The 57,671-nt window shown below is 67.5% G+C and carries 52 protein-coding genes (2 of these 52 cut by a window edge); 25 read left to right on the plus strand and 27 right to left on the minus strand.

What is annotated here, in order from left to right; translation table 11 throughout:
• Together BKA25_RS02130 and BKA25_RS02135 are read left to right on the plus strand one after the other, a co-directional pair.
• Window positions 1-699 carry the 3' portion of a citrate synthase gene (locus tag BKA25_RS02130; RefSeq protein WP_069852572.1) on the plus strand. 606 nt of this gene lie to the left of the window's left edge, so the window shows 699 of its 1,305 coding nt (coding positions 607-1,305); the start codon falls outside the window, past its left edge; it ends in the stop codon at window positions 697-699.
• 118 nt (window positions 700-817) lie between these two features.
• Window positions 818-2,224: a cryptochrome/photolyase family protein gene (locus BKA25_RS02135; RefSeq protein ID WP_069852570.1), complete on the plus strand. Its 1,407-nt coding sequence runs from the start codon at window positions 818-820 to the stop codon at window positions 2,222-2,224.
• Between the two features lie 102 nt (window positions 2,225-2,326).
• Here BKA25_RS02135 and BKA25_RS02140 read toward each other — a convergent pair whose 3' ends face one another.
• The 18 genes from BKA25_RS02140 to BKA25_RS02225 form a co-directional block, all read right to left on the minus strand.
• Entirely contained in the window at window positions 2,327-3,547 is a 1,221-nt protein-coding gene (locus BKA25_RS02140; RefSeq protein ID WP_157421298.1) for an ABC transporter permease, read from the minus strand.
• Entirely contained in the window at window positions 3,544-4,386 is an 843-nt protein-coding gene (locus tag BKA25_RS02145) for an ABC transporter ATP-binding protein (protein ID WP_084643846.1), read from the minus strand. Before BKA25_RS02145 ends, BKA25_RS02140 begins: the two co-directional genes overlap by 4 nt.
• Window positions 4,387-4,460: 74 nt before the next feature.
• Window positions 4,461-5,201 (minus strand): hypothetical protein, encoded by a 741-nt coding sequence (locus BKA25_RS02150; RefSeq protein WP_069852564.1) that lies wholly within the window; start codon window positions 5,199-5,201, stop codon window positions 4,461-4,463.
• Window positions 5,198-5,470 (minus strand): helix-turn-helix transcriptional regulator, encoded by a 273-nt coding sequence (locus BKA25_RS02155; protein ID WP_069852562.1) that lies wholly within the window; start codon window positions 5,468-5,470, stop codon window positions 5,198-5,200. Before BKA25_RS02155 ends, BKA25_RS02150 begins: the two co-directional genes overlap by 4 nt.
• Window positions 5,471-5,916: 446 nt before the next feature.
• The gene (locus BKA25_RS02160; protein ID WP_216637914.1) at window positions 5,917-6,927 is read right to left on the minus strand and encodes an NADP-dependent oxidoreductase; all 1,011 of its coding nucleotides are present in this window, start codon (window positions 6,925-6,927) and stop codon (window positions 5,917-5,919) included.
• A 105-nt stretch (window positions 6,928-7,032) separates the two neighbouring features.
• Window positions 7,033-7,827 (minus strand): GNAT family N-acetyltransferase, encoded by a 795-nt coding sequence (locus BKA25_RS02165; RefSeq protein WP_069852558.1) that lies wholly within the window; start codon window positions 7,825-7,827, stop codon window positions 7,033-7,035.
• Window positions 7,828-7,894: 67 nt separating this feature from the next.
• Window positions 7,895-8,284: a hypothetical protein gene (locus BKA25_RS02170; RefSeq protein ID WP_069852556.1), complete on the minus strand. Its 390-nt coding sequence runs from the start codon at window positions 8,282-8,284 to the stop codon at window positions 7,895-7,897.
• Between the two features lie 2 nt (window positions 8,285-8,286).
• Window positions 8,287-11,124 (minus strand): FtsK/SpoIIIE domain-containing protein, encoded by a 2,838-nt coding sequence (locus BKA25_RS28245; RefSeq protein WP_069852554.1) that lies wholly within the window; start codon window positions 11,122-11,124, stop codon window positions 8,287-8,289.
• A gap of 76 nt (window positions 11,125-11,200) precedes the next feature.
• Window positions 11,201-11,452: a hypothetical protein gene (locus tag BKA25_RS02180; RefSeq protein ID WP_157421297.1), complete on the minus strand. Its 252-nt coding sequence runs from the start codon at window positions 11,450-11,452 to the stop codon at window positions 11,201-11,203.
• Between the two features lie 170 nt (window positions 11,453-11,622).
• Complete coding sequence (locus BKA25_RS02185; protein WP_069852551.1) at window positions 11,623-11,883, minus strand: hypothetical protein; 261 nt, start codon at window positions 11,881-11,883, stop codon at window positions 11,623-11,625.
• Window positions 11,884-12,219: 336 nt separating this feature from the next.
• Complete coding sequence (locus tag BKA25_RS02190; RefSeq protein ID WP_084643435.1) at window positions 12,220-13,059, minus strand: helix-turn-helix domain-containing protein; 840 nt, start codon at window positions 13,057-13,059, stop codon at window positions 12,220-12,222.
• Window positions 13,060-13,145: 86 nt separating this feature from the next.
• Window positions 13,146-14,135, minus strand: coding sequence for a hypothetical protein (locus tag BKA25_RS02195; protein WP_069852547.1), 990 nt, complete (start codon window positions 14,133-14,135; stop codon window positions 13,146-13,148).
• A gap of 137 nt (window positions 14,136-14,272) precedes the next feature.
• Window positions 14,273-14,920 (minus strand): O-methyltransferase, encoded by a 648-nt coding sequence (locus BKA25_RS02200; protein WP_069852544.1) that lies wholly within the window; start codon window positions 14,918-14,920, stop codon window positions 14,273-14,275.
• Between the two features lie 151 nt (window positions 14,921-15,071).
• Window positions 15,072-15,749, minus strand: a complete 678-nt coding sequence (locus tag BKA25_RS02205) for a DUF4232 domain-containing protein (protein WP_069854120.1) — start codon at window positions 15,747-15,749, stop codon at window positions 15,072-15,074.
• Between the two features lie 273 nt (window positions 15,750-16,022).
• Window positions 16,023-16,487, minus strand: coding sequence for a PPOX class F420-dependent oxidoreductase (locus BKA25_RS02210; protein ID WP_069852543.1), 465 nt, complete (start codon window positions 16,485-16,487; stop codon window positions 16,023-16,025).
• A 41-nt stretch (window positions 16,488-16,528) separates the two neighbouring features.
• The gene (locus tag BKA25_RS02215) at window positions 16,529-18,706 is read right to left on the minus strand and encodes a putative bifunctional diguanylate cyclase/phosphodiesterase (RefSeq protein ID WP_084643433.1); all 2,178 of its coding nucleotides are present in this window, start codon (window positions 18,704-18,706) and stop codon (window positions 16,529-16,531) included.
• Window positions 18,707-18,986: 280 nt separating this feature from the next.
• Window positions 18,987-19,790: an SAM-dependent methyltransferase gene (locus BKA25_RS02220; RefSeq protein WP_069852541.1), complete on the minus strand. Its 804-nt coding sequence runs from the start codon at window positions 19,788-19,790 to the stop codon at window positions 18,987-18,989.
• An 81-nt stretch (window positions 19,791-19,871) separates the two neighbouring features.
• Window positions 19,872-21,680 carry an AMP-dependent synthetase/ligase gene (locus tag BKA25_RS02225; RefSeq protein WP_069852539.1) on the minus strand — a complete coding sequence of 603 codons (1,809 nt, stop codon included), beginning with the start codon at window positions 21,678-21,680 and terminating at the stop codon, window positions 19,872-19,874.
• A 312-nt stretch (window positions 21,681-21,992) separates the two neighbouring features.
• Here BKA25_RS02225 and BKA25_RS02230 point away from each other — a divergent pair, with 312 nt between their 5' ends.
• A complete protein-coding gene (locus tag BKA25_RS02230; RefSeq protein WP_069852536.1) occupies window positions 21,993-22,892 on the plus strand; it encodes a VOC family protein in 900 nt (299 codons plus the stop codon).
• 63 nt (window positions 22,893-22,955) lie between these two features.
• On the opposite strand, the gene BKA25_RS02235 is transcribed toward BKA25_RS02230, so the two are convergent.
• Window positions 22,956-23,624 carry a vitamin K epoxide reductase family protein gene (locus BKA25_RS02235; RefSeq protein WP_084643432.1) on the minus strand — a complete coding sequence of 223 codons (669 nt, stop codon included), beginning with the start codon at window positions 23,622-23,624 and terminating at the stop codon, window positions 22,956-22,958.
• Between the two features lie 665 nt (window positions 23,625-24,289).
• Between BKA25_RS02235 and BKA25_RS02240 the strand changes: the two genes are divergently transcribed.
• Together BKA25_RS02240 and BKA25_RS02245 are read left to right on the plus strand one after the other, a co-directional pair.
• Entirely contained in the window at window positions 24,290-24,568 is a 279-nt protein-coding gene (locus tag BKA25_RS02240) for a hypothetical protein (RefSeq protein WP_069852534.1), read from the plus strand.
• 130 nt (window positions 24,569-24,698) lie between these two features.
• Entirely contained in the window at window positions 24,699-25,169 is a 471-nt protein-coding gene (locus BKA25_RS02245) for a TIGR03668 family PPOX class F420-dependent oxidoreductase (RefSeq protein WP_311734446.1), read from the plus strand.
• Window positions 25,170-25,184: 15 nt separating this feature from the next.
• On the opposite strand, the gene BKA25_RS02250 is transcribed toward BKA25_RS02245, so the two are convergent.
• Window positions 25,185-25,913 carry a hypothetical protein gene (locus tag BKA25_RS02250; RefSeq protein ID WP_069852532.1) on the minus strand — a complete coding sequence of 243 codons (729 nt, stop codon included), beginning with the start codon at window positions 25,911-25,913 and terminating at the stop codon, window positions 25,185-25,187.
• Window positions 25,910-27,241 (minus strand): type VII secretion protein EccE, encoded by a 1,332-nt coding sequence (eccE, locus tag BKA25_RS02255; protein ID WP_084643431.1) that lies wholly within the window; start codon window positions 27,239-27,241, stop codon window positions 25,910-25,912. Before eccE ends, BKA25_RS02250 begins: the two co-directional genes overlap by 4 nt.
• Before the next feature lie 201 nt (window positions 27,242-27,442).
• On the opposite strand from eccE, the gene eccB reads away from it, so the two are divergent.
• From eccB to BKA25_RS02270, 3 genes are all read left to right on the plus strand, one after another.
• The gene (eccB, locus tag BKA25_RS02260; RefSeq protein WP_069852530.1) at window positions 27,443-29,062 is read left to right on the plus strand and encodes a type VII secretion protein EccB; all 1,620 of its coding nucleotides are present in this window, start codon (window positions 27,443-27,445) and stop codon (window positions 29,060-29,062) included.
• A 212-nt stretch (window positions 29,063-29,274) separates the two neighbouring features.
• Window positions 29,275-29,586, plus strand: coding sequence for a hypothetical protein (locus BKA25_RS02265; RefSeq protein WP_084643430.1), 312 nt, complete (start codon window positions 29,275-29,277; stop codon window positions 29,584-29,586).
• Window positions 29,587-29,613: 27 nt separating this feature from the next.
• A complete protein-coding gene (locus BKA25_RS02270; RefSeq protein ID WP_084643429.1) occupies window positions 29,614-30,939 on the plus strand; it encodes a WXG100 family type VII secretion target in 1,326 nt (441 codons plus the stop codon).
• 197 nt (window positions 30,940-31,136) lie between these two features.
• Here the strand turns inward: BKA25_RS02270 and mycP are convergent, their stop codons facing one another.
• Window positions 31,137-32,555 carry a type VII secretion-associated serine protease mycosin gene (mycP, locus tag BKA25_RS02275; protein ID WP_069854113.1) on the minus strand — a complete coding sequence of 473 codons (1,419 nt, stop codon included), beginning with the start codon at window positions 32,553-32,555 and terminating at the stop codon, window positions 31,137-31,139.
• 24 nt (window positions 32,556-32,579) lie between these two features.
• Window positions 32,580-33,986 carry a type VII secretion integral membrane protein EccD gene (gene eccD, locus BKA25_RS02280; protein ID WP_069852528.1) on the minus strand — a complete coding sequence of 469 codons (1,407 nt, stop codon included), beginning with the start codon at window positions 33,984-33,986 and terminating at the stop codon, window positions 32,580-32,582.
• A gap of 338 nt (window positions 33,987-34,324) precedes the next feature.
• Between eccD and eccCa the strand changes: the two genes are divergently transcribed.
• The 11 genes from eccCa to BKA25_RS28250 all read left to right on the plus strand — a co-directional run bounded on the left by eccCa (window position 34,325) and on the right by BKA25_RS28250 (window position 48,789).
• Complete coding sequence (gene eccCa, locus BKA25_RS02285) at window positions 34,325-38,314, plus strand: type VII secretion protein EccCa (RefSeq protein WP_069852526.1); 3,990 nt, start codon at window positions 34,325-34,327, stop codon at window positions 38,312-38,314.
• 55 nt (window positions 38,315-38,369) lie between these two features.
• Window positions 38,370-40,298, plus strand: a complete 1,929-nt coding sequence (locus BKA25_RS02290) for a type VII secretion-associated protein (protein WP_069852524.1) — start codon at window positions 38,370-38,372, stop codon at window positions 40,296-40,298.
• A gap of 43 nt (window positions 40,299-40,341) precedes the next feature.
• Window positions 40,342-40,743, plus strand: coding sequence for a hypothetical protein (locus tag BKA25_RS02295; RefSeq protein WP_069852522.1), 402 nt, complete (start codon window positions 40,342-40,344; stop codon window positions 40,741-40,743).
• Window positions 40,744-40,878: 135 nt separating this feature from the next.
• Entirely contained in the window at window positions 40,879-41,196 is a 318-nt protein-coding gene (locus BKA25_RS02300; RefSeq protein WP_069852520.1) for a WXG100 family type VII secretion target, read from the plus strand.
• A gap of 104 nt (window positions 41,197-41,300) precedes the next feature.
• Entirely contained in the window at window positions 41,301-41,591 is a 291-nt protein-coding gene (locus BKA25_RS02305) for a WXG100 family type VII secretion target (protein ID WP_069852518.1), read from the plus strand.
• A gap of 362 nt (window positions 41,592-41,953) precedes the next feature.
• Complete coding sequence (rplM, locus tag BKA25_RS02310) at window positions 41,954-42,397, plus strand: 50S ribosomal protein L13 (RefSeq protein WP_069852516.1); 444 nt, start codon at window positions 41,954-41,956, stop codon at window positions 42,395-42,397.
• Window positions 42,394-42,999, plus strand: a complete 606-nt coding sequence (gene rpsI, locus BKA25_RS02315) for a 30S ribosomal protein S9 (protein WP_084643427.1) — start codon at window positions 42,394-42,396, stop codon at window positions 42,997-42,999. The genes rplM and rpsI overlap by 4 nt, the downstream gene beginning before the upstream one ends.
• Window positions 43,000-43,128: 129 nt before the next feature.
• Window positions 43,129-44,463, plus strand: coding sequence for a phosphoglucosamine mutase (glmM, locus tag BKA25_RS02320; RefSeq protein ID WP_069852514.1), 1,335 nt, complete (start codon window positions 43,129-43,131; stop codon window positions 44,461-44,463).
• A gap of 248 nt (window positions 44,464-44,711) precedes the next feature.
• The gene (locus BKA25_RS02325) at window positions 44,712-45,020 is read left to right on the plus strand and encodes a hypothetical protein (protein WP_069852512.1); all 309 of its coding nucleotides are present in this window, start codon (window positions 44,712-44,714) and stop codon (window positions 45,018-45,020) included.
• A gap of 26 nt (window positions 45,021-45,046) precedes the next feature.
• Window positions 45,047-48,073 (plus strand): WXG100 family type VII secretion target, encoded by a 3,027-nt coding sequence (locus BKA25_RS02330; RefSeq protein WP_184285072.1) that lies wholly within the window; start codon window positions 45,047-45,049, stop codon window positions 48,071-48,073.
• A 110-nt stretch (window positions 48,074-48,183) separates the two neighbouring features.
• The gene (locus tag BKA25_RS28250; protein ID WP_157421294.1) at window positions 48,184-48,789 is read left to right on the plus strand and encodes a hypothetical protein; all 606 of its coding nucleotides are present in this window, start codon (window positions 48,184-48,186) and stop codon (window positions 48,787-48,789) included.
• A 109-nt stretch (window positions 48,790-48,898) separates the two neighbouring features.
• Here the strand turns inward: BKA25_RS28250 and BKA25_RS02340 are convergent, their stop codons facing one another.
• The 4 genes from BKA25_RS02340 to BKA25_RS02355 form a co-directional block, all read right to left on the minus strand.
• Window positions 48,899-49,375 carry a hypothetical protein gene (locus tag BKA25_RS02340; RefSeq protein WP_157421293.1) on the minus strand — a complete coding sequence of 159 codons (477 nt, stop codon included), beginning with the start codon at window positions 49,373-49,375 and terminating at the stop codon, window positions 48,899-48,901.
• A gap of 344 nt (window positions 49,376-49,719) precedes the next feature.
• Window positions 49,720-50,286, minus strand: coding sequence for a hypothetical protein (locus BKA25_RS02345; RefSeq protein WP_157421292.1), 567 nt, complete (start codon window positions 50,284-50,286; stop codon window positions 49,720-49,722).
• A 216-nt stretch (window positions 50,287-50,502) separates the two neighbouring features.
• Window positions 50,503-51,018, minus strand: a complete 516-nt coding sequence (locus BKA25_RS02350) for a hypothetical protein (protein WP_069852502.1) — start codon at window positions 51,016-51,018, stop codon at window positions 50,503-50,505.
• 348 nt (window positions 51,019-51,366) lie between these two features.
• Window positions 51,367-52,203: a dienelactone hydrolase family protein gene (locus BKA25_RS02355; protein ID WP_069852500.1), complete on the minus strand. Its 837-nt coding sequence runs from the start codon at window positions 52,201-52,203 to the stop codon at window positions 51,367-51,369.
• Window positions 52,204-52,392: 189 nt separating this feature from the next.
• Here BKA25_RS02355 and glmS point away from each other — a divergent pair, with 189 nt between their 5' ends.
• The 6 genes from glmS to BKA25_RS02385 form a co-directional block, all read left to right on the plus strand.
• Window positions 52,393-54,258 carry a glutamine--fructose-6-phosphate transaminase (isomerizing) gene (gene glmS / locus BKA25_RS02360; RefSeq protein ID WP_069852498.1) on the plus strand — a complete coding sequence of 622 codons (1,866 nt, stop codon included), beginning with the start codon at window positions 52,393-52,395 and terminating at the stop codon, window positions 54,256-54,258.
• Between the two features lie 178 nt (window positions 54,259-54,436).
• Window positions 54,437-55,888, plus strand: a complete 1,452-nt coding sequence (locus BKA25_RS02365; RefSeq protein ID WP_069854111.1) for an NAD(P)H-hydrate dehydratase — start codon at window positions 54,437-54,439, stop codon at window positions 55,886-55,888.
• 87 nt (window positions 55,889-55,975) lie between these two features.
• The gene (gene alr, locus BKA25_RS02370) at window positions 55,976-57,169 is read left to right on the plus strand and encodes an alanine racemase (protein WP_069852496.1); all 1,194 of its coding nucleotides are present in this window, start codon (window positions 55,976-55,978) and stop codon (window positions 57,167-57,169) included.
• Window positions 57,166-57,324 carry a hypothetical protein gene (locus BKA25_RS02375; RefSeq protein ID WP_157421291.1) on the plus strand — a complete coding sequence of 53 codons (159 nt, stop codon included), beginning with the start codon at window positions 57,166-57,168 and terminating at the stop codon, window positions 57,322-57,324. Before alr ends, BKA25_RS02375 begins: the two co-directional genes overlap by 4 nt.
• Window positions 57,325-57,348: 24 nt before the next feature.
• Window positions 57,349-57,540 carry a hypothetical protein gene (locus BKA25_RS02380; protein ID WP_069852495.1) on the plus strand — a complete coding sequence of 64 codons (192 nt, stop codon included), beginning with the start codon at window positions 57,349-57,351 and terminating at the stop codon, window positions 57,538-57,540.
• Window positions 57,537-57,671, plus strand: the start of a protein-coding gene (locus BKA25_RS02385; protein ID WP_069852493.1) for an alpha/beta fold hydrolase. It continues 975 nt past the right edge of the window; only the first 135 of its 1,110 coding nucleotides appear in the window; it begins with the start codon at window positions 57,537-57,539; its stop codon lies off the right edge, out of view. The genes BKA25_RS02380 and BKA25_RS02385 overlap by 4 nt, the downstream gene beginning before the upstream one ends.

Genomic DNA, 57,671 nt, shown 5'->3' on the forward strand with positions numbered 1-57,671 from the left:
TACCTGCGGATGACCTTCGGTCTGCCAGCCGAGCCCTACGAGGTCGACCCGGCGCTGACCCGCGCCCTCGACCTGCTGTTCATCCTGCACGCGGACCACGAGCAGAACTGCTCGACCGCGACCGTGCGGATGGTGGGTTCCTCGGAGGCCAACCTCTTCGCCAGTGTCTCGGCGGGCATCAACGCCCTCTTCGGGCCGCTGCACGGCGGGGCGAACCAGGCGGTTCTCGAGATGCTGGAAGGCATCCAGCGCGATGGCGGCAACGTCGAGAACTTCATGGACAAGGTCAAGAACAAGGCCGAGGGCGTCAAGCTCATGGGCTTCGGGCACCGGGTCTACAAGAACTACGACCCGCGCGCGGCCATCATCAAGAAGACGGCCGACGAGGTGCTCGGCAAGCTCGGCGTCAACGACCCGCTGCTCGACATCGCGCGCAAGCTGGAAGAGCGGGCCCTGTCCGACGACTACTTCGTGGAGCGCAAGCTCTACCCGAACGTCGACTTCTACACGGGTCTGATCTACAAGGCGATGGGCTTCCCGCCTCGGATGTTCACCGTGCTGTTCGCACTGGGCAGGCTGCCCGGCTGGATCGCACAGTGGCGCGAGATGATCGAAGATCCCACCCGCAAGATCGGCAGGCCGCGCCAGGTCTACACCGGCGCCGTCGCGCGGGACTTCACCCCGCTCACCGAGCGCTGATCGGCTTCTCGCACGCGACGACATCGTCAGATGCGTCGCGTGCGAGAACGGCCCGGTTCCAACCCGGCTCGGCGCGGCGTTGCCGACCAGGCAGATCGCGCCGCTAGCGTTGTCGGACATGGTCTCCGACGAGGTGAACATCGTCTGGTTCCGGCGTGATCTCCGTTGCGGCGATCACCCCGCCATCGAGGAAGCCGCCAAGAGCGCCCGACGGACGCTGGCCCTGTTCGTCCTCGACGACCGACTGCTCAAGCCGGCGGGCACACCCCGCCGTACCTTCCTGGCCCGCTGTCTGCGGGCCTTGGCCGATCAACTCCACGGCCACCTGCTCATCGTCTCGGGCGACCCAACCGAGGTGGTGCCCGAGGTGGCCGAGAAGATCGGCGCCAAGACCGTGCACATCACCGCCGATGGGGCTCCCTACGGCCGCCGCCGCGACGAGGCCGTTCGACGGCGACTCGACGAGCAGGGCGTCGACCTGGTCGAGACCGGCACGCCCTACGTGATCCCGCCCGGCCGGGTCCGTAAGCCGGACGGCACCGAGTACCGCGTCTTCACCGCGTTCTACCGCGCCTGGACCGAGCTCGACAAGCCCGGACCGGCCCCGAGCGAGCGGGATGCACCGAAGTGGGTCGAACCCGCCAAACTGCGGATCGATGCGACGAAGACCGTCGATCTCGCCGAACTCGATACCGAGCTGGACACCGAGGACGACGGCCCGCAGTTGCCCGAGGCGGGTGAACGCGCCGCCCTGGGCCGCTGGAAGGAGTTCCGGGCGGGTCCCCTGGCCGACTACGCCTCGGACCGCGACCGGCCCGCGCTCGACGGCACCAGCAGGCTCTCGGCCTACCTGCATTGGGGCTGCGTGCATCCGCGCACGCTGCTCGCGGATCTGCACAGGAAGCGGGGTGATGGCGCGGCGGCGTTCCGCCGCGAACTGGCCTGGCGGGAGTTCCTCGCCGATGTGCTGTGGCATCGACCCGAGTCCGCGCGGCGCAATCTCGACCGCAGGTTCGACGACATCGAGTACGACCTCGGTGCGGACGCCTGGAAACGCTTCGATCGTTGGCGCGCCGGGACCACCGGCTTTCCCTTCGTCGACGCCGGGATGCGACAGCTCGCCGCCGAGGCCTGGCTGCACAATCGAGCGCGGCTGGTGGTGGCCAGCTTCCTGATCAAGGATCTGCACCTGCCATGGTGGTGGGGCGCCCGGCACTTCATGCAGTCGCTGGTCGACGGCGACCTCGCCTCCAACCAGCACAATTGGCAGTGGGTCGCGGGTAGCGGCACCGACGCGGCCCCGTACTTCCGGGTGTTCAACCCGGTCACCCAGGGGCGACGCTTCGATCCCGACGGGCAGTACGTGCGTCGTCACGTCGCCGAGCTGCGGTCGGTATCCGGCCGCGCGGTGCACGAACCGTGGAAGCTGGATTCGATGCCCGCCGGTTATCCGGAGCCGATGGTCGACCACGGCGAGGAACGGCAGGAGGCGCTCCGCCGCTTCGGCCGGATCACCGGGCGTTGAGCGCCGAGGCCCCGTAGCGCCGCAGTACGCCGAGCGCCGCAGTACGCCGAGATGGCCGCGCCCCGAGTCGGGACGCGGCCATCGGATCGATCGACGCGGTGATCAGCCCTTGCCGAACGCGTCCTTGAGCTTCACCCGGCTACCGGTGCGCAGGATGGCGTTCGCGTAGATGCGCGAACCCAGCCACAGCAGGGCCGCCGCCGCCGCGAGGCTCAGCACGATGGCCGTGCCCAGCTGCCAGATCGGCACCCCGGAGGCCGCCGCCCGGACCGGCATCATGAACGGCGAGAAGAACGGCACCATGGACAGCCATTCGGCGGTCTCGTTCTCCGGGTCACCGACCAGCAGGGTGAAGGTCAGCACGAACGGGATCAGCACCAGCATCATCATCGGCGAGATCACCGACTGCACATCCTCCTGCCGGGAGACCAGCGCACCGGAGGCCGCAGCCAGGGTGGCCAGCAGGAAGAACCCGAGCAGGTACCAGAGCAGTCCGGAGAGCGCGGCGCTGAAGGCCGCCGTCGGCACGGTCAGCAGCCCGGCGGCGACGGCGCCGCCCACCCCGATCACCGCGATGGTGAGCAGTTGGACCAATCCGACCAGTCCGATGCCCAGGACCTTGCCGAGCATCAACTGGTAGGGCCGGATCGTGGAGAGCAGCAGCTCGACGACGCGGCTGGACTTCTCCTCGACGACACCGGTCGCCACGTAGGAGCCGTACATCATCATCGACATGTACAGCAGGAAGCAGGTGGCGATGCCGATGAACAGCTGCTCGGCCTCGAGCGGGTCGGACTCCTCGAGATTGTCGATCTGCAGGGTCGCGGCGGCCGCGACGTCCTGCTGAACCTGTGCCGGGTCCAGTCCGCCTTCGGTGAGCGCGGTGTTGAGCGCCGCCTGCTGGGCGATCCCGGACAACAGGACCTCGACGGTGCCATCGAGGCTGGTCTGCACCGTGACCTCAGGCGCGGCGGGCGTCCCGCCGACCAGCACATCGAGTTCGCCGTCGCGGATCTGCTGCTCGGCGGCCGCCGGGTCCGATGCCTCGCGGATGTCCAGTTCCTCGCCGAGCGCCTCGGCCGAGGCCGACAACTCCGCCGAGACGGTGGTCATGTCGCCGGTCAGGGCCACGGAGGTGTTGCCCTCCCGGCCGCCGATGAAGGTCATCATGCCGATGTAGAGGGCGATGGCGGCGAGGATGCCCAGCGTGCCCCAGACGAACGACTTCGACTTGAGCCTGGTGTCGATCTCCCGCTTGGCGACCAGCAGGATCGCCTTGGTGGGGCTCATCGCCCGCTTTCTTGGCGCGCCGGGGGTGCTCACTGCGCCACCTCCTGACTGACGACGTTGCGGAAGAGCTCGGTGAGGGCAGGTCGGTGCGGGGAGAACTCGTGCACCGGTCCGGTGGCCATCGCGGCGGCGAGCAGCTGCTGGTCGTCGGCTCCGGTGTCGAGTTCGAGGACGTAGACGCTGCCGTTGTGCTCGACCACCCGGGCGCCGGGCACGGCGTCGGACCAACCCGGTCGGGCGGCCGGGGCGTCGACCTGAATCCGCAGGTTGGCCTCGCCACGCAGTTCGTCGACGGTGCCGCAGGCGACCATCTCGCCTGCCCGGATGATTCCGACGCGGTCGCAGAACCGCTCGACCAGTTCGAGCTGGTGGCTGGAGAAGATCACCGGGGCTCCCGCCGCGGCCTTCTCCCGAAGCACCGAGCTCATCACGTCGACGGCCATCGGGTCGAGCCCGGAGAACGGCTCGTCCAGGATCAACACCTCGGGATCGTGCACCAGCGCCGCCGCGAGCTGCACGCGCTGCTGATTACCCAGGCTGAGCTTCTGGACCTCGTCCTTGCGCCTGCCTTCGAGGCCCAGCCGCTCGGTCCACTCGTTGGCCGCCTTCTTGGCCGCCGAGGCGGGCATGCCGCGCAGCTCGCCGAGGTAGACCAGCTGTTCCAAGACCTTCATCTTGGGATAGAGCCCACGTTCGGAGGGCATGTATCCGATGCTGCGACGGGTGTCGAAGTCCACCGGCTTGCCCTGCCAGCGCACCTCACCGGAATCGGTTGCCAGCACCCCCATCGCGATGCGCATGGTCGTGGTCTTGCCCGCGCCGTTGCTGCCCACGAAGCCGAAGAGCTCGCCTGCTCGTACGTCGAAGGTCATGTTGTTCAGCGCGACGATGTCGCCGTAGCGCTTGTTCAGCCGGTCGATCTCTAATGTCGACCCGGTTGCTGCGGTCACTGTTGTCCTCCCCCATTCCTTTCGTTTTCTGGCTCATCGCCGCTGTCGGGCTCGGCGGCGGGTTGTCCCTCGGTCGAGGGGATGTCTGTGGTGGGTTCCGCTGCGATGTCCGCTGCGGGTGACCGGTCGGGCGTGGTGGTCGCTTGAGCGTGGCCGCTCGCCACCGAGCTCGCATGATCGGTTTCGGCGTCCCGGTCCGCTTCGACGTCGTCGAGCAGGTCCTCCGGATCGTCGTCGGGCAGCGTCCACGCGAGGAAGCCGACGGGAACGGTGCCGCAGATCAGCGTTGCCGAGGCGATGATCAAGGACAGTTGCACGGCGCCGACCGGCTCGAATCCGCGAGCGCCGAGAGCGCCCGTCAGTGCGCCGTTGAGCATCATCGCGGCAAGGAAGCCATAGCGGGTCGCTCGGTCGCGTAACGCGGTCTCGCGCTCATCGAGCACCAGGGTGCTGGACTCGGAGATGCCGCTGGTGATCAGCCGGAGCACGATCCATTGCCAGACCCAGACCAGTGTGATGGCGAGCCAGATCAGGTAAGCGGCCGATGGCGCGGGGCCGACGGCGATGGCCATGGCGGTGCTCACCAGCACGGTGATGGCGCAGGTGACGACCAGTGGCCTCCGGTGCCGCCGATCGCGCCAGTGGGGCAGGGCCCGATGCAGTCGGTTCATGCGGCGCTGATGGGTCTCGACGGCGGCCTCGCGGTAGCGCTGCCGGAGGTTCTGCACCCGGTTCACGCCGACCCCTTCCTGCCGTAGAGCTCCTCGGACAGCGGGGTGAACGGCGTCCGGCTGAACACGGCCTCCACCGGGAGGCTGAAGATCTCGCAGATCCGCAGGGCCAGATCGAGGCTCGGATAGTGATCTCCGCGCTCCAACGCCCCGATCGTCTGTGGATTCACCTCGACCGCCTTCGCTAACGCCACCCTCGATAAGCCCCGCTCCGCGCGCAGGAGCTGGATCCGGTTGTAGATCGGCAGATCCTTGCCTCTGCGGACTGGACTCACGCAACAGAATGTTGCAAAAACCCAACAAGATGTCAAAGAGATTCGCGTTTGGCGGGGTGGTGACTGGGAGATAGATCGACCGGCGGAGACCCGGCTGAGAGGCGGCCTGCGCGGGCCCGAGCGGCTGCTTCCGGGCAACCCGGCGCCGGGCTCGGGTCCGCCGTGCGGCCGGCGGGAAGACGATCTACGAAATCGGCGTCGTCACAGCTCGGGACGTGTGCTCGGCACCTGGCGGTTGTGCACGCGGCGACCCGGAGCCACCACAGGTCGCCCCGAACACCACCGCAGCCGACGCGGCTGTCCGGTTTCCCGGTCGGAGATCGACATCGGGTGCTTGGCCGAGGTCGCCCAGCGCGGTCGGATGTGTTGGTTGCCACAGACCCGGGGACGGCCTCGACGCAGCCTCGACGCCGCCGGGGCGAGCCCGGCGGCGATTCGGCGAACCGTTAAATGGTGACGATCATCTTGCCGAGGTTCTCCCCGCGCATCATGCCGATCAACGCGGCGGGCGCCTTCTCCAGGCCCTCCACGATCGTCTCGCGGTACCGGAGGCTCCCGTCGCGGATCCAGCCGCCCACCTCGCGGCGGAAGTCGTCCCTGAGGTGTGCGTGGTCCACGACCAAGAAGCCCCGCATGGTCAACCGCCGGACGACGAAACGCATCAGGTTGCGCGGCCCGGGCGGCGCCGTCGCCTCGTTGTATCCGGAGATCCCGCCGCACATCGCGATCCGGCCGTTCAGCCGCAGCGCACCGATCGCGGCTTCCAGATGCTCGCCGCCCACATTGTCGAAGTACACGTCGATGCCGTCGGGAGCCACCGTGGCGAGCTGCTCGGCCACCGGCCCATCGTGATAGTCGAACGCGGCGTCGAAGCCCAGTTCCTCGGTCAGATAACGCACCTTCGCCGCCGAACCCGCACTGCCGACCACCCGCGAGGCACCCTTGAGCCGCGCTACCTGGCCTGCGATCGAGCCGACGGCACCCGCAGCGCCGGAGACGAAGACCACATCGCCCTCGGTCATGGCCGCCACCTCGACGAGACCCGCATAGGCGGTCATCCCCGGCATGCCCAACACCCCGAGATAGGCGCTCGCCGAAGCGATATCGGGATCGATGCGGCTGACACGGTCCGCGTCGAGAACCGCGTAGTCCCGCCAGCCGAGGTTATGGAGCACCATGTCACCGGTCCGAACGGACTCGACGTCCGACAGCACCACCTCGCCGACCGCCCCACCCTGCAACGGCGCACCGAGTTCGAACGGCGGCGCATAGGACTCGACGTCGTTCATCCGGCCCCGCATCGCGGGGTCCACGCTCATCACCGTGTTGCGAACCAACACCTGGCCGGGGCCGGGCACCGGGATCGGCACCTCGACGAGGTCGAAATCCTGCTCCGTCGGCCACCCCGTGGGGCGGGCGGCCAACCGGATCTCCCTGGCATTCGACGCGGCCACGATGACCAGCTCCTCAAATCGGCTACGAAGATCGGCGAGGCAGCGGCCGTCGAACCCGACCCGGTGGTCGCATGCGGCGGGGGTTACCTCCGGACAAGCCTCTCGTGCTCAGCCTCGACTCGCATGATCCGCGGTCTTCTCCCGAGCGGCGGCGCGGGTCGGCGCCGCCCACAACGCGGTCACCCGCCGATAGTCGAAGCCCAATCGTCGGTAGACCCGGATCGCCGCGGTGTTCTGCTGATCCACCATCAGCGCTGCCCGGCCGTAGCGTGCCAACAGCGAGTCGCGCAGGAAACCACACACGGCGGTGGAGGCGCCCCGCCCGCGATAGTGCGGTGTGGTCGCCACCCCGCCGAGGAAACCGACGCTCGGTCCGCTCCACGGGTCACCGCCCACCGAGACGAGCTGGCCCTTCGTGTTGTGCCAGCCAGCCCATCGGCTCTTCTCCGGTCCGGACGGCAGCGCGAACGCATCGGGATTGCTGAAACGGATCAGCTCATCGGCCTCGGCCAACTCGTCGTCGCGTAACCAGCGCGCCCGGTGGGTCTCCACGGGGGTGCCCTTGCGGCTCAGCTCCATCCAGCCGAAGTCGGCGCGCGCCGCATCGGCGAAGCCTGCGAGCAGCGGTGCATCGGCGAGATCGGTGCGCAGCAGCGGTCGATAGTCCGGGCCGTGCCGTTCCCAGGTGTGAACGAGTAACTCCGCCACCTCGCGTTCGGGCCCGTCCACCACGATCCGATCATCGCGATTGAGCCGAGGAGCCACCACCGCCACCGCATCGCCGAGTCGATACGCGCGGCCCCTGCCGTAGGGATGGCTCGGCAGCAACGCCTGCGAAGCCCACTGGACCAGCAGGCTGTCGGTCGAAGCGGCCACCTCGTCAGGGCCGAACAGTTCGTGCACTCGCCGGATCATCCGTTGTGTGGGCTTTCCGCTCTAGGGGTTGGGTGCAAGGCCACATCCTCCCGTCTCACGGTCGGCTACGCGATCGTGTCGGTAGCTCGAAGAGGCGGCGACGACGCAGCGCTTCCTCCAGCCGGTCGAAGGCCCGGTCGATGTCGAGCTCACAGGCACCGAGGTCGTAGCGCTGGGAGACGGCCGCGGGTCTGGGCAACGGTGTCATGGGCAGCCACCGCTCATCCCACAGCGCTTCGACTGCGGCCTCCCAACGCAGCCGGACGATCAGCCGGGTGACGCGCTCCCGTTCTGCGGAGTCCAGGACGTCCTCCCTGGCCGTAGCGCAGGTGTCACGCAACCGGGTGGCCAACTCGCGATCGTGGGCGCGCATCGCGGAGAGCGCCCCGGTGGCGGTGCCGCACAGCTCCTTGTATCGCTCGGCGGCAGAGCCGAACTCAGTCATCGTCACTCCGCGGGGTCGGGCCGGTCGACCGGCTGTGCTGGAACGTCTGCGTCACACGGGATGACGACCTGTGGCTTGGCATGGTGGAACCGGTCGAAGAACAGGCCACGTCGCGGTCGGGGAGACCAGGTGATCACCTGATTCGCCGCCAGACTGCCGAGTTCCTGGCCGTGCACGTCGAAGGCCACCCAGGCACCGATGTCATCCAACCCGCCCATCGCCAGTGCGGCCTTGAGTCTGCCGGTGCTGCGCCACCAGCCGATCACGTGGGTATGCAGTTCCGGCCCATGCTTGAGCACCAACCGGAGGCTGTCCAGACCCGTGCGGCCGAGCCCGGGGTCTCGACTCTCCAACCGAGGATGCGCCGAATCCATTCCGAACAACAGCAGGTAATGCGGCCCGGGTTCACTATTTTCGGAGTTCTCCACACTTTCGAGTCGATCTTTCAGTGATTGGGCCGTCTTGTCGATCAGCTTGCGGACCTGGTGGCCGTCCTTGAACTCCACCGTGTGCTTGGCCCTCCTGAGTTCCGCCGCCAAATCCGCAGCGGTGTCCTCCGGATCGTCGATCAGGGAGACGATGGTGAACTCGACCGCACCCGGCTCGTACTGCCTGGCCAGCGATAGAGCCGCCGAGGCCAGCACCGAGGTGGCATCCCGCAGTACCGAGCCGAGCACCGCGATATTGCGGCCGGGACTGGCTGCCAACGGCACCACGGCACCGCTGCCCGCCATATCGATGACCTGACCGAGCAGCGCGCGCGGAACATGCCGGGCCGCGTGCGCCGCATCGGGCGGTGCCAGCCGGAGGTAGTCCGGCAGCGTCCGCAGCATCGGGGTGTTACTGCCGTCGAACAACCGTGGTTCGGTCAGATTCGACGGCCTGCGCTCCCACAGATCGATCTGCAGGCGGTCCGAGGTGCCGCGCGCCGTCGCATCGGGGATGCGGGCCACCTCGTTGCCATGCGGGACGCCGGAGTCGTGGTTGATCACCGCGTGTCTGCGGGGGATCTCCATCGCCGTCTGGTTGACCTCGGTGAGTACCCGCCGCGCCTTCGGCAGCGCGATACGCACCGTGAACTGCTCGAAGATCGCGGGCTTGCCCCAGAAGGCCTCGATGCCGGAGATGTCCTGACTGGACAGCACCAGATGGATGCCCTGGGAACGACCGCGTCGTGCCACGTCCTCCAGCAGCGCGGCCGCCAGGTTCGTCACCTCGTCGCGGTCGGCGAAGAGGTACTGGAACTCGTCGATCACCGCGACGATCCGGGGCCAACGCCCGTGGGGATCCTCGATGCGCAGCTCTTCGAGCTTGGTCACCTCGTGCTGTTTGGCCCGCTCCGCCCGCCGCCGCATCTCCTCGGAGAGATAGCGCAGCAGGGCTACGCCGAATTCGCGGTCCTGATTGACGTTCACCCCGACCAGTCGGGCGTGCGGCAGCCAACTGGGGTCCCGCCTACCGGGGGCGAACTGCGCGAAGGACACGCCCTCCTTGAAGTCCAGGACGTAGAACTCCAACTCGTTCGGCGAATACCGGGCAGCCAGGCCGCCCAGCAGCGCGTACAGGAGGTTCGTCTTGCCGGAACCACTCGGGCCGCCGATCAGGGCATGCGGCGAGCCATCACCCAACGAGACATAGATCGGATCGCCGTCGGCATAGCCGATCGGTGTCTGCAGCCCGGCCGCCGAGTGGTACGTCCACGGTTCGTTCGGCAGCAGGTCGTCGAAGCTGCATACCCGACTGCGGCGGGCCAACAGCTCGTCGGCGATCGCGTTGCATGCCCTGGGCACCTTCTCCCTGGGCAGCCCCGGATCGAGGTACACGGTGGCCTGCGGGCCGGTCATGCTGCAACGTGCCGTCTGATCATCGTCGAGTCGCAGCGTCTCCACCGCGCTGTTCACCGTGATCGGCAGATCCACGATGATCAATTGGACGCCGCAGGACAGGCCGTTGCGGGCGATGCGTTGCAGTTTCTGCTGGTCTTCCTCTTTCAGCGCCGAGCGGTTGCCGAAGAGCACCGCCACCCGCCACGGCTCGCCGCGTCGTCCGGTATCCGACTGCAGCGCTCCGATCGAGCGTCTGCCGTCCACCAGGACGCTGGTGTGGATCCGCCGGATGTGCTCGGCGAACTCATCCAGCAGATCGTGTAGCCGGGCCGGGTCGTGCACCGTGAGCAGCCCCGCCCTGGTCAGCGGGTACAGCCCCGGTAGCGAGCCGGTGAGCGCCCCGACATCCCAGACGTGGACCTGCACCAGGCCCGGCTGGAAGTAGCTGAGCACCCGCAACAGCAGCGTCTCGACCAGGTTCTCGGCATCCACCCTCGACTCCGGCGACGAGGTGATGTGCAGGTGAGCGCCATCCAGCAGCGGCACCGCGACGGGGAAGGGCTCGGGAACCGGGGCGCTGTCCATCACCGCCGTTCCGATCCGCCACAGCTCCGGAACGCCACCGTCCTCGGAACTTCCGTCCCTTTTGCCCGGTTGCCCCAGCCATTCCGGGTAAGGTGCGGAGGCAGAGCCGGGAGACGCGGTGGCCACCAGTTCGGTCAACTCGGCGGGCATCGTGCCGGTCCAGCCTGCGAAGTGCTGGTCCCGGTCCTGCGCGGCTCGTTGCACGACCGGCTGAAGCGCAGGATTGCGCAGCGCGACCGCCAACTCGGGGTCGTTCATGGCGCGGTCGACCCCCGCGTCGCGCAGCCACAGCTCGAAGACTCGTTCGGCGTGGGTCTGGTGCGCGGTGGTGTGCTGTCGGACCGCGACGCCGAGAGCCCGCGCCACGGTCGAACGGAAGTCCTCGAAGGCTTCCGTGATGCGACGTCGTCGCTCGTCTCGCCTGTTCACCAGAACACCTCGTGACGCCTCTCTCTGGTCGGCTCGGCGACCACCGGCCTGTCGAGATCAACGTTACTTGCGATCGTCACAGTCGACTGAGGACCGTATCCACCGCCAGTTCCGAACCGCTCAGCGATTCCAATGTCCGATCGAGATCCGCGGTGACCAGACCGGCCTGCGGTGGCGTGATCCGCTCGTGGTGATCCGATTCCACCCCGGCGATGATCGCCAACGCCTCGTCGACGAGCCTGCGTGCGGTGTTCGCACAGACGCGTGCCCGGTTGATCTCATCCTTGACCTGTTCCAATGCAGCGCGAACATCTTCGACGCCCGACATCCCCACGCCACCTCCCACCGTTCGCGGGCACCTGTGCGCCCTGTGATGTCCGGTCCGGTCGAGCCTGCGGCGCCGGTTGTCGGCGCCCGCTCGCTGCTGTTGTCGTCGTTGGGTGCACCGCCGCCGAAGACCGGGCGAACGCCGAGAGCAGTGGTGCCGGTGTCATCGGGTCAGAGTCGGGAGACGTATTCGTCGGCGAAGCCCGCCCAGCCGTTCAGATTCCCGTTGGCCAGGTTGAGGTTCTCACCGGCCTGCGCCAGCATCCCGAGGCCCTGTGGCACTGCGGACTGGGCGCTGCCCTGCGTCGCAGCGGCGAAAATGGAGTGTGCGTCCTGCGCCGCGATGACCGCGGTCGCCACGGCGGCGAGCGCCTCGTTGACCCGCTCGTTGGCCAGCGCAACGCTCGCCCGAACCTCTTCGATGCCTGCCATGCCCCCTGCCTCCACATCCTGCCGAAGTCGCGGCAGGCGATCACCGGCCGCGTGTGTGTTCGAGGTTAGTGGGTGATCACCTCGGCCATGCAAACAACATCGCGCCCGACGATCATGGACGATGCGCCCGCTTCGGTGGCATTGAACGGGACATGCCATGTCAGGTACGGCTGACGAGGATCCAGTCCCACCGGGTGGGCTCGTCAAGAATTCATCGGCGAGATTCGCCACCATCGAAGTCCGAGGCGGTGGGTGCGCCGGGCGGCGACAGCCTCCTGTCGCCGCGAAGCGGTGCTGGATGCCCCGACGCCCGCCTGGCGACGGCGGGATTGCTCGTCAGTGCGGTTGTAGGTCGGCCAGGAACGCCCGGCTGTCGTTGGCCGAGAGCGCGGTCGTGGTCAGTCGATGGAAGGCCTCGTGGAAACGCCGCATCGGTTCCGTGTCCTCCACCGTGACACTGCCCGCGACGTTGTCGAACAGCACCGTGCCCGGATCCGGTGCGGGCAGCCGAAGCCAGGCGAACGGACTGCCCATCGCGGTATGCGGGCCTGCGGAGAACGGCAACACCTGGAGGGTGATGTTCGGATGCCCGGCGAACTCCCGCAACGCCGCCAGCTGCGAGATCCACTGTGGACCGGTGACGATGCGCGGCCGCAGCACCGCCTCGTCCAGGATCGCCCACAGCCGTAGCTCACCCGTCAACAGGCGTTGCTGACGAGCCAGCCGAAGCGCCACCCGGCGACCGGTGATCGCGGCCGGGGGCGCCGGATTCCACGACTCGACCAGTGCACGGATGTAGGACTCGGTCTGCAACAGGCCCGGAATCAGGTCGATCTCGAAGTTGCGTACCTCCACGGCCTCGGATTCCAGTTCCAGGTAGTCCCGGAACCCGTCGGACACGACATCGGAGTACGGCGTCCACCACCCCGGGTCGTCGAGTCGACCCGCCAGGTCGACCAACCAGACGCGTTGTTCGGCGGGTACCCCGTAGAGCATGCAGAGCGCATGGACCTCCGAGGTGCTCAATGCGTCCCGCGCGGTCTCTTTCCGCTGCGTCGTGGTGAGCGACCATCCCATCTCTGCCATGACCTGTTCGATTTCGATGCCGGCATCAGTCCGCATCCGGTGAAGCTGGGTACACAATCTCCGGTGCCGGATCGTCGGTCGCCCTTCCATGGCGCGCACGATAGTCCGCCGTTGATCAGTCCCAGCCGACCATGATCAATAACGAGATTCTGGGCACTTCTCGGCAGCGTCGAGCGCTACTGCGACCACCAGGACCAGCGCTGTTCGTCGCGGGGAAGCGACGCACGGTGCTCGACCGATAGGAGTTCGGCAGCGGACGGGCCGGTGGGTCGAATCGCCTCGGGCGACAGCGTGTTCGACGTCGAGGCGGCGAGGTCGCCGGTGATGGCGTGCGATTCGGAGTCCTCGATGTAGCGCGCGGACAGGTGCAGGCCCACGACCCCGTTTCGACCCGGTGCGCTGGTCGACCAGTTCGTGCTCGCGATTCCGGCCGTCTCATCGACCGGCGACCAACCCGGGGCGCCGAGGATGGCCGCAGCCTCCCGGGCCGCCTCGGCGAGCGTGCCGGGTCGGTGCCCGAGATCCATCGTGACGCCGAAGGTGCGCTGATCGACCTGGTCCGTGCGCAGAATCGCGGCCTGCTGGACCAGCCGACTCGCGACCGCCCTGGCCTGCCAGTGCGCGCCTGCGGCGCGATCCGTGCGCACCTCCACCCGCAGCTGCAACCGGGGCAGCCCCGTCATGTCGTCATCGGCCTCGTCGGCGACCACACCCGATTCCCCTGCGCCAGGCCCGGATTCGGCCGAGGCGGGGCCGGCTACCGGCGTGGTGTCCAGGGGGAGGGCGCTGTCGTCCGACCAGGCCTCGATCAGCAGCCGTTCCCCACTGGGGATCACGGTGCCGAGTAGTTCGGGATCGTCGATGACCGACCAGGCCGTGGGTGGTTCGCAGGCCACCCGGCTGTTGGCGAACTTCGGGCCGAGCCTGCGTAGGAAGCGACGGACCGCACGTCCCAGCGTGGCTGCCTCGTCCTCGCTCGCGGTGACCTCGGCCGACCGGCGGATCGTGACCGACCAACAGCCCGGTTCCTCGGCCGAGCAATCGCCCGCCTCGACGATTCGCCCGCCTGCCAGGGAAAGCAGGCCTTGGCAGGCGGCGCGGGCTCGCCGCTCATTCTCGGCACCGACGACCACGGTGACGAGTAGTTCGAATCGGTCCTCCACCATTGGACCAGGATTCTCCCTCAACACGGCAGGCCACCGAAACCGCACTCCAGCGACGGCAAAACGTCACCCGATCTCACTCTTTTGGACGAGTGACGATCATGGACGGTAACCGGCGGTCGACCGCCGCCGAGCGCCCGTCAGTCGTCGATCAGCACACTCACCGAGAGGCCGTCCCCGAGCGGCAACACGGTGGATTGCAGCCGGGGATCCGCCGCGATGCGGTCGGCGAACACCCGAACCGCGTCGGCCCGGGGATCCGACACCGTCGGGTCGGCCACCGCGCCTCGCCGGAACAGGTTGTCGGCGATCAGCAGTCCGCCCGGCCGCAGCAGCGGCAGACAACGGTCCAGATAGGTCGGATACTCGGTCTTGTCGGCATCGATGAACACGGCGTCATACGGGCCGGACAGCGTCCTCAGCGTGTCGAGAGCCGCGCCGACGTGCACGGTGACCTGCTCACCGAGGCCCGCCCTGTCGAACCAGCCTCGGGCCGCCTCGGCGTGCTCGGCGGACAACTCCAGGGTGTCCAGCCTGCCGTCCGACGGCAGTGCTCGGCCGATCCACACCCCGCTGTAGCCGAAAAGGGTGCCGATCTCCAGCACCCGTCGGGCCCCGGCCGCGCGCAACAGCGTGGCCAGGGCCGCTCCCGCCTCGGCCTTGATCTGGATCTGAGGTGCCCGCGCCACGATGTCGGCACGCAGCGCGGTCAACAGTTCGTCCTCCGCCCAGAACCGGTCGGCCCAGAACTGCTGGGCATCGGTGTGCCCGGCATTCGCTTCGCTCATCGACGGTCCCTTCTCGATCCCGGCACGTCCGGCCTCGTCCCTCGACCCTACGGCCGATCTGAGGCCGAAAGACGAGGAGCGGCGGCCTACATCGGGGATCGAGACGGATGCGCGGAGAGCTCGGCGGCAGCCGGGCCCCGACACGATCGGATCAGCGTGCGACGTAGGCGCTGCCGTCGATCTTGCCGCCCTGGCAAACCGGTCCGAGTCCCCAGTCCACGGTCAGCGGGTCGGTCTCGTCCGGCGGGATGACCCGGATGCTCGTCGCCTCGGTCCCGCAATCGCCCTCCGGATCGTCCTCGTCACCGGGCACCACACCCCAGTGCAGCAGCTTGGTCGCGGCCGCACCGGGTTCGAGTTCGACCAGCGTCGGCGCGGGGTCGGCCACCCGCTCCAATCGGGTCGGCAGCGCCGTCCCCTCGTCGTCGACGAGTTCGAGACCGCCGTAGCCGTAGATCGCACACGGCTCGGAACCCTCGTTGGCCAACACCAGGTTCGCGTAGCGATTACCCGCCGCCGAATCCAGTTGCTCGATCGAGCCGGTGAGGCCGCCGGAATGACAGCGATCCGGCTCATCCGGCGTCTTGGAGGCGTCTGGTCGTTCCACGTCGCCGCCGGTGCCACCGGCCGAGGACTCGGTCGCGCTCGGCTCGGTCTCGTCCGGGGTCTCGGACTCGCCCGCCCCACCCGCACCGGGCTCGGTGGTCGGCGCCGCCGGAACCGGCTCGCCGCGCCCCTGATCCTGTGATTCCTGGCCGCATCCCGCGACCGTGAGCAATGCCGCTCCCGCCAGCGCGGACAACCACAGCTTTGTGCCCGTGAAAGCCATTTGGGCCACCTCCTCCAACACCGCGAAACGCGGTGGTGATCGGTCGAAGTACGTCGATCGGCGCCTATTGAGAAGACGAACCGGACTCGGCCGGGGTTGCCCCGGCCGCCGACGCCGTCGACCGATCATTGCTGGCCGAGGGGATTCGCGCAGTGTGAGAGACGAGCTCCTGGGGCGGGTCGCAGCGGTCTTGCTGCGGCCGCAGGGAACGGAGATGTCGAACAGGCGGGCCACCTCGGCGGCCTGCCCACCCGGCGTGCGATCGAGGCGGTGTCAGTCCGCCAGCTCGGGCGGGAAACCACCGGTGGCGATGGGACCCCAGCGCTGCGGGATGATCCGCACCAGGGACTTGCCCTGGGCGACCATGGCCTGTCGGTACTCCGCCCAGTCCGGGTGTTCCCCTGCGACCGCACGGAAGTAGTCGACCAGCGGTTCCACCGAGTCCGGAATATCCAATACCTCGGCTTCGCCGTCGACCTGCACCCACGCGTCGTCGAAGTTCTGCGACAACGCGACGAGACTCACGGCGGGGTTGCGTCGAAGGTTCGCCACCTTCGCCCGCTGCGGGTAGGTCGAGACGACGATGCGGCCGGACTCGTCGACGCCGTAGGTGACCGGCGACGCCTGCGGACGTCCGTCCGCCCGACTCGTGATGATCAACCCCTGCTTCCTGGAGCGCAGGAAGGTAAGGAGTTCCGGCAGCTCAACGGTGGTGTTGGTGGCGATTCGACGTGGCATGGTCGCCAGCCTAGCCACCGCGCGGCCCTCATCGTGCTCGCTCAGGTCTGTGGCAGCACCCAGCCCGCGAGGAGCAGATCCTCGATGTCCACCGGATCGGACGGTGGCGCGAAGAAGTTCCCGTATCCCAGTTCGCAGCCCATCGCCAACAACCGACGGGCCTGCGCCGCATCGTCGATGTCGCTGGCCACAACAGAGGGACCCAGCGTTCGGAACAGGGTGATCATATTTCGGAGCGCAACCTGGTCCACCGCATCGGCCTCCGCGCTCGGCAGCTGCGCGGGCAGGCCCGAGACCAGCACCGACTCCACCGGCAACAAGCGCAGCCGGGACAGCATTCGACCGATCGACGAGAGTTCGCCGACGGCGATCCGGACGCCGAGCTGCGCCAGAATCGACCAGGTGTCCAAGGGATCCCCGTTCGGAGTGAACGCGGCATTGGCGGGCACCTCCAGCCGGAGGTACTCCGCAGGCAGCCCGGTCTCCTCGAGAACGGCCCGCACATCGCGCACCAGATCCTGATCGCGCACCTGTCGTTCCACCAGCGAGACGCTGACCGCAGGCGTGCAACCCGAGGTGTTCCGCCACCGTTGGGCCTGCGCGCACGCACTGCTGAGCAACCAGCGACCGTAGGTCACGACCTGGCCCGCGTCGGTGGCCAGCTCGATGAAGTCCTCCTGCGAGAGCAGCCCGAGTTCGGCGTGATCCCAACGGGCGACCGCCCGTACCCCGGTGAGCTTGCGATCGGCCAGCCGTACCACCGGCTGGAAGTCGAGGTAGAACTCATTACAGCGCAGCGCAACGGGCATCGTGGCCGCCAGTTGCGAGCGCCGATGCCCGGCCGCATCGCGTTCTGGGTCGTACAGCGCCCACTGGGCCTTGCCCTCCTCCTTGGCCGCCCGCAGCGTCAGATCGCCCGCCCGGATCAGTTCCAAGGGGTCGACCTCGGCGACGACCTTCTCCACGACTCCCGCGCTCGCCGACACCGAGACCTCGTGCACGCCGATCTGCATCGGCTCGCCGAGATCGGCCAGGAAACCCTCCACCCTGGCCACCACGTCCGCGGCGCCATGGGTGTCCGGGATCAACACCACGAACTCGTCGGCACTGATCCTGGCGACCAGCTCGTCCTCCGTGGTCAACGCCGAGGACAGCCGCCTGCCGACCAGCCGGAGCACCTCGTCGCCGACGTCGTATCCGAGCCCGTCGTTGATCAACCGGAAACCGTCCAGGCCCAGATAGCACAGTGCGAGGCGACCGCCAGGGCGAAGCGTGGCCAGCATGCTCTCCAGCTTCGAGACCAACACCGACCGATTCGCCAGGCCGGTCAGCGGATCGATCATGAGTCGCCTGCGGATCATCTCCTGGTTCAGGTAGGACTGGGTGCAGTCCTCGATGACCAACACCAGGTGACCGGGTTCGTCGTCCTCGTCGCGGATGAGCGAACCGGTGACCCGGGTCCAGACCGGTTCCTCGCCGCCGACCAGGAAACGCGGTGCGGAGCGGAACTGCTCGCAGAGTCCCTCCCCGAGCGAGGCCAGATGCTCGCTCTCGGCGGGCAGGTCCTCCGGATGGATCAAGGTGTGGAGATCACGGCCGATCAACTCATCGGCGGGCGTGTCGAAAAGCTGCTCCAGCGCGGAGTTCGCCGACTGCACCCGACCCTGGACGTCCAGCATGGCGAAGCCTGCGGCACAACCCTCGACGGTGGTTCGAAACCTCGCCTCGCTGGCCCGCAGCAGCGCATCGGAACGTTGCCGTTCCTGCATCATCGAGATCTTCAGATCCTCCTGCTCCCGCAGGACGTGATCCTGTAGGGCGGCGGCATAACCGGCGGCCAACGCAGCGGTCAACGCGGTCAGGCGGTGGGAGAAGTCGCGTTCGCCCAGATGCGCGGGCGGGGTCAACCTGGGCCGCAGACGGGTGCCCAACACCAGGAGGGTGTTCTCCAGGGTGGTCGCATCGGTGAAATGCGCATCGATCAGCGCCGCCCCGATCCGCCTGCCCTCCTCCGGCGTGAACGGCTCGCTGTGTAGCGCCGCCTCCAGGCGGTAGGCGAATCGAAGAAGCAGGTCCTCGGTGTCCTGCCGGGTCATCGCCACATAGCTGGTGAGGAACACCGCCCTCGCCCAGTCATGCGCGAATTCCGCCAGGGCGGTGTTGCCGCGATTGATCGACCGGGTCTCGTGGACAAGAGAGGTACGCAGCTCGTCGGTCACCGACGGGACTCCGTTCACAGTGGTGCCGACCGTTGATCGCGCGACGCCCGAGCGGCGTTCGGTGGCGCAGGCTTCTTCCGGTGCGCCGTTGCTGTCGCCGCCTTGGGGCGCTCGCTCGAGTCCATGAGGTAACCAATTCAGCTGCTGGGTCACTGTATGCCTCGCAGTGCGCGTTCCTCGGTCTGCCAGTTGATTCTTACAGCAATATCACCGCGTTACGCGACCGGGACGTCACGGTCGGTACGTTTGGTTGAAACTGTACCGATTTTTGGGCGGCCGCTCACGTTTTCTCGCCGACGACGAGATAACCCAACTGCGCGACATGCTCCAGTCCGAGGATCTCGTTCTGTTCGCGAACCCACGACATCCCGTCGGACGCGCCGCCCAAGGGAGTGAAACCACCCAGCAACGCCTCGATCTCTGTTCTCGTCCTGATCACCACCGGAGTAGGGGTGTCGTGATAGAGCCGCGCGAACTGACCCATCTGGTCGGGTCGATGATCGGCGGTCAGATGGGTGTAGGCGAACAGACTGCCGGGAGCCAGTGCCTCGTGATATCGAGACACGAAACGATGCGGGGAATCCGAATCCGGGATGACATGTAGCAACGCCGTCATCAGCAACGCGACCGGTTGATCGAGGTCGAGCATGCCGCCTGCCTGCGCTGCGGTCAGCACGCTGTCGGGATCGCGAACGTCGGCCTCGGCGATCGCCGCGTTCGAGTTTCCCTTCAGCAGCAGCCTGCCTTGTCCGACGGTGAGTGGTTCGTTGTCGATGTAGACGATTCGACAGTCGGCGGCGTGTCGTTGCGCGACCTCATGTGTGTTGCCCACCGTCGGAATACCGGAACCGATGTCGAGAAACTGGCGGATTCCCTGCGACGCGAAGTGCTGCACGAGGCTGCGACCCAACAACCGATTGTAGATGCAAAGATCTCGAATCTGCGGCATGACCTGCATCGCATGCCGAGCGAACTCCCGGTCGGCCGCGAAGTTACGGTTGCCGCCCAGATAGAAGTCGTATACCCGGGCCGCGTTGGGCATCTCCAACATCGCCGAAAACGGAGCCCTCGTCTGCCGGGCCATCAACCACCTCGCGCCGTGCTGTCGTCGAGTGGGAGATTACCGATCTCCCACTCGACGACCAACGTGGCCCTGTGGTCTCCATCACTTCCGGTATAGCTCGGCGATTTCCGCCGCGAAATCGGTCGTGATCGCAGCTCGCCGCAACTTCAGCGACGGCGTGACATGTCCGTCCTCGATGGTGAAATCCGAAGTGAGAATGCGGAACTTTCGGACTGATTCCGCCCGGGAGACCATCTCGTTGCCCGCATCGACCGCCTCCTGCACGGCGGCGATCAGATCGGGGTCCTCCGCCAGATCGGCGACGGTGGCATCGGCGGGCTTGTCGTGCTCCGACTTCCACTGCGGGAACGACTCGAGGTCGATGGTGATCAAGGCGGCGATGAACGGCTTGGCGTCGCCGACCACCAACGCCTGGCTTACCAGAGCGTGGCCTCTGATCACGTCCTCGATGCCCGCCGGGGCGACGTTCTTGCCGCCTGCGGTCACCAGGATCTCCTTCTTGCGGCCGGTGATGCGCAGATAGCCGTCGGAGTCCAGTTCGCCGAGGTCGCCCGTGGCGAACCAGCCGTCGGTGAAGGCCTCGGCGGAGGCGGTCGGGTTGTTCCAGTACTCCCGGAAGATCACACCGCCCTTGAGTAGCAGCTCGCCGTCGGCAGCGATCCGCAGCGACGTCCCCGGCATCGGCTGTCCGACCGTGCCCAGCTTGATCTTGTCCGGCGTGTTGAAGACCGCGGCCGCCGTCGTCTCGGTGAGGCCGTAGCCCTCGAAGATGTGCAGGCCGATGCCCCGGTAGAAGTGGCTGAGCCGCTCGCCGAGCGGCGCCCCGCCGGAGATGGCGTAGCGGACCTTGCCGCCCAGCACCGTGCGGAGCTTGCTGAACACCAGCTTGTCGAACAGCAGGTGCTTTCCCTTGAGCAGCAGGCTCGGTCTGCCGGCATCCAACGCCTTGCTGTAGGCGATCGCGGTCTTGGCCGCTAGATCGAAGATCGCGCCCTTGCCCTCCGACTTGGCCTTGCGCTGGGCACGGTTGAAGACCTTCTCGAAGACGTGCGGCACCGAGAGGATGAAGGTGGGCTTGATGGCCTGCAGGTCCGTGGTGAGATCGACGATGTCCGGGGTGTGTGCCGTACGCACTCTCGCGCGGGCCACGGCCACCTGGACCATGCGGCCGAAGACGTGGGCGACCGGCAGGAACAGCAGGGTGACCGGCTCGGGCAGCTCCGCGGACTGATGGGTGAAGAGCTGCGGCAGTTTGGCGATCGCGTTGTCGACCTCGGCGAAGAAGTTCGCGTGGGTGAGGATGCATCCCTTGGGGCGGCCGGTGGTCCCGGAGGTGTAGATGATCGTCGCCGGGTCATCGATCTTGACCGCCTTGCGCCGCTTCGTCAGCTCCTCATCGGGAACGTCCTTGCCCGCCTCGATCATCGCGTCCACCGCGCCGTCCTCGATCTGCCACACCGTGGTCAGATCGGACAGCTCGCTCCGGGCCACCTCGACGTCGTCGGCGTTCGCCTGGTTCTCCACCACCGCGGCGACCGCGCCCGAGTCGGACAGGATCCATCGGATCTGTTCCTTGGACGAGGTGGCGTACACCGGCACGGTGATCGCGCCAGCCGTCCAGATCGCGAAGTCCAGCAGCGTCCACTCGTAGCGGGTCCTGGCCAGCAACGCCACCCGGTCGCCCTGCTTGATGCCCGCGGCCACCAGACCCTTCGCCACCGCCGTGACCTCGTCACGGAACATGGTGGTGGTCACATCCGACCAGACATCGCCGGTCTTGCGGTTGAACACGACCTTGTTGGGAGCCTCGGTGGCGTTGAGGTAGATGATGTCGGCCAGGCCGCCCTCCGCAGGCGCCGTTGCCAAGGGGGGGACGCTGAGCTCGGTCACGACGGCTCCTTCTAGACGACGGATGAGGCACGGCCGGTGGACCGCGTGCGGGCCATCTTGCCCTCCCGTACCCGATGCCGGTTCTCATCGAGTGAACGTGATGAGTCCGTATCGTGTCGAGAACTCGGGGCATGGGCAAGAGCCCAACCGCCTCAGTGCTGCATGGATGCCTGACCGTTGCCTTGGCTGCGCACACCGTGGCCGCTGCCGGGTCCCTGCTGAATCGGATCCGAATACCTTGTGACGGACCTCCCACCCCGCGCCCCAGCACGACATAATGTGGGACCTCAGATCAACTGCGGGAGTGGTCGCATGCCGATGTCGAAGTCCGGTGGAACGCTGCTGTACGCCAGCCTGCCCAACGGGCTGCCATGTTGGGTGGATCTCGTCTCCACCGATCCGACGGCGGCATTGGACTTCTACCAGCAGCTCTTCGGCTGGCAGTACCAGCGGGCCGATGTGGTGACGCCGGATGCGGGTGCGTCGGGCGAGACTCCCCAGGCATCGGATGACGGCCCGGTGGATGCCACCGGCGATTACCTGCTCGCTATGCGGGATGGGATCCCCGTCGGCGGTATCTCCACCCGACCCGGCGCCGCATCCTGCTGGGTGCTGCATCTGGCCGCTCACCGACTCGACGAGACGGCCACCGCCGCAGCGCGGCTCGGCGCGCAGGTCGTGCGCCGCCGCGAGCAGTTGGGTTCGCTGGGCGAACGACTGGTGGTGCGTGACTCCGGACTGGCCGAGATCGCCTTCTTACAGGCAGGCCATGGCTGGCAGTTCGAGGTGGGCAGGCCCGGCTCGCTGATCTGGGCGGAGCTCATCACCAACCGGGTGCGTTACGCGGATCACTTCTACGAGGGCCTCTTCGAATACGAGACACGGCAGTTCGGCCGACGAGACGACCTGGTGGTCTGGTACGTGGGCGGGGACTCGGTCCTGGCCAGGGTGCGGATGCTCAAGGACGAGTTCGCGCCGCAGACCGAACCGCATTGGCTGGTGTACTTCGGCGTGGATCCGGCCGTCGGCGTCGACGAGACCGTGGCGCAGGCGCGGGCCCTGGGCGCCGAGGTGCGCGTGGACCCCTTCGATTCCACCTATGGTCGGATCGCCGTGCTGCGCGATGACGCAGGTGCACGGTTCGGTCTGATCGATCCCAGCGATGCGACCCAGCATGAGACGGCCGCGATCTACGACCCGTACGACGACTGAATCCGCGCGGTCCGCGACCGATGGGTGGGCCGAACCGGCCTGCTCCGGCTGCGGCGAGAGCCGCTAGAACAGGCTGAGCCAGAAGCTCCAGAACGCCTGGAGCACCAACGCCACGATGGCCAACGCCCATGCCGTCATGACGACGTGTCGGTATTCGACGAGCATTCGCCCGAACCCGCCGAGGGGCAGCCTGCCGGTGCGGATGTTGGCGACCGTGGTGTACCAGAAGATCGGCAACGTGACGGCCCAGACGACCATGCAGTACGGGCAGAGCGCCCGGATGTCGAAGAGACTGGCGAAGATCAACCAGTGGATGAACACCACACCGAACAAGGTGCCCGCCTGCAGGCCTAGCCAGAACCAGCGCTTGAACCTGGCGCCCGCCAGCAGCGCGGCGCCGACGGCCATCACCACGGGGAAGGCCGCCACCCCGATGATGGGATTGGGGAAGCCGAACGCTGCCGCCTGCGGGGTGGTCATCACCGATCCGCAGCTCAGCACCGAGTTGATGCTGCAGGTCGGGATGTACATCGGGTCGATCAGCAGCTGGATGCGTTCCAGCAGCAACACGAAGGCGGCGACGAAGCCGAGGGTCCCGCCGATCGTGAGTAGCCAGGCCAAGCCGAGGACGCCCTGCTCGCGAGCCGTCTCGGGCTCGGTGGGGGCGGCGCTGTCTTCTGCGGCGGGTTCGGCCGTGTCCAGATCGCCGTCGTCCGCAAGCTGGTGAGTCATCGGCCCCGATCCTAGCCCTGCAACCGAGACCGGGTCGTCGCCGGACCCGGAAAATCTCGCTGTGGGTAGTCGAATGGACTCGTTGGGCGACGATTTTCCGTTGGATGTCGGCGTCGCGGCGTGGGCGGGTCGGGACTATCGCGCCACAATGGTGGCCGGAGCCGCCGATGTCCCGTGGTACTGCCCGGCGGTGGTGTCGGTGCCCGACGTGCAACCGCCCATGCCTACTGTCGGTATCGATTGCCGGGCCCGGGCAAGGAAAAGGTGAACGGACAGTGGCGAAAACGAGTAAGACTGGGGAAAAACCGGAGCCTGCCACCGGGATGAATTTCTCCTAATTGGTGGCGGGAAACCGCGCCACGGTCGACCGGGTAGGCCAAGCGAAGCGGGTCTCGAAACATCCTTGCGACCTTCAATTACTCGCGGGTAGCCAGCAGCTCGGGCGGCCGTCAGGCGTGACTGCGGCCGGGGTGGCTGAGAAATTGTGACGCGAGTCACGGTCGATCCGCCGGGCTCGAATTCCACCTCCACCTGCGCTTTTCAGCTGTTCCCGGCTCTATCTCGCAGGTCGGTACGTCGAATTCGGTGGTTGGCCTTGGCCGGGGTCGGCGGCTAAGGTGATCGGGTCCCCGGGGAGTTCTGACGTTTCAGGGAGTTGTTTCACGGTGGGGAGCTTCATCTCGACCCAGGTTGTCCCCTTTTTGTTCATCGTGGCACTTATTTTGATTTTCAGTGGAATTGCGGGCGTCGTACTCAGCTCCATGGGGCCGAAGACGACGATCATGGCGATTGGTGTCATCGCACTTTCCTTCGGCTTCGTCGTCGAGATCCTGCCGCTGCTCGCCTGTGCGGCGCTCGGCATTCCGTTCGGGTTCTTCGTCTACCGCCGCAGGCTCGGCATGCCGGTGCGCATGCCGATGGCGATGCGTCCCGCAAGCCGCTGATTCATCAGCTCGTGGCATAGGTCGCCCGACGATCGGCATCGGTCGGGCGACCTATGCCACGCTGTATCGATGATCACCGTGTGCGACCGGCTCGCCGTGCACCGCACGCCGATGTCCGTCCCCTGCAGGTGTGGAGACCAGAACCTACTCCGGCCGACATCCGGCCGACCGCTGGTGGCGGCCCATGCGTCTTGACCGGGTCCACTGTCGACGCAGATTCGAGACCGGCATGGTGGCCACGCTCGGCACCATCGACGCCGCAGGCAGCCCGCACCTGGTCCCGGTCACCTTCGCGATGCTCGGCGAATCGGTCTACCTGGTGGTGGATCAGAAACCGAAATCGTCCCGACAGCTCGCCAGGCTGCGCAATATTCGTCGCCATCCGGCCGTGTCGCTACTGGTAGACCACTACGAACCGGACTGGGCGGCGCTGTGGTGGGTCCGAGTCGATGGCACGGCCCGGATCGAGGCCGAACCCACCGTGATGGCGATGCCGCTACAAGCGCTCGCCGCGAAATACCCGCAATACCGGCAGGAGCCGCCAGCCGGGCCCGTGATCAGGATCGATGTGGACCACTGGGCGGGCTGGACGGCCTCCTGAGGAGCTCTCGTCGTGCTAGTCCCCTCGGCGTACCGGGCCGAGGATCTCCTGTTCCTTCTTCGTGGTGATCAGCCGTAATGGGCGCCACAGGTTGTGCCCCAAGGCCACGACACCGTCGTCCTTCAACGTCGTGAGCTGCTGCATCATCGGCGGTGGCAACCGCCACACCCTGGCGGCCAGCTGCGCCTGACCGACCGGCATCCGCTGCAGCAACACCAGATCGGCGGAGTTCGCCGTGGACGTCGCATTCGGATGCAGGTAGGGCAGCACATACAGGGTGGTCTGCCACGGGGATCGAGGCGGGAAGAGATCGTGCGGCAGGTGGCCCTCGTCGTGCACCACCAACAGCGGCGAGTCCTCCGTGGGCCTCGGCAACTCGACCGGGCTGAGCCTGCGGATCTGGACCTGCGGCACCGGACGTCCGTCGGGCAGCTGACCGGCTGCTCGCACCAGCATCTGCCAGGCTGCGGGTCGACCGGTGGCGATGACCACCGACGCGCCGGTCGCCATCGCCCGCAGCGCCACCTGTCGGGCCAGATACAGCCCGCCCACCATCACGACCCTGGTCGGTGCCGAACGCAGCACCGAGATGGTCAGCGGCTCGCCCTTCATGCCGGAGCCCAGGACCATGCCGCCCCGGTCGCCGGACGGGCTGACCGCGTCCAACAGGTTCGGCGACACCAGGAACTCCGGTGCCACGCCCCCGTCACTGCGCTGGCTGTAGGCGATACGACTGCTGCTCATACCGTGCCTCCCAACGGCAGCGTGGCGGCCAGGCCCGGAATCTGCAGGCCGCGCAACGGCGTCAGCGTGACGCCGAGCTTTCCGCTGAGCTGATTGAGCCGGGTGTGTGCCGCCGCGAGTTCGCTCGGGGTGCGGGCGCTGACTCGGACCAGCCCGCGAAGGCTGACCTGGCCCTCGTCGACGGTCGGCGAGATCGACATCGTCACCGTCGAGGACAGGGCGCGGACACCGGTCAGCGCATTGAGGTTGTGTGCCGCGCGGCTCGGCCACGCCGTCACCGCGTAGCTGGCATGTCCGACACCACCGGCGGTCACGCCCGCCCACCGCTCACGCAGACCGACCTTGACCTGTGCACCGGCCACCGACTGCAGATTCGCGGTCGAGATGCCCGCCCGCAACAACTCGTCGACGTCCAGGGGCCTGGTCGGCACGCCCTGACCCTCCATCGCGTTGCGAACCCGGGACAGGGCGCCGATGAGGGCCCGGTGCGCGCCGACGACGCCGCCGCCACGTTCGCTGACCGCGTTCTGACAGCGGCGCGGGTCCAACCGCACCGCGACCAGCGTGCTGCGCCGTGCCGCGGCGGGCAACGGACCGAGCACCTCGAGGTAGGAGTTCAACGCGGGCGAGGACGCGGGCAGCGAGGCGCTACCCGGGTAGCAATGCCAGATCACCTGGATCGAGTCCAGCACCACGCCACGGTCCTCGAGACAGGGGGCCAACGCACCGAACGGCAGGTTCGGCGCCGCACCGACGTGGGTGACCAGCGCGGGCGCTGGCTCGACCATCAGCACCGCGGTCCAGGCGCCGTCGTGCCAGGCCAACCCGAGCGGCCTGCGCTCGTGATCCTTGGCATGGGCCACCACCAGATCCGGCAGCACCAGCCGAAGCAGCGCGACCCTGGCATCCTCGGGTCCGGTGACGGTCTTCTCCTCCGGCGCGGGAACGCCGTTATCCGCATCCGGCGGCGGAACCGCGACCCGGGTGTGGGAGCGCGCGAGGTATCGCAACGTCAACCCGGTCCACTCCACCACCCAGCGACCTCGCCACCGGGTGAAGGCGATCGCCATGGCGATCACCAGGACTCCGGCCGACACCGGCCAGAGGGTGATCTCGATCGCCATGATGAGAAGGCCGATGGCCAGGCCGACTTCGAGCACCACCAGATTGGCTACCGGGAAGGCGCCGAGGCTGGGGCCCACGGCACGCTTACGGGCCTTGCCGATCGGTCGGGCTGCGGGGGTGCTGGGCGCGGGTCCTTGTCCTGGCCCTGGTCCTGGCGGAGCCGGGCGCGGTGCTCCGGGGCGTGGCGGTGTGGTCACGGACATGTGTTCGGTCTTCCCCTCGCTGACGCGTGACGGCGTGGGTGGTGTGGTGGTTCGATCTTCATCGCAGGGCGCGGTGAAACTAGACGAGCCCACAGTGTGCCAGCGGCTCCAGGCACGGCTTCCCGCAATCCGGGTTCAAGCCGAGTCGACGCCCGCTATTGTTCCGAACCGTACCGTGGACTAGAGAGCTGTAGGTTCGAAATGCCATCAACACCTACCACCAAGTCCCAGGTCCAGGCTTATCGCTTCGTTTTGCGACGAATGCAGTCGGCGCTGGTGCGCAAGGACGCGGTGATGTTGCACGATCCGATGCGCACTCATCAGCGCTCGGTCATGGCGGGGGTCGCACTGTCGGTGGTCGCGCTCCTCGGCTTCCTGATCTTCGGAATCATCTCGCCGCGGGCCCAGCCACCGAATCCGGGCGCGGTCGTGGTGTCCGAGCCATCCGGCGGTGTCTACATGGCCGTGGACAACGACGGGATGCAACTCATCCCGATGACGAACATGGCATCGGCGCGGCTGCTGCAGATGCAGCTCGGGGTCAATGCGGACACGGTGGGCAAGATGGACGTCATCGGTGATGACGTGCTCGCCGATATTCCCCGAGGCCAGCTCACCGGTTTGATCGGCGCACCGGACTACATGCCGGATGCGGACCGTCGAATCTCGCCCAGCTGGGCGCTCTGCGACGTTGTGGAGCTGGACACCAGCCTGCCCAATGCCGAGGAGGCCGCGCGCCCGGAGACGACCGTGCTGGCGGGTGTCGACGACCTACCCGGCGAGAAGATGGACGAGGAGCAGGCCCTGCTCGTCTACGCCGAGGAGCAGGAGGAACAGAAGTACCTCGTCTACCGACCCTCCGGCACCGACGGTGGTTCCCGCAACATCGTCCGTGCGCCCATCGACCTCGATGACGACACCGTTGCCGCTGCGGTATTGGACTCCGGACCGACTCCGCGAGCGGTCAGCCTCGGATTCCTGAACGCCATTCCCGAGGTCGCGGCATTCGGCGCTCCGGAGATCCCCAACGTGGGCCAGCCGCTGGATGAGCCCGTTCAGCTCAGCGACGGCTCCGACGCACAGGTCGGGACCGTGGCCTTCTCCGAGCGGGCCGCAGGTGACCGTGCCTACTACGTGCTGCTGCAGGACGGATACCAGGAGATCCCGGAAGGCGTCGCCGACCTGATTCGTTTCGATCAGGACCTGACGGTCGCCGCACCGGGCATCCAGTCCGACCAGCTCAGCCAGATCACGCAGACGGAGAACCTGCTCGATGTCTCCGACCTCCCGGGTCTGCTGCCGACTCCGGTGTCGTTCAGCGAGTCCGAGATGTCCTGCTTCACGTGGAACGGATCGGATGGCGCCACGATCGACATGCGACTGGGCAGCGAGGTGGTGCTGCCGAAGTCCGATGAGGACAGCGACGTCGAGATGCGGGCGGTGACGCTGACCAGCGCCGAGCACGTCGACCACTTCTTCATGCCGCCGGGCAACGCCGCCGTGGTGCGGGCGGCTGCGAGTGAGGAGGGATTCGACTCCGGTCCCCTGCACTTCGTCTCCGACCGAGGGGTCTACTACGGCATCCCGGATATGGAGCATGTGATCGGTCTGGGACTCGCCAGTGACAGCGGGGGCGTGGACGCCGCGCCGGAGTCCATCCTGGGGCTGCTGCCCAGTGGCCCCCGGCTCGATCAGGACGATGTCAGCCGGGTCTACGACGCGGTGCCCTTCGATGACCAGGGCGGCAACCGGTTGCAGCTGGATCCGGAGGATGCGCAGCACGACGAGCCGGAAGACGATTCGGGCTTCCTGGGCTTCTAGACCGACCGTGGTCTGAGGAGATCACCAACAGCTGGGCACCGATCATCGGATCGGTGCCCAGCTGTGTTTTTCGGAGCTTGTCGCAGGCACGGGAACCGGAGTCGGTCGTAATCCGTCTCACCTGACGGGGCACAGCAGACCACGAAACGAATGGGACTGTCCCCACCGCAAATCGCCGACCAGCGAATTCACGACCTTCCGGGGGGAGCGCCGTGTCCGACGCCATCAGCATCGATATCGACTGGCTGAACAATTACGCCAAATCCGTCAATAACGCCTCCGACGATATGCAGGCGGCCGACGAGAGCCTCAACGAAGCACGGATCAGTGCCGAGAGCTTCGGCGAACTGGGCGCGGAGGTGGGAACCGACGTGGCGTACGCCCGCGTAGCCGACCACCTCTACCAGCAGGCTCAGCGTGGTTGCGAGGTCTTGGCCGCAGCCGCAGCGGGTCTGCGAAACGTGGTCACCATGCACCAGACCCAGGACGACGATGCCGCCCGCGAGCTCGCTCGCAACGAATAGGCCTGCTCTACTTCGAAGGAGGTCGCCGTGCGACCCGATCAGTTCGGCCAGGACGAGACCGCGTGGGGCCCGTGGGGCAGCCCCGAGGCGCAGCGCGTGGCCGCGCCCGCATACAGTGCCGCCCCCACGGATTCCCCGAACTTCGAGGCACCGGGCGTAGGGGACGACGGGAACCAACGCAGCATCGCGCCCATCGGTATCGGGCTGAACCCCGCCACACCGGGTGGCCCCTCGGAGCCGGGCGGCAGACCAGGGCCGGGCGGCACAGGCACCGGAATCGGCGGCCCGGACGGCGAGCAGATCGCAGGCGGCGCGAGCAGCCACCTGGAGTACCTGTCCTGGATCAGCCGGGAACTCGGTGTGCCGGACCCGGTACAGGAGTTCTTCGGCCCCGTCGTCGGTCGTTGGAACGACATGCACGAGCAGGCCGAGCGGTGGCGCAAGACCGCCGAACTCGTCGACGAGGTCGCGCTGGACGTATCGGGCCCGCTGGGTGGGATGGACGACGGCTGGACCGGAAAGGACGCCGAATCCTTCCGGACCCACATCGACCAGTTCGGCTCGGCCAGCACGTCGCTCTCCGAGACGATGGTCTCGCTTGCCGAAGCGCTCGATACGACCGCCGACGGCATCCGCCAGCTGGTGATGGACATGGTGGAGGTGCTGGCCCACGGCGCCGAATCGGTGTCCGAGGCGATGGTCCTGCCGCTTGAGGGTGAGCAGCGGGCCGCCGGTTATCTGCAGGAGATGCGCGGACCGATCGTCGAGATGTACGAGCTCGTGCGCGAGGTCCTACAGGGGCTGGTGCAGGCCTGTGAGGGCTTCGAGGGCGACACCGTCTTCGCCGACATCGAGATGGCGCACACCTACCCCGGGGAGAACTGGAGCTTCGAGATGCCCGGGGTGGAACAGGGCCCGCCGCCGGAGGCGATTCCCTCCGCAGCGGGCGGCGGCGGTGCCGCTGGCGGCGGTGCCGGCGGTGGCGGTGGCGCGGTCGGTGGCGGCGGCGGTGGCGCAGGCGGCGGCTTCGGCGGTGGCGCCGGACTCGGTGGCACGGGCGGCCCGAGCGGTTCCTCGCTGGCGGCCGGGCCGGGCGCCTCGACCGGTTATGCGGTGCCGACCACCAGCGCGCCCGCGGCGGCGACCGCAGGTGTCGGTGGTACAGGCGGTGCAGGCGGCGGAATGATGATGGGCGGTGGCGGCGGCATGGGCGGTGGCGGCGCCCAGCAATCCGAGGACAAGGACCGCAAGAGCTCGTCCAGGGTGGTCGCCGATGCGACGCAGCTCTTCGGCGAGCCGGAACCCACCGTGGCGCCGGTCATCGGCGCCGACGAGGAGCAGCAGCAGAACTGATTTTCACCCTGGGGGTGGGGGAACACCGGTGGGTCTGTCGCGAGATGCGACAGACCCACCTTGTGTTCGACGGCTTGGTGCGCCGCCGGTGTTCCAAGACCTCAGGATGCGCCTCGGCTACCCGAGGCTATGTCGGCGAATAGAACCGCCGATGAGGCATGTTCGCGCCGCAGCGAAGCGTTGGGACGCCAAGCGCATCAGGCGGCGGTGTGCTCCCCTCGGGTGTGCCGGACGGTGCGCACGATGAAGAGGGTGACCAACAACAGCACCAGCCCGCCGCCCGCGCCGGAGACGGCGACGATGGTCGGCGTCCAGTCGAAGGGCGGTATCGGCGGCAGGTCGTTCATCGCCTGGGTGGGCTCGGGCGGCTGCACGCCGTGTTCCTCGGGCAGTACCTCGGTCAGGGCCGCCACCGGATTCAGCGCGCCGAAACCGACCCCGAAGCTGTGGCCGTTGAGCCCGCCGGGATGCTGCGCGGTCTGTTGCAGTCGGTTGATCACCTGTTCAGCGCTGAGATTGGGGTACCGCTCCCGGACCAGGGCCGCCACACCTGCGACATACGGCGCGGCGAAGCTGGTGCCCTCGATGTTGCTGGCGTCACCGTTCGCGCTGGCGGTCTGACTCGCAAGGGAGGTCGCATTCGGTGCGGGGTCGAGCGAGATGATCTCCTCGCCGGGCGCCACGATGTCCACCCAGTCGCCCGCGACGGAGAACTCCGACAGCGCACCGTTCTGACCCATGGACCCGACCGTCAGCACCTCCGGGAAGATGCCGGGGAAGGTGTGATTGTTCAGGCCGTTGGGCGTGTTGGGGTCTGCGCAGGCCGCCGAATCCGCATTGTGGTTACCCGCTGCGGCGATCACCACGATGTCTTGTTCGATGGCGTGGTTGATGGCCGCGCGCAGTGGGGCGATGTGGACCTCATCGGAGTAGGTCGATTCAACGCAGGCGGTCTCGGAGAGGTTGATCACCGTCGCGCCGGCTTGGGCGGCGAGCACGATCGCGCGGGCCATCGTGTCCAGATCGCCCGCCGTGATCACCGACTCCTCGTCCTGCTGACCCGGGGGGCCGTAGAAGGAGGACACATTCCGGATACTGATGATCTCCGAATCGGGGGCCACCCCGACGAACCCGGTGACCGGATCCGGCGCCGCAGCGATGATGCCCGCCACGATGGTGCCGTGCCCGTCGCAGTCGACGGTGCCGCCGTCATTGGCGACGTAGTCGCCCGCGCCCTGGACCCGACCGGCCAATCGGGGGTGCTCGTTGACGCCGGTGTCGATCACCGCGACCCGCTGGCCCGCGCCCGTCGCATACTTCTGCGCTTGCTCGATCTCGAGGAACATCTGGCCCCACGGCCGCTGCTGGAGGTCCGAGGGCACGCTGGTGTTCGGTTGCAGACAGCCGACCTTCTGTTCGAACCTCGAGTGGTCCGCCCCGCTGGGCCCGACGTTCTGCGGAAGATTGGCCGGGTCCGCAGGCGCGTACCGCGCGATGTCGGTGATGGCCTCCTCGGTCTCTTCCGACTGGGCCAACGCGGGCGTCGCCGTCAACGGGATGCTCACCGCGAGCAGACCCGTGGCGACGGCGACCACGGCACGGCGCGTCCTACCCATGGAGAAGATCATCGGGTAACCCCATCATCGGCTGAACAGGTCGATCTGGATCAGATGGCGGAACGTGCTGTAGAGGTCCATCACGGCCAAGGACAGCGGCACCACGATCGCGATCATCACTGCCTCGAAGATATCGACAGATCGACGCAGCACCGGCGAGAACTTCTGTTCCGGGAACACGACGCCGAACACGAACGCCGCAACCGCAAGCACCAACAGACTGCTCAAGGTCGCCAGCAGCAATATCAACGTGTCGCCCGCGCTGGCCATCATCCAGCCGATCATCAGGCCGCCGAACGTGGTGACGCCGCACAGCAGTAATGCGATGGCCTGGATTCCGTTGGCGTAGGTCCGCGAACGCATGCACAGCACGATCGCCACGACGGCACCGAAGATCGGGCCCCAGATGGTCTCCGAGGTGGCGGTGATCACCGAGGCGACCGCGGCGGTGGCGCCGCAGCCGATGATCATGCCGGTCATGTACTGGTGCGCCAGGCCGGACCGCCGCTCGATGACGGCGTAATCCGGGAACCCGCCGTCGTCCTTGAGGTCCTCGGCGTTACCGGGCACCTGCGGCAACGGCAGCTTGGCCAGTTGGATGGTGATTCGGGGCAGTAGCGAGATCATCGCGACGGCGACTGCCGCCGTACCCGACGCGATGCCGGGCCCGGGATGGTCCACGAAGGTGGCGATGATGTACGCGATGGTGGCCAGTAGCCCGGCGGTCGCCGATGCGACGAAGACCGTGATCCCGGTGCCCAACAACATGATGCAGGCGACCGAGGCCACCAGGACCAGAGCGAAGGCCAACAGCAATGATGGTCGTGGCTGGGCCCCCGGCACGATGTAGAAGCCGGAGACGAACGCCATCGGGAGACCACCGGCCGCGGCGATCAACAATCCAGTCGTCGTGGCGCGATAAGCCCGCGCGATCACCGAGCCGAGTGCGATGGCCACGATGGTGGCCACGCCGCCGGTGATGGCGGCGGCGAGATTGTTGCCCGGGCCTGCGAGGAAGACCGCGACCGCCGCGCCCAACAACGCCAGCACACCGGCCAGATGTCCGAGTCGGTGCGCGGTTTCCTTGGTCCATGGCCGGAAGCTGTCCGGATCGGAATCCGAGATCGCATCGACCACATCGTCGTAAAGCGGCGGCGGCGGATTATCGATGCGGCGCCTGAGTTGGAGGATCTCGCCATCCACCACCCCGAGCGAGGCCAGCGTGCGATTAGGCGTGAGCGGACCCTCGCCCATTTTGGTCAGGCACCAGCCGCCGTGCCGCGCGCCGCCATCCGGGGTGACCTCTTTGGCCATCTCCAGCAGCATCGGGAGGATGTCGGCCACTGCCACATCGGCGGGCAGCGCGACATCGATGCGTGTCTTCGGCGCAACCACCGTGACCCGGCTGAACACCGTCGTACCGGTCGCCACTTGAGTCTCCTGGTCTTGTCGTCGGTCCAAGTCTCCTGCGGCGCGGCGGCGCGATGATCGACGGCAATTTCGGTGTCCACGAAGATGGACAGCGATTAGCCGTCGTCGCTCGCTCCCGCCTGCGGGCGGGCATTAGGGTCGGGTTGTTCGAAACCGCACCGACCCGTCGCCGAGCGACCCTAGTATGGCGGCACCGGCAGGCTCGCGTCCGGGAGTTCGATGACAACGATCAGAATGTATGCGGCTCGTCGTCCATCACGCCGCCGCTGTCGTTCGTCCGGAACTCTTGGATGTCGTCGAGCGGAAACACCACATCGAGTTCGAGAGGTGCGTCTTCGGTGAGCACGCTGAGGTTCAAGCGGTCGCCGCGACTGGCAGCCCCCAGGCTCCCCGGCGGAGAGGTGCACCTCGAACCGCCGCCCGAGGTGCCAAGGACCATTCCCGGCAACATCATTCAAAAGCTGCTTCCCGTGATCATGATCGTGGCGACCATCGGAATGATGGCCTTCATGATGACCATGCGGGCCAACCCCATGATGTTGATGATGGGCGGAATGATGCTCATCTCGACCGTCGGGATGATGGCTGGTGGTCGTGGAAACGGAGGAGGCCAGAAGAAGGCCGAGATGAACGAGGACCGCAAGGACTACCTGCGGTACCTCGGTCAGATGCGGGACCGCGCCCGGGAGGCCGCCGACGAGCAGCGCGCCGCGCGGGAGTGGAGTCACCCCGACCCGCAGGCGCTGTGGTCGATCGCCGCGAGCAGCCGCAGGCTCTGGGAGCGCCGCACCAACGACCCCGACTTCTGTCAGCTGCGCTCCGGTCGAGGGCCGCAGCGACTGTCCACCCGCCTGGTGCCACCGCAGACCGGCCCGGTCGACGAGCTCGAACCGCTCACCACACTGGCCCTGCGCCGGTTCGTGCGCGGGCACTCGATCCTGCCGGACATGCCGATCGCGATCTCGCTCCGCGGATTCGCCGCGATCGGTTTGAACGGCGAGCGGGAGCACACCCGGCCGCTGGCCAGGGCGTTGATCGCCCAGCTGGCCACCTTCCACAGCCCGGAAGACGTGCTCATCGCGGTCGTCGCGACCGGTAAGACCAAGCAGGAATGGGAATGGGTCAAGTGGTTGCCCCACGCCCAGCACCCGACGCTCACCGACGGCATCGGCCAGCTCCGGATGATGGCCGGTTCGCTCGGCCAGGTCGAGGCCTGGCTCGGCGAGCAGATCCGCGACCGGCAGCGGTTCAGCCGGAACGCGCCGGTGCAGCCGGATCAGGCGCACATCGTCATCGTGATCGACGACGGTGAGATCAGTCGTGAAGAGCACATCCTCATGGAGGAGGGCCTGGTCGGCGTCACCCTCCTCGATCTGTCCGACTCGCTCGGCAACCTGACCACCCGACGTGGGCTGCGCATGGTGGTCGAGTCCGACCGCCTCGGTGCCCGTGGTGCGGGCGGCGTCGAATGGTTCGGCGCGCCGGACGGCATCAGCCTCGCCGAGGCCGAGGCACTGGCCCGCAAGCTGGCGCCGTACCGGATCAGCGCGGCCGCCCAGCAGGAGGAAGAGGACGAGCCGCTGCTGTCCAACCCGGGTGTGTTGGAGATGGCGGGCATCCCCGGCGACCCGATGACCTTCGACGTCCAGGAAGCCTGGCGTCCCCGACCGGTTCGCGACCGGTACAAGGTCGCCTTCGGCGTCGGCGAGCACGGCCAGCTGGTCGAACTCGACATCAAGGAAGCGGCCGCGGGCGGCATGGGTCCGCACGGACTGTGCGTCGGCGCGACCGGTTCCGGTAAGTCGGAGTTCCTGCGGACCCTGGTGCTCGGTCTGTTGGCCACGCACTCCTCGACCTCGTTGAACATGATCCTGGTCGACTTCAAGGGTGGTGCGACGTTCTCCGGTCTCGACGTCGCGCCGCACGTCGCCGCCACCATCACCAACCTGGCAGGCGACCTCACCATGGTCGACCGGATGAAGGACGCGATCGCGGGCGAGATGGCCCGGCGGCAGGAAGTCCTGCACAAGGGCAACTTCAAGAACGTCTGGGATTACCAGAAAGCGCGCGAGAACGGCGCGGATCTCGATCCGCTGCCCGCATTGTTCATCTGTATCGACGAGTTCTCCGAGATGCTCGTCGCCAAGCCGGACTTCATCGACCTCTTCTTGCAGATCGGTCGTGTCGGTCGTTCGCTTCAGGTGCACATGTTGTTGGCCTCGCAGCGATTGGAAGAGGGCAAACTGCGCGGATTGGACACCTTCCTGTCCTACCGCATCGGTCTGAAGACCTTCTCCGCCTCGGAATCACGCGCCGCGATCGGTGTCCCCGATGCCTACGAGCTGCCGTCCATTCCGGGTTCGGGGTATCTGAAGTTCGACACCACCAGCATGGTCCGGTTCAAGGCCTCCTACGTCTCCGGTCCCTATCGGCCGGCAGGCATCCAGGTCGGCCCGTCCTCGGCGCCGGTGACGGCCGACCGCCGTCCGAAGTTCTTCGTGCCCGACTACATCGAGATCCCGAAGGCTCCGGTGGTACAGCAGGCCGAGCCGGTCAAGGAGGAGAAAGAGGAGAAGGCGGACGAGCCGAGCAGCTTGGACGTCCTGGTCGGCAGGCTCGTCGGTCAGGGGCCGCCCGCTCACGAGGTGTGGCTGCCGCCGTTGACGGAGTCGCCCTCGCTCGACCAGCTCCTTCCGCCGTTGTCCCAGACCGAGGATCGCGGTCTGACCCCGGTCGGGTTCTACGGCAACAGCAGGCTCACGGTGCCGCTCGGCCTGGTCGACAAGCCGTTCGACCAGCGACGCGACCTGTTGTGGGCCGACCTCTCCGGCGGTAAGGGACACGCTGCGGTGGTCGGCGGTCCCCAGTCGGGCAAGTCGATGCTGCTGCGAACGCTGATCATGTCGATGGCCCTGACCCACACCCCGCAGGAGGTGCAGTTCTACTGCCTCGACTTCGGTGGTGGAACGCTGCAGAGCCTCACCGGCCTGCCGCACGTCGGTGGCGTGGCCAACCGGCGGGAGCCCGACACGGTACGGCGAACCTTCGCCGAGGTCAGCGGCATCATCGCCCAGCGAGAGGCCCAGTTCGCACGCCTCAACATCGACTCGATCGCGGACTACCGAGCCAAGAAGCGCCAGGGCGAGGCGGCGGACGACCCGTTCGGCGATGTCTTCTTCATCATCGACGGTTGGTTGAACTTCAAGACCGAGTTCGACTCGCTGGAGAAGCAGGTCCAGACGTTGGCCGCGCAGGGTCTGTCCTACGGCGTACACGTCATCGTCGCGGCCAACCGATGGGCGGAGATCCGGCCCGCGCTCAAGGACCTGTTGCTGACCCGGTTGGAGCTGCGGCTGGGTGACACCACGGAATCCGAGGTGGACCGGCGTACCGCGGTCAACGTGCCGCAGGGCTTCCCCGGTCGAGGCCTGTCCCCGGACAAGCTGCACTTCCTGGTCGGCTTGCCCAGGGTTGACGCGGTCAGCGACGCGGGCGATATCGGTAACGGCGTCGCCGACGCGGTGGCCAAGATCAACGCGGCCTGGAAGGGCAGGCACGCCCCGAAGGTGCGGTTGCTGCCGCAGCTGCTGCGTTACGAGGAGATTCCCGCCTTCCAGCAGCCCGCGGGCAAGAAGCTCATCCCGATCGGTGTCGACGAGAACGAGTTGGCCCCGGTGTTCCTGGACTTCGAGTCCGACCCGCACTTCATCGCCTTCGCCGAGCGCGAGGCAGGCAAGACCAACCTGCTGCGCACGATCATCAACGGCATCATCAGCACCTACACCTCCAAGGAGGCGCTGATCCTGCTGGTGGACTACCGGCGAACGCTGCTGGGCTTCCTCCAGACGGACCACCTCTTGGAGTACGCCGCCTCGGCCCAGCAGGTGAAGGGCTACATCGGCGACATCAAGAAGTCCCTGGACAAGCGACTGCCCGGCCCGAACGTCACCCAGGAAGAGCTGCGGAACCGTTCCTGGTGGAAGGGTCCGGAGCTGTTCATCATCGTCGACGACTACGAGCTGGTGTCTCCGCAGGGAGCCAACCCGCTGGCACCGCTGGCGCCGTATGTGGCGCAGGCCAAGGACGTCGGTCTGCACCTCATCCTGGCCAGGAACATCGCGGGCGGTAGTCGGTCGAGCTTCGAGCCGGTGATCGGCAAGCTCAAGGAGGTCACCAGCCCCGGCATCATCATGAGTGGTCCCAAGGAGGAGTCCAACATCCTCGGCAACATCAAGCCGACCGCCATGCCGCCGGGACGAGGAACGATCGTGAGCAGGCGTACCGGTCAGCAGCTCATTCAGATCGGTTGGGTGGAACCGGAGTACTAGAGTCGGGCCTGGAATTCGCCAGGGGTACCGGAGATGACCGAGCGGGAGACGTTTCGTGAGTGTGCGTGTCGCGGTCGACTTCGGTACCTCCAGCACCTGCGTGGTCCTCTCCGTCGATGGGCGGGACCCGCAGGTGGTGGTGGTCGACGGACAACCTCTCGTCCCGTCCGCGGTGTTCGCCGCCGTGGACGGGACGTTGTTCGTCGGACGGGAGGCGGAGCGGCAGGCGGGTATCGACCCGTCTCGCTACGAACCGCATCCCAAGCGGCGGATCGACGAGGGCGAGCTGCTGCTCGGCAGCACCGTGCTCTCGGTGCTCGACGTGGTGCACGAGGTCCTGACCAGGGCGGTGGGCGAGGCCCGCAGACTCGCCGACGGCGCCACGGTGGACCTGCTGGTCCTGACGCATCCCGCCGACTGGGGAGCGATACGCACCCGGGTGCTGCGGCAGGCCGCACATGGACTCGGGCGGGAGTTCATCCTGATCGAGGAGCCCGCCGCCGCCGCGATGTTCCACGCCGACACCCCCGACGGTGCGGCGGGAGCGGCCGGGCCGCTTGCGGTGCTCGACCTCGGTGGCGGCACGGTCGATGCGAGCGTGGTCCGACGCCGAGGCAAGGGCTTCGAGGTCCTCGCCAACAAGGGCATCGGTGATTTCGGTGGCGCCGACATCGACCAGGCCCTGCTGGAGCATCTCGGCAACGAGGTCGGTTCGCATGATCGGGCCGCCTGGCAACAGCTGGTCGCGGGCCGTGAACTCGCCGACCGTCGTCGGCGTCGCATGCTGCACCAGGACGTCCGGGGCGCGAAGGAGACACTGTCCCGGCACACGTTCACCGATGTGCCGATGCCCTCGCCCTTCCCCGACGCCCATGTGACCCGCGCCGACCTGGAAGGGCTGATCCAGCCCGCCGTGACCAGGGCCGTCGATCTGGTGACGGCCACCACCGAGGCGGCCGGGCTGACCGTCGCCGAGCTGACCGGGGTCTTCCTGGTCGGAGGATCGAGTCGGATCCCGCTGGTGGCCAGGCTCGTGCACGAGCGGATCGGCCTGGTCCCGACGACCCTGGACCAACCGGAGACCGTGGTGGCGCGTGGCGCGCTGCTCGCCGCCGCCTTGGATCCGGAACACACCAGTGGCCTGCCCGGTCCTGCGCCGGGACCCGGATCGCGGGGACGCCCACCGGTCGGCCCGCCGCCGGGCGGCAGGCGGATCGGCGGGCCGATAGCCCGGCCACCGGCCCCGGCCGGAATGTCCGGGACGCCCTATCGCGAGAACCGGGCCGCGCCTACGCCGCCGAGACCGACCGCCGGGTTACCGCCGTCGTTCGCTCCGCAGGGAACTCCGCCGTCCGGCGGACCGATCGCACCGGCCGCGTCGGTCGGCGCGGGCCGGGGGACCGCCGCTTCGTCGCCCGACCGACTCCGGCGCTGGGCGCTGCCGGTGGGGTCGGGTGTGATCCTGTTGGCCGCTGTGATTAGCGCGGTGCTGTTCTTCGGCCGCACGAGCGACCCAGGTAACGCGATCGCCGATATCGGAGTCGATTCCGATGGGCAGGAGATCGCGCAATACGACTATCACTTCTGGATGCCATCGGATTGGGAGCAGACCGGCGGTGACGCGAGCCGGCGTTCGGTGCAGGTCAGGCCGGTGAATGCGCAATCGGAAACAGAGCTCATCGTGGTCGAGGAGTGGCGGCTGAACTACGACAGCGATTCCGATTGGGAACGCGCATTGGGTGAGGTGCGTCAGAATTTCGAGGCGGCGACGAGCAGCGTCTCCGATTTCGACGAGGCGGCGGAGTTCGCCGGTCGCGAGGTTATCCACTATCGCCAGACCCTGTCGGATGCCGAGGTCGATTGGTATGTCTACTTCGACGGCGAGGTTCAGGTGAACGTGGGTTGTCAGTACGCCGAAGACGGCGAGACGACCGTCAGACGAGCCTGTGAACAGGTGGTAGGAAGCCTGACGGTCACCGGGTAGTCCGCGCAGGCCAGCGCGGCTGGGGGAATGAGGAGCGAAGGCGATGAGCGGGTCCCAGGACGCATTGGCGAAGCTGCGTGCGACGGTGTCCACCGCGGTGAGCCGGGGGCAACAGGCGGCGGCGAAGGCGCGCGAACACGGCGAGCGGTTCCGGTCGGACAATCGCGCGCTCGCGGAGAAGGTGGATCGGCGAGCGGCGACCCCGAAACGGGACGAACTCACCTCCCAAGAGTTGCTGGCGCAAACTGCTGCCTTCCGCGAGGGTGCCGGGCTGTCGGTTCCGACGCATCCGTCGGGCGAGGAATTATTGGCAGATGCACAGAAGGTCGAAGAAGCGGACCGCGCGAAGCCCGTACCATTTCGGAAAGCACATTCTCCAGCGGGTCTTACAACCTACGGCGACGACGAGGATGACGATTTTTCGCAAGAGCGAATCCTTGGCTGACCTGCGATTTCGCGCGCTGGCGTTTACGGCAGCAACGACTTCGGTGAAACTGCCAGACAAAGGGGAACCGAATCTGGCAGTCTTTGCGTCGCAACACCACAACCGACCGACTTGAGTACGAATGGGGAGTCTCCGATGTCTGACGCATTCGGCGTGACCACCGACGAGATGATGGCCGCCGCAGGCGACGTCGCCACCGCCAACGAGGAGATCACCGCGGTTCTGAGCAGCCTCCAGTCCACGGTGGGCAACGTCGCGGGCCTGTGGGCCGGTGCCGCCGCCACCCAGTTCAACACCCTGATGGAGTCGCTCGACGCCGCCGGCCAGAAGATCAACGCCGCGCTGGACGAGATCGGCCAGAACCTCGCCGGTTCCGGTGAGGAGTACGCCCGCATTGAAGAGGAGCAGGCCAGCTCCATCGGCGGCATCGGTGGCCGCCTCGAGGGCCTGTGATCGTCGGCCTCGGCCGCGACACCCTCTGCGACACCAGCACAGCTTCTTCACTTTTCCGGTTCGTCCGATCCGATGCGGATCGTCACTGAAAGGAGCCCACGATCATGGGCGGCGCCATCAAGGTGAGTTTCTCCACCATCGTCAACGCCTCCGAAGAGGTGAACAACGCGGGTAACCAGGCCGAGGAGATCCAGTCCAACCTCAAGACCCGCCTGGCCCCGATCGTCAGCAGCTGGGAAGGTCAGGCCCAGGAGAACTGGCAGCAGGTGCAGGCCAAGTGGGACGAGGGTGCCCAGCAGCTCCGCGAGACCATCGCGGCCATCGGTAGCGCGCTCGGCGTCGCAGCTGAGAACTACCAGGCCGGTGAGCAGGCCAACGCCGCGCGTTTCTCCTGATCCACCCCTGGTGTGATCATGTCGACGGCCCTGACGGCCCCGTTCTCGGGGCTCTCGGGGCCGTCGGCGCTGGTAGGCGCTCCCGGCTCATGGCCAGGCGGGTCGGCCGCAGTCGGTTCGACCACTGCCGCGATCCGGTGCCGGGCGTAGTCTCAAACGCTGTTCCATACCGGCTCGACGCCCTTGACGAGGGGGGCGTTTTGACCCGATGGAGGAGCAGCGGGTATCTTCCCTCTTTGTTGTGCGGTACGCGGTGAGAGTTGATCCCCCGCGTTCCTCGGTGCGGAGGCATCCAGCTGAGGGGGCCGCAGTAACATCCTGGAGCCCATCCATTCCGATGCGAACGACGACGAGGTAGATCCGTGCGCACGTACAGCCCGAAGCCTGGCGAGGTGAAGCGCGCCTGGCATGTGATCGACGCCGAGGACGTGGTGCTCGGCAGGCTCGCCACCCAGGCAGCGATTCTGCTGCGTGGCAAGCACAAGCCCAGCTATGCCCCGCACGTCGACACCGGTGACTTCGTCGTGATCGTGAACGCCGAGAAGGTGGCCCTCACCGGCAACAAGCGGGACAACAAGTTCGTCTACCGGCACAGCGGTTACCCCGGCGGTCTGCGTAAGCGGACCTACGGCGAGGCGCTGGAGAAGCAGCCCGACCGCCTGCTGGAGAAGACCATCCGGGGCATGCTCCCGAAGAACCGGCTCGGCCGGGCGATGGGCAGCAAGCTGAAGGTCTACGCAGGCTCCCAGCACCCCCACACGGCGCAGTCGCCGCAGGCGTTCGAGATCGGCAAGGTGGAGAAGTGACCGCCCCAGAGCAGGGTTCAGAAGAGAACACCATCGACGACGCGGCTGTCGTCGAGACCCCCGAGGCCGAGGCTGCGGCTGTCGAGACCGACGTCGTCGAGGGCGACGCGGTTGAGGTCGAGGCCGGCGAGTACGAGGCCGAGGCCACCGAGGGTGAGATCGACGGCGAGCAGAGCCTGTTCGGCGATGACGAGGAAGCCCCGGTCGCGTTCGTGAGCGGACCGGTGCAGACGGTCGGCCGTCGCAAGGAGGCCGTGGTCCGGGTTCGCCTGGTGCCCGGCACCGGCGAGTTCAAGCTCAACGGCAAGGCCCTCGAGGAGTACTTCCCGAACAAGGTCCACCAGCAGCTCATCAAGGAGCCGCTGGTGACCCTGGAGAAGGTCGAGTCCTTCGATGTCTTCGGCAACCTGCACGGCGGCGGCACCTCCGGCCAGGCCGGTGCGCTGCGGCTGGCCATCGCCCGGGCACTGATCGAGGTCGACGCCGACGACCGTCCGGCCCTGAAGAAGGCCGGTTTCCTCACCCGTGACTCGCGGGCCAAGGAGCGGAAGAAGTACGGCCTGAAGAAGGCCCGTAAGGCGCCGCAGTACAGCAAGCGCTGATTCGGGTCCTGTCTTTTGGGCAGGCAGTAAGCGGGAGCAGTCATCGCCATCATGGCGGGGCTGCTCCCGTTGTCGTTTGTGTCCCCTTGCGGCGCCGACCTGCGGCGCGACGTGGAGGTTTCTTCGACCATGGCCCGGCTCTTCGGTACCGACGGAGTGCGTGGACTCGCCAACGCGGATCTGTCCCCGGAACTCGCACTGTCCCTGGCCTCGGCGGCGGCCGAGGTGCTCTCCGAACATTCGGAGAGTCGCCGCCCGGTAGCGGTGGTCGGCCGAGATCCTAGAGCCAGCGGCGAGATGTTGGAGGCCGCGGTCACGGCCGGGCTCAGCGCGGCGGGCACCGATGTCCTGCTGGTCGGCGTGCTGCCGACGCCTGCCGTGGCCTACCTGGTCGGCGAACTGGGAGCGGACTTCGGCGTGATGATCTCCGCCTCGCACAATCCGATGCCGGACAACGGCATCAAGCTCTTCGCCGAGGGCGGGCATAAACTCCCCGACGCCCTGGAGGACGAGATCACCGCCCGTCTGGGCAATGCGACCCGGCGGCCGACCGGCGCGTCGATCGGCCGCGTGCAGTACGTCTCCGACGCGGACAGCCGCTACGGCGACCATCTACTGGTCGCGACGCCGCAGCGCCTGGACGGGCTCCGAGTGGTGGTGGACTGTGCGCACGGTGCCGCCTCCTTCGTCGCGCCCGACGTGTTCCAGCGGGCAGGCGCCGAGGTCATCGCGTTGCACGCGGACCCGGACGGCCGCAACATCAACGACGACTGCGGATCGACGCACATGCACCACCTGCGGGAAGCGGTGCGACACCACCGCGCCGATGTGGGGATCGCGCACGACGGTGACGCCGATCGCTGCCTGGCGGTGGACGAGACCGGCGAACTGGTCGACGGGGACCAGATCCTCGCGGTGCTGGCGTTGGCCTTGCGCGAGTCGGGCGAGCTGGCCGAGGACACCCTGGTGGCGACCGTGATGAGCAACCTGGGTCTGCACCTGGCGATGCGGGAGAACGGCATCAACCTGCGCACCACGGCCGTGGGGGACCGCTACGTGCTGGAGGAGCTGCGGTCGAATGGATTCTCGCTGGGCGGTGAGCAATCCGGCCATGTGGTGCTCCCCTCGCACGCGACCACCGGCGATGGTCTGTTGACGGCGCTGCGGTTGATGGCGCGGATGGCCTCCACCGGCAAGCCGCTCTCGCATCTGGCCTCGGTGATGCGTCGCCTGCCGCAGGTGTTGATCAACGTCAAGGTCAAGGACAAGGCCGCCGTCGCTGGCAAGCCCCAGGTGGCCGCTGCGGTGGCGGAGGTGTCGGCCGAGTTGGGGGAGGCCGGCCGGGTACTGCTGCGGCCTTCCGGTACCGAACAGATCGTGCGGGTCATGGTCGAGGCCACCGCGCAGGATGTCGCCGAGTCGGCGGCCCGGCGGTTGGTCGACGTGGTCTCGGCTGCGGGCTGAGATCAGGGTGGCGCAGCGGGTGCGGTGGGTGCCGCACCCGCCCTGCTGTGCGGCGGCGGGATCCCTTGCAGCCAGCCGAATCCGTGTAGGTTTCGCGTTAGCAAGTTGTTAGGTCGCTTTCCCACGACGCCTCGTCACTCTTTGCGATCCTGAAGACCAGCAAACCGGACGAGGCGACCGCGCCTCGGCCGCCGGCGTGCCTGGTGTGACGGCCCGCCGGCGAAGGGATTAGAGGGAACGGGGGGTCCGTGAGCGGTTACCAGACGATCCTGGACGAGCTGATCGCGATCGGTGGGCGGATCGAGGCTGAGTCCGTGAAGATCGATGATCAGACGGGGGAAGCAGCGACTAGTAATCTCGACCCCAGCGATTTCGGGGGCGAGAAGTACACCGACTTCGGTAATACCTACTTGAGCAACCTTGACGCCAACTTGGTGAAGACGATCCAGGAATATGCTCGGTCGGCTCGGGCGCTCGCCGACAACATCAAGGAGTCTTACCGGACCTATGCGGCGATGGAAGATGAAGAAGCCGCGCGCATGCAGGGTTTGGGTTGAGTTGACGACGAGGGTGGGGTGACGAGATGGGTACTGCAACTCGCAAAAACGAAGACGATTACACCTCCGACGCGGATATCAAGCTGATACTTGATGATCCTGCAGTGCCTGGCAACCTCAAAGAGGCGATTATTGCCAAATGGGCTGCTACTTACCGCGGGGATGGAAATGACGATCTGCCGCGAGACGTTGAATTTTATATCGATCGGTACGATGCTCAAGATGCCGTCGATACATATTACGCCGGACAAAAGGCTGATAACCTTACCTTCGATGCGGAAGGCGTAGCAGAAGATGATCTAGCTGGTTCTCTTGAAGAGAGTCGGAGTATTATCGAATCGCACTCCCGTCGGGTCGGAAATCGCGCCCTGCTGGAAGGAGCAACCAGCGCTGTCGATGGTGGATCTCCCTCTGGAAACAACAGCTCGGAACCAATCTTCAACGCTGCTGCCGTCGGGTTGGAGTTCTTCCACAATTTCATTCCGCAGTACAATGACTGGTCGGGAGAGTCGCTCGATTATGATGTGATTTGTCGTCAATACGACGAACAGCGTGAGGTTCAGTTCGGGAAGTTCCAGGCCGAACTCGATCGCTTGCGCGGCGTTTACGACAATCTGGACGCAGTTCGGCACGATCTTCGTGGCCATGCGTCGGCATTAGCTGAGGCGTGGACCGGTGATGCGGCTTCGCAGGCGCAGACCCAGATCCACAGTTTCCTCACCAATTCCGATACCTTCATGACGAGCTTCAATGAAATGGTCACCACTCTAGAGGCCGCAGCCTTGTCTGCCGAGGAGATCTGTCTCGATAAGGCGAACGAGATGTGGCGGGTTCTTGAGCCGGATGCGACGACCATCGGCGGGGAAGACGGATATACCTCCAACCAGGTTTCGTTGCTTATCAAGGTCGCGCGCAAAGAAGCCAACGACGAGGAACTTTCCCGCATTGCCAGCCAGCTCGGCGTGGAGTACGACACAGGTGGCTGCGGAAATAACGTTCCGGATTCAGTCAAGGATGAGGCGGCCTACGAGGCTAGTCGTTGGCTGAACGCATGGCTGATTCCGCGAATGCGGGGCCATCACCATCAGTTCCAAACTTTCTGTTCGGATGCCGATCAACTGCTCAAGACGGCCTGGGGCGGCCTGAATGATGCCTTGACCGCAATTAAACCCGAAGATTTCCAAGCCGTTTCCGAAGGTCCTGGACCTGGTTACGGCGGGAACCCCGGCGCAAACGGATCGGGCGGTATGCCCGATGCCGCTGGTGGCGGCGGAATGGGCAGCGGCGGCGGTGGCGGCGGCGGAATGCCGGAGATGCCGGGCGGCGGCGGTGGCGGCGGAATGCCGGAGACGCCCGAGTTCGAGATCCCCGAGGCCGAGATGCCCGAACCGGGCGACATTCCCGAGCCCGGCGAGATGCCCCCCGGCCTCCAGGGCCCCGGCGCACCGGAGGGCTCCGGAACACCGGAGGATCCGTTCCAGGTCCGCCCGGAGGTGCCCGGCGGCCCGGTCACCATCGAGAACGGCGACGACGAGATCACGGTGAATCCGCCCGGCGCGGACGGCCGGGTCGAATTGGAGATCGTCGGGCCGGATGGCGAGAAGCAGAACTACGAGATCGACTTCGGCCCCGGTACGGGTACCGGTCCCAGCGGATTCCAGACCATGCCCGCCCCCGGCGAGATGCCCGGTGCCGGTGGTCCCGGGTCGATTCCTGGTGGGCCGGGCAATCCCTCGACGATGCCTGGCCAGGCCCCGGAGGGCTTCGGTTTCGAGCGGGTCGATGAGAACGGCGAGATCCAGCAGATCCAACCGGATGCCGACGGCCGCGCGGTCATCGAGAACGGCGACTCGACGATCAGCATCGAGCCCGCCCCCGCCGAACAGGGCGGCGGGTACCTGGTGACGATCGAGGACGCCGAGGGCAACAGCACCAGCTACGTCACCGAGTTCGACAGCGCCGGGGGCGATCCGCTGGCCGACCGGGTGGGCCGCGACGTCGGCCAGCCCGCTTGGCAGGCGGTGCCTAGCGCCGCACCCGCCGGTTTCTCCCCAACAGGCGACGGTGGCTGGCAGGCGCCCGGTCAGGCTCAACCGATCGGCGCCCAATCCTTCGGTGGTCCGCCGCCGCAGGGCCAGTTCGGTCCCGGTGGCTTCGAGCCGCCGTCGGGGCCAGGCGGGGGACAGGGCGGTTTCGCACCGCCGCAGACGATGCCCGCAGGTTCGGGTGGTTTCCCGCCGCCCGGTATCCCCGGCGGTTTCGAGCATCACGGCCCGGGTGGGGGCGGTTTCGGCGGCCCGCCGCAGCAGATGCCTGCGGGACCCGGCGGTTTCGGTCCGCCACCGGGAATGCCCGGCGGTTTCGAGCCGCAAGGCCCTGGCGGTGGTGGCGGTTTCGGTCCGCCGCAGACAATGCCCGCAGGTTCGGGCGGTTTCGGGCCACCGCAGCCCATGCCGGGTGGATTCGACCGGTTCGAGCCGCCGCAGGGACCGGCCGGTGGTGGTTTCGGTCCACCGCAATCAATGCCCGGTCCCGGCGGTTTCGGTCCGCCCCCCGGTGCGCCCGGTTTCACCCCGCCGGAGGGCTTCGGACCTCCGCCGAGCGGCGGACCGGACAGTTCACCGCCGGGAATCTCGGCGGCGGCAGCACATTCCTCGGGATCCACGGGCGGCTTCGGCGGCCACGGTTTCTCCTCGGGTAGCAGCGGTGCCGTCGGCCAATGGGGTGCACCCGGTGAGGCTCCTGGCACGGGTCCTTCCACTAACGCGCCGCAGGCACCGCCGCCCGGCCAGGCCGGTTTCGGCGCGATGCCGGAGAGCGGCCCGCCACCGCAGCAGTCCGGCTCGGGCGGTTCCGGTGGCCAAGGCGGCGGTGGCGCCATGATGGGTGGCGGTATGGGCGGCGGCATGGGTGGTGGCGGCGGCCAAGGCGGTAACGAGAACCAGGAACGCGGTGCAAGCCAGTGGCGCGTCCAAAGTGAGCTGTTCGACGCGGGCGACGCCGCAAAGGCGGCCAACCGGATGCAATCGTTGCTCGGCGACGACGACAGGTAGGGGGAGCGGTGGAAGGCGAAGGCAGAGCCGCCCGGCTCCGTAGCGAGATCAAGTCGCAGCTGCGTACCTCGAGGGAGAATCGGGCGTACTACCGCGATAAAGCGGACCAGATGAACAAGGAAGCCGCCGAGGCGACGAAGAAGACCACCGACCGGTGGGGCAAGCGCATCGCGGCCTTACAACGCTGGGCCAAGGACAAGGAAGCCGCCAAGGCCGATCCGTTCGGTAAGCGCCCGAATAACGACGAAATCCTGAACGTCGAATACGACGCCGACGAGATGCTCGACGAGTCTGCCGAGCTCGATCAGGTCGAGCGATTGATTGAAGCGGAGAAGGCAGCAGCGGCGGCCGGGGGGAACGACCACGGCTTCCCGGGCCGCAGGCAAACCTCCGGTGGCCAGCCGCCGCTGGCGGACCAGGGCCCGCCAGCGCAACAGGGCTATCCTCAGCACTCGTCCCCGCCGCCGATGCGGCCGGGTTTTCCGCCGAATCAACCACCGATGCAGCCCGGGTATCCGCCGCCACCCCACGGCTACCCGACACAGCCCGCTTATGCCGCGCAACAGGGCGGACCACGGCATCCGATGCCCGAGCCCGCTCGGTTCGACGGGCCGCAGGGCCCGCCGCCCGGACGGGCTGCGCCGTTGCGCCGCTCGCCATCGCGACGGCCTGCGGATGATGACGACGACTACACGGATGCGAACTGGCTTCAGTAGTCGGTGATTGGCAAGAAGTAAACGGCCCCGGCTCCATTGTCCCTGGAGTCGGGGCTTTTCGTTGCTGGTCGGTACTCCGCTTGGAGAGCGGGTGTGGTCGATCAGTTCATCAGTACGGTCCCGGCCCGTTGCCCCGCCATTGCTGATTTCCGGGCATGGGACCGCTCGGATAACCCGAGGGGTTCCCGGGCGGCCCGATTTGGCCTGGATAGCCGCCGGGGTCAACTGCGGGTGGACCGCTGTGCCCTTGCGCGAAGCCCATGCCACCAGGAGGCGCCCCGGGCGGCGGCTGTCGGTTTGCCTTCGGCTTGGAATTGGCGGCGCGGCTCAACGGCGGCACGAGCGGCAACACGATCAAGGCGATGGCTCCCAGCGATCCGCCGAGTTGCAGCAGTTCGAAACGAGCGTCGTTGATAAAGCGTATGCAGTACACCGCCAAAATAAGTACGCCAAAGAGGACAATGATTGCCTGCCCGGTGCGGCGAAGGCTTCGGATGAATATGGCTGCAGCAATGGGAGTGATCAGGACTACCAGGATGATCGAGAGAGCCAGTGGGTCAATGAGAAGTCCCGTAGCCGATTCCACGGCCAGTAACAGTGCACTGGCAAGGCCCACCGCTCCGGCCCCGAGAGCCCGCATGCCTGCGGTGGGCGGAGCTGGCGGAATACGACTGCCCGGTTCTGGAGGCCTCTGGCCAGTAGGGCCGTAATGACCGGGTTGTGGCGGCATACCTGGCTGCATGCGGCCGGGGCTGCCCAGCCCACCATAAGGACCTTGCTGCGGATAACTCGGCGCGCTCCGTCCGGCTGGTGGTCCTTGGGGTTGGTGTGGATACGGTCCGGTGCTTGGTCCCGGTTGTGTCATTGCCCTGCCCCGACTAGGTCCGGCTCGGTTATCGAATTTGGTATGGAGTTAGGCGAGTCCGTGGATCAGAATTGCCTCGGCCCATTGCCTTGCCACTGTTGCGGTCCGGGTCCTGGCCCGCCCGGATGGCCTGCGGGGTTCCCGACAGGTCCGCCTGGGCCCGGGTATCCGCCCGGTCCAGGGGGCGGTGGGCCTGCCATCGACCGTTGTGGTGCTTTCTGCGCTGCTCGGGACAGTGGCGGCACCAACGGCCACACGATGAGCGCGACGGCTCCCACTGCGGCGCTGATAGGCAGCGCGATGGGGTAGGCATCCGGGTCGCCGATCAGGCCGATGAACGCGAACAAACCGGAGAATCCAGCGCCCAAGAGGATGATCAAGACCTGGCTGATCCGCCGACCATAGGTGATGAGGGCTGCGCTCAGGATCACGATGATGGCGGCGACGCCGCTCAGCGGCGCAGGGGCCAGCAGCCCGTAGCCGCCGGAGAACCACTCGGGAACCGCCGGAAGTCCTGCGATCGCCACCGGCGTGATGGCGACACAGACGAGTAGGACACCGAGCGCGAGCATCCCTATCGTGGGCGGACCCTGCTGTCTGTTGTGCGGACCCGGCATTCCTGGATTCGGCATTCCCGGACCTGGCGTCCCGGATCCTGGACCGAATTGCGGGGGCGGACCGTATCCGTTCGGCGGCCCAAAGGTGCCCGGCTGTCCCGGTGGTCCGGGCGGCCCTGCGGGATATCCCGCGCCTGCTGGGCCCGGCGGCGGTGGCGGTAATGACATGTCATGTCCCCGAACTCTGTGGTGATTCCCCGACTACGTGCGTCCACCCGCGTCGGATGACGCTCAGTACTGCGTGGGCGGCGGACCCGGTGGAGGCTGCATCGGCGGTCCCGCCACTGGGCCAGGTGGCGGCCCAGGCGGAAACTGCCCGCCGTTCCAGCCCGGCGCGCCCGGATTCGGCCGGTGGCCCGGCCCACCGGACGGCGGTGTCGAGCTGCCGCGCGCCCACCAGCTCAGTGGCGGGACGAACGGCAACACGACCATGGCGATCGCGGCCAGCCCCAGACAGACCGCCATGAACCAGTCATGGGTCGACGGCGCCTCGCTGCTCCCGCCGAAGATGATGCCGACGAGGACGCCGTTAGCCACGCCGCCGAGCACGATCAACGCCTGTGCCACGCGCCGGATCAGCGGGATGAGTGCTGCCGCGAGGATCGGGAGCAGTGTTGCAGCGGCGGTGATCAGGCCGTATGCGCTTGCGAACAGTTCTAGCGGAAAAAAGAACATCAGAAGGCGACTGTCGATGGCGGCGGGAACCGCCGCGATCACCACCAAGAGGATGCCCAGGATCAGCGACACCGGCGACGGTCTGCCAGCCCTGCCGTGGCCGGAAGGCGATCCGCCACCGGGCGGCGAGTGACCCATCCCCGGTCCGGGTACGCCAGGCCCTGGCATACCCGGCGGCCCTTGCATACCCGGCGGCGCCCCGAACGGCGCCCCAGGCCCGGCCTGCTGCGCCATCGGCCCACTCGGCGGTCCACCGAAACCGGGTGTCAGTGGTCCCGATGGTTGGCCTGCTCCCATCGGATACGGCCCGGCCCCCGGCCCTGCTTGTGACAAGATCCTGCCCCCGAATACGTCGTGCCATCGCGCGATCGCTTCAGGTTATCGACTCCGGGTGAGAACCCGGTACGACCATCAGGCCGATCAGCCTGCCTTCGCCGCCGCGAGCTTGGCGGCAGGCAGGCTGCGCCTGCTGAATTCCAGGTTTGCGCCGGAGACGTCGTGTTCCAACAGCGGGTCCACCTCGCGGTTTCCGGTGAGCACCCGTAGCAGGAAGGCCGTGGTCAACGCGGTGGCCAGCCTGCGCGGGCGGTGCGCGGCCCGGCCGTCCATCAGTAGTTCGCTCCAATGCCTGCCCTCGGTGACGCCGAGGTGGTCGGCCTTGGCCAGGGTTCGATACTGGACCGGACCTGCCCAGGCGGTGGCCAGCGGCTCCGAGGTGGCTTCCGGGGGCGCGACGCGGTCTTCTGCGGCCGCCAGGTGCAGCGCCGGGACCCGGATTCCCCCGGCGGCCTGAATCGCCGACGGTCGGGACTCGGTCGGGGAGATGGTCACCACACTGCGGATCCGGGCGTCCTCGGCTGCGGCCAGCACGGCCGCCCCGCCGCCGAAGGAGTGGCCGACGACACCCAGCTTTCCGGTGTCGATGCTGATCCGGCCGTCGCCGAGTCGGACCTTGGTCGCCATGTCGAGTGCGGTGATCAGGTCGGCGGCGAACAGCCGATGCGAGGGCAGCGGTCCGCGCTGGGTCGCGGGCGCGGCGACCACGATGCCCCAGGACGCCAGATGTCGGAGCAGGCTCCGATAGCGGGGAAGCGGCTGCATCCAGCCGTGTCCGAAGGCCACGGCAGGCAGATCCAGGCCTCGTCGTGGCGTGACGACCAGACCGGGCAGGCCGACCAGGGCGAGATCGCCGTAGAGCACCTGGTGCGGTCCTGGCCTGCTCAGCTCGGCGAGCAGCTTCTTGGCGGGGGCGACCATGAATAGCGACGGTAGTCGATCAGCCCACTGCGGGGCGCGCGGACCCGGAATACGTCGGTGATTCATGATCGGTCGACATGATCAGTACTGGTCTATACCAAAAATGATTCCTTCCGCCGTATCACCTGCGGTAATGCGGGGGCATCTCACAACGGAGAAGACATCGCCGTGCTGGCTTACGCTGTCTCTGTGTGCGGAATCGTCGGATATGTGGGCCATCAGCAGGCACGTGACGTGGTACTGGCCGGACTCCGAAGGCTGGAATACCGAGGCTATGACTCTGCGGGTATCGCCGTGGTCGACGGTGGGCTCGCGGTGGAACGCAAGGCCGGGCCGCTGCGCAACCTCGAGGCACGCCTCGATGAGGTGGGGCGGGAGAAGTTCGGCGGCAACACCGGTATCGGCCACACCCGGTGGGCCACCCATGGCGCACCAACCGACCGCAACGCCCATCCGCATACCGATGCGGCGGGGCGGGTTGCGGTCGTGCACAACGGCATCATCGAGAACTTCGCCCAACTGCGTGCCGAGCTGGAGACGGCCGGCGTCGAGATGGCCAGCGACACCGACACCGAGACCACCGCGCACCTGATCGCCCGCGCCTACCTCGGCGTGGACGAGGGCGGCACCAAGGGCGATCTTCCGGAGTCGGTGCGGGCGGTATCCAGGCGGCTCGAAGGCGCATTCACCCTCGTTGTCACCCACCTGGATGAGCCCGATGTGATTGTCGCGGCCCGCCGTTCCTCACCCTTGGTGGTCGGCGTCGGCGAGGGAGAGACCTTCGTCGCCTCCGATGTGGCCGCGTTCATCGAACACACCAGGAACGCGGTCGAGCTCGGCCAGGACCAGGCCGTGGTGATCACCCGTGACGGTTACCAGGTCACCGACTTCCACGGCACCGAGATCACAGCCAAGACCTTCCGGGTGGACTGGGACCTCGCCGCCGCCGAGAAGGGCGGCCACGAGTACTTCATGCTCAAGGAGATCGAGGAGCAGCCGGAGGCCCTGGCCAACACGCTGCGCGGTCACTTCTCCGAAGGCCGGATCATCCTGGACGAGCAACGTCTCGCCGATCAGGATCTCCGGGAGATCGACAAGGTCTTCGTCGTCGCCTGCGGATCGGCCTACCACTCCGGTCTGGTCGCCAAGTACGCCATCGAGCACTGGTGCAGGCTCCCCGTGGAGGTCGAGCTCGCCAGCGAATTCCGCTACCGGGACCCGGTTCTAGACCGAGACACGCTGGTAGTGGCCGTCTCCCAGTCCGGAGAGACCGCCGACACGCTGGAAGCCGTCCGGCACGCCCGGGAGCAGAAGGCCAGGGTGCTCGCGGTGTGCAACACCAACGGCGCCCAGATCCCCCGCGAATCCGACGCGGTGCTCTACACCCACGCGGGCCCGGAGATCGGTGTCGCCTCCACCAAGGCCTTCCTCGCCCAGATCGCCGCGAACTACCTAGTCGGTCTGGCCCTGGCCGGCGCCCGAGGCACCAAGTACCCGGACGAGGTGGCCCGGGAGTTCCGCGAGCTGGAGGCCATGCCCGAGGCCGTCAACCGGGTGCTGGACACCTCGAACGCGGTCCGTGAGCTGGCCAGGAACGTGGCCGATTCCAAGGCGGTGCTCTTCCTCGGTAGGCACGTCGGCTACCCGGTCGCCCTGGAGGGCGCCCTGAAGCTCAAGGAACTCGCCTACATGCACGCCGAGGGCTTCGCGGCGGGTGAACTCAAGCATGGCCCGATCGCGTTGATCGAGGAGGGCCTGCCCGTCGTCGTGGTGATGCCTTCTTCCAAGGGGCGGGCGACGCTGCACTCGAAGCTGTTGTCCAACATCCGGGAGATCCAGGCCAGGGGCGCGCAGACGATCGTCATCGCGCAGGAGGGCGACGAGACGGTCCGGCCGTTCGCCGACCACCTGATCGAGGTTCCTGCGGTGTCGACGCTGTTGCAGCCCTTGGTCTCCACCGTCCCACTCCAGGTCTTCGCCGCCGAGATCGCCAAGGCGAGGGGCTACGACGTCGACAAGCCGCGCAACCTGGCGAAGTCCGTCACCGTCGAGTGACCACGGACGAACCCGGCCGGAACTCGAATCCGGCCGGGTTCGCACGTCCGATCCGACGCCCGCCGGGCAAGGTGCGGTAGGAGATCGATCGCACGACGAGCCTCGCTCGGTGCGAAGCTCGACAGGCACGGCGGCGTCCGAGAACGGCCGCCGGGATGTCGGTGGAAGGGGCGTGGAGATGCGTGGAGTGTGGACCGCCGATCAGGTCCGTGCGGCGGAGAAGCAACTGGCCGAACGGGTCCCGGAAACGACACTGATGTATCGGGCGGCGTTCGGCGTCGCCATCGCCGCCACCGAACTTCTCCGCGAACATCGTGGTCGGGTGAGCGGAACCCGCGTCGCGTTGCTGGTGGGGGCGGGTAACAACGGCGGCGACGCCCTGTGGGCCGGGGCCTTCCTCCGGGAGCGCGGCGTACGTGTCGACGCACTCCTGCTCGCCCCCGACCGCGCCCATCCGGCCGGGCTGGCCGCGTTCCGGGCGGCAGGCGGTAGCGCGCTCGATGCCTCGACGACCACCGCCGGATCGGTGGCCGCCCGCGCCGACCTGGTCATCGACGGGATCGTCGGTTTGTCGGCACACGGCCCCCTTCGTCCCTCGGCCGCCGCGCTGTTGGAGCACGTCACCGCCCCGATCCTTGCGGTGGACCTACCCAGCGGCGTGGACCCGGCGACCGGCGAGGTAACCGGAGCGGCCGTCTCCGCAGCGCGCACGGTCACGTTCGGCGGCCTCAAACCCGGTCACGTGCTCGGGGCGGGTGCGGACCATTCCGGCCACGTCGAGGTGCTCGACATCGGATTGACCGCCGCGCTGGGCGAACCCGACCTGTCTCTGGTCGACGCCTCGGACCTGGCCAGGGCTTGGCCGGTGCCCGGCCCCGACGACGACAAGTACAGCCAGGGTGTGGTCGGGGTCGCCGCAGGCTCCGCCGTGTATCCCGGCGCCGCAGTGCTCGTCACCAGTGCGGCGGTACGGGCGACCTCCGGCATGGTCCGCTACGCGGGTCCCGCCGCCGACGTCGTTCGCGACCACTGGCCGGAGGCGATCGTCACGGGCACCGTCGCCGACGCGGGTCGGGTGCAGTCCTGGACGGTAGGCCCGGGCATCGGCACCGGCGACTCCGGCCGGGACGTCCTCCGGCAGGTACTCCGGGCGGGCGTGCCGACCTGTGTCGACGCCGACGCGATCACCCTGCTCGCGCAGAACGAGAACCTGTGGGACGAACGCGACCCGGACACCCCGCTGGTGCTGACCCCGCACGCAGGCGAGTTCGCCAGGCTGGTGGGCCCGGTCCGGGCGGATCGGGTCGCCTCCGTCCGACGAGCGGCGGCCACCTTCGACGCCGTGGTGCTGCTCAAGGGCAAGACGACGGTGATCGCCGCGCCGGACGGCCGAGTGCTGGTCGATCAGGCTCGGGGTTCCTGGGCGGCGACGGCCGGTTCCGGTGACGTGCTCTCCGGGTTGATCGGCGCCCTGTTGGCGTCCGGGTTGGATCCCTGGCTGGCGGCAGGCTATGCGGCGGCGATGCATTCCTCGGCGGCCGAGCTCGCAGCCAGGGGCGCGCCCATCGGAGCCTCCGCGTTGTCGGCGGCGATCCCCGCCGCGATCCGCCGGGCGCGACGGCTGGACTGAAACCGGCTACCGCGCCGGGCGATCTTGGTCGCCACGGGCGATGACCACCCCGGTCGGGCGCGCGGGTTGTGACACCATGACCTGGTCATGGACGCATCGAACCCGCCCCTGTCTCGGGCCGAACTGGTAGTCGACGCCGAGGCCATCCGAGGAAACGTCGCGCTGCTGGCGGCACAGGCCCGCCGTAGCGGGGCCGCGACGATGGCCGTGGTCAAGGCCGATGGCTACGGACACGGCGCGTCGACCGCGGCGCGGGCGGCCCTGGCGGGCGGCGCGACCTGGCTCGGCGTCCGCTCGCAGGCCGAGGCACTGGCGCTGCGAGCCGATGGCATCATCGCCGACATCCTCTGCTGGTTGCACGAGGCCGACGAGGACTTCACCGAGGCCGTCCGCCATGGCGTGACCATCTCGGTGGCGGCGCAGGCGACCCTGCAAGCGGTCGTGCGGGCCGCTCGGCAGCTGGGAACCACCGCAGACATCCATCTCAAGATCGACACCGGGTTGAGTCGGAATGGCGCCACCCGGGACGATTGGCCCGCGCTGGTCGCGGCCGCCGCCGAGGCGGAGAGCGCCGGTCAGGTGTCCGTCGATGCGGTGTGGTCGCATCTGGCCTGCGCCGATGAACCCGGACATCCCTCGATCGACGCCCAGGCGGAGCGCTTCGACGCGGCCTACCGGGTCGCGTGTGATGCCGGACTGCATCCGATGCGGCACCTGGCGAACTCGGCCGCCACCCTGACCCGTCCGGACCTGCACTTCGATCTGGTCCGACCGGGTATCGCCTGCTACGGCCTGAATCCGGTTCCCGGCCACACCGAGGTTCGACTACGACCCGCGATGACGCTGCGCAGTCGGGTCGCCCTGGTCAAGCGGGTACCGGCAGGCGAGGGCGTGTCCTACGGACTCACCTGGACCGCCCCGCGCGACACCACGCTGGCGTTGGTTCCGGTGGGTTACGCCGATGGGATGCCTCGGCTGCTGTCCGGGCGGATGTCGGTGTGGTTGGCCGGTGCCAGACGTCCGATCGCCGGGCGGATCTGCATGGATCAGTTCGTGGTGGACTGCGGTGACGACCCGGTCCGGCCGGGCGATCCGGTGGTGTTGTTCGGCGCCGGTGATCACGGCGAGCCGACCGCCACCGAGTGGGCCGATGCGATCGGCACCATCGATTACGAGATCGTCACCGGGTTGTACCGTCCGAGGGCGCGACGCCACGTCGTCGACCTTCCCGGCGAGTCCGGCCCGCCGGAGGCAGCACACAACGGAGGGGATCGGGCATGAATCTCTGGCAGCTCCTCCACCTCGCGAGCCAGGTGGCGATGCTGCTCTTCGTCGCCATCCTCGTCGCGCCGCTGGGCTACCTGGTCTTCCTCGGTGTGCAGAAGATCAAGAACCTCAACGCGCGGCCCGAGGCCGAGCAACCGCACGGCGAGTGACGAAACCCGGTACAGGAGACGTAGATGAGCATCTGGCAGGTGGCGAGCATCGCGGCAGGCAGCGTTGTCGTGGCAGCCTCGGGCGGCGCTGTCATCGGCATCTCGGCGCAGAAGGCTCGGATGCTCGCGCAGGATGGTGGCAGGCCGGGTTCGCAGGCCCACAACCGATCGACGGCCGGATCGCACACCAAGCCGCACACGGAGTCGGCCGAATGAAGCCCTGGCATGTCGTCGGCATGGTCGGGGGCCTGGTCGGAGCGGCCTTGGGCGCCGCCGTCGGCGTCGCGGCGCACAGCGCCAAGCTCGCCGCGCAACGCGAGCAGGATGCCGACCCGTTGGCCGAGGAG

Source organism: Actinoalloteichus hymeniacidonis (genome assembly GCF_014203365.1).
In the GTDB taxonomy this organism is placed as follows: Bacteria; Actinomycetota; Actinomycetes; order Mycobacteriales; family Pseudonocardiaceae; genus Actinoalloteichus_A; species Actinoalloteichus_A hymeniacidonis.

Excerpts from the sequence above, each read along its gene's own strand:
- BKA25_RS02135 (WP_069852570.1), top strand. The coding sequence starts at position 818 with ATGGTCTCCGACGAGGTGAACATCGTCTGGTTCCGGCGTGATCTCCGT.
- BKA25_RS02145 (WP_084643846.1), bottom strand. The coding sequence starts at position 4,386 with ATGACCTTCGACGTACGAGCAGGCGAGCTCTTCGGCTTCGTGGGCAGC.
- BKA25_RS02170 (WP_069852556.1), bottom strand. The coding sequence starts at position 8,284 with ATGACTGAGTTCGGCTCTGCCGCCGAGCGATACAAGGAGCTGTGCGGC.
- BKA25_RS02180 (WP_157421297.1), bottom strand. The coding sequence starts at position 11,452 with ATGTCGGGCGTCGAAGATGTTCGCGCTGCATTGGAACAGGTCAAGGAT.
- BKA25_RS02185 (WP_069852551.1), bottom strand. The coding sequence starts at position 11,883 with ATGGCAGGCATCGAAGAGGTTCGGGCGAGCGTTGCGCTGGCCAACGAG.
- BKA25_RS02190 (WP_084643435.1), bottom strand. The coding sequence starts at position 13,059 with ATGGAAGGGCGACCGACGATCCGGCACCGGAGATTGTGTACCCAGCTT.
- BKA25_RS02195 (WP_069852547.1), bottom strand. The coding sequence starts at position 14,135 with ATGGTGGAGGACCGATTCGAACTACTCGTCACCGTGGTCGTCGGTGCC.
- BKA25_RS02200 (WP_069852544.1), bottom strand. The coding sequence starts at position 14,920 with ATGAGCGAAGCGAATGCCGGGCACACCGATGCCCAGCAGTTCTGGGCC.
- BKA25_RS02205 (WP_069854120.1), bottom strand. The coding sequence starts at position 15,749 with ATGGCTTTCACGGGCACAAAGCTGTGGTTGTCCGCGCTGGCGGGAGCG.
- BKA25_RS02210 (WP_069852543.1), bottom strand. The coding sequence starts at position 16,487 with ATGCCACGTCGAATCGCCACCAACACCACCGTTGAGCTGCCGGAACTC.
- BKA25_RS02220 (WP_069852541.1), bottom strand. The coding sequence starts at position 19,790 with ATGGCCCGGCAGACGAGGGCTCCGTTTTCGGCGATGTTGGAGATGCCC.
- BKA25_RS02230 (WP_069852536.1), top strand. The coding sequence starts at position 21,993 with ATGCCGATGTCGAAGTCCGGTGGAACGCTGCTGTACGCCAGCCTGCCC.
- BKA25_RS02235 (WP_084643432.1), bottom strand. The coding sequence starts at position 23,624 with ATGACTCACCAGCTTGCGGACGACGGCGATCTGGACACGGCCGAACCC.
- BKA25_RS02250 (WP_069852532.1), bottom strand. The coding sequence starts at position 25,913 with ATGAGCAGCAGTCGTATCGCCTACAGCCAGCGCAGTGACGGGGGCGTG.
- eccE (WP_084643431.1), bottom strand. The coding sequence starts at position 27,241 with ATGTCCGTGACCACACCGCCACGCCCCGGAGCACCGCGCCCGGCTCCG.
- eccB (WP_069852530.1), top strand. The coding sequence starts at position 27,443 with ATGCCATCAACACCTACCACCAAGTCCCAGGTCCAGGCTTATCGCTTC.
- mycP (WP_069854113.1), bottom strand. The coding sequence starts at position 32,555 with ATGGGTAGGACGCGCCGTGCCGTGGTCGCCGTCGCCACGGGTCTGCTC.
- BKA25_RS02295 (WP_069852522.1), top strand. The coding sequence starts at position 40,342 with ATGAGCGGGTCCCAGGACGCATTGGCGAAGCTGCGTGCGACGGTGTCC.
- BKA25_RS02300 (WP_069852520.1), top strand. The coding sequence starts at position 40,879 with ATGTCTGACGCATTCGGCGTGACCACCGACGAGATGATGGCCGCCGCA.
- BKA25_RS02305 (WP_069852518.1), top strand. The coding sequence starts at position 41,301 with ATGGGCGGCGCCATCAAGGTGAGTTTCTCCACCATCGTCAACGCCTCC.
- glmM (WP_069852514.1), top strand. The coding sequence starts at position 43,129 with ATGGCCCGGCTCTTCGGTACCGACGGAGTGCGTGGACTCGCCAACGCG.
- BKA25_RS02330 (WP_184285072.1), top strand. The coding sequence starts at position 45,047 with ATGGGTACTGCAACTCGCAAAAACGAAGACGATTACACCTCCGACGCG.
- BKA25_RS28250 (WP_157421294.1), top strand. The coding sequence starts at position 48,184 with ATGAACAAGGAAGCCGCCGAGGCGACGAAGAAGACCACCGACCGGTGG.
- BKA25_RS02345 (WP_157421292.1), bottom strand. The coding sequence starts at position 50,286 with ATGCCGAATCCAGGAATGCCGGGTCCGCACAACAGACAGCAGGGTCCG.
- BKA25_RS02355 (WP_069852500.1), bottom strand. The coding sequence starts at position 52,203 with ATGGTCGCCCCCGCCAAGAAGCTGCTCGCCGAGCTGAGCAGGCCAGGA.
- BKA25_RS02365 (WP_069854111.1), top strand. The coding sequence starts at position 54,437 with ATGCGTGGAGTGTGGACCGCCGATCAGGTCCGTGCGGCGGAGAAGCAA.
- alr (WP_069852496.1), top strand. The coding sequence starts at position 55,976 with ATGGACGCATCGAACCCGCCCCTGTCTCGGGCCGAACTGGTAGTCGAC.
- BKA25_RS02375 (WP_157421291.1), top strand. The coding sequence starts at position 57,166 with ATGAATCTCTGGCAGCTCCTCCACCTCGCGAGCCAGGTGGCGATGCTG.
- BKA25_RS02380 (WP_069852495.1), top strand. The coding sequence starts at position 57,349 with ATGAGCATCTGGCAGGTGGCGAGCATCGCGGCAGGCAGCGTTGTCGTG.